General features: G+C 64.8%; 49 protein-coding genes and 1 pseudogene (2 of these 50 only partly in view). 32 read left to right on the forward strand and 18 right to left on the reverse strand.

The window, feature by feature from the left end:
• From L3X40_RS02045 to lon, 4 genes are all read left to right on the forward strand, one after another.
• Positions 1 to 659 carry the 3' portion of an ABC transporter permease gene (locus L3X40_RS02045; RefSeq protein WP_066556388.1) on the forward strand. It extends 130 nt beyond the left edge of the window, so only the last 659 of its 789 coding nucleotides appear in the window; the start codon falls outside the window, past its left edge; the stop codon is at positions 657 to 659.
• 106 nt (positions 660 to 765) lie between these two features.
• A complete protein-coding gene (locus L3X40_RS02050; protein WP_197672777.1) occupies positions 766 to 1,323 on the forward strand; it encodes a flavin reductase family protein in 558 nt (185 codons plus the stop codon).
• Positions 1,324 to 1,548: 225 nt separating this feature from the next.
• Positions 1,549 to 1,971 (forward strand): Hsp20/alpha crystallin family protein, encoded by a 423-nt coding sequence (locus L3X40_RS02055; RefSeq protein WP_066556390.1) that lies wholly within the window; start codon positions 1,549 to 1,551, stop codon positions 1,969 to 1,971.
• Positions 1,968 to 4,406, forward strand: a complete 2,439-nt coding sequence (gene lon, locus L3X40_RS02060) for an endopeptidase La (protein ID WP_082748513.1) — start codon at positions 1,968 to 1,970, stop codon at positions 4,404 to 4,406. The genes L3X40_RS02055 and lon overlap by 4 nt, the downstream gene beginning before the upstream one ends.
• A 5-nt stretch (positions 4,407 to 4,411) precedes the next feature.
• On the opposite strand, the gene L3X40_RS02065 is transcribed toward lon, so the two are convergent.
• Positions 4,412 to 5,413: a zinc-dependent alcohol dehydrogenase family protein gene (locus tag L3X40_RS02065; protein ID WP_066556392.1), complete on the reverse strand. Its 1,002-nt coding sequence runs from the start codon at positions 5,411 to 5,413 to the stop codon at positions 4,412 to 4,414.
• 137 nt (positions 5,414 to 5,550) lie between these two features.
• On the opposite strand from L3X40_RS02065, the gene L3X40_RS02070 reads away from it, so the two are divergent.
• Positions 5,551 to 6,375 carry a universal stress protein gene (locus L3X40_RS02070; protein ID WP_145907237.1) on the forward strand — a complete coding sequence of 275 codons (825 nt, stop codon included), beginning with the start codon at positions 5,551 to 5,553 and terminating at the stop codon, positions 6,373 to 6,375.
• Positions 6,376 to 6,407: 32 nt separating this feature from the next.
• On the opposite strand, the gene L3X40_RS02075 is transcribed toward L3X40_RS02070, so the two are convergent.
• The 3 genes from L3X40_RS02075 to L3X40_RS02085 all read right to left on the reverse strand — a co-directional run bounded on the left by L3X40_RS02075 (position 6,408) and on the right by L3X40_RS02085 (position 8,708).
• The gene (locus L3X40_RS02075) at positions 6,408 to 8,150 is read right to left on the reverse strand and encodes a SulP family inorganic anion transporter (RefSeq protein WP_066556395.1); all 1,743 of its coding nucleotides are present in this window, start codon (positions 8,148 to 8,150) and stop codon (positions 6,408 to 6,410) included.
• The gene (locus L3X40_RS02080) at positions 8,140 to 8,349 is read right to left on the reverse strand and encodes a hypothetical protein (protein ID WP_145907238.1); all 210 of its coding nucleotides are present in this window, start codon (positions 8,347 to 8,349) and stop codon (positions 8,140 to 8,142) included. Before L3X40_RS02080 ends, L3X40_RS02075 begins: the two co-directional genes overlap by 11 nt.
• Positions 8,350 to 8,447: 98 nt before the next feature.
• Positions 8,448 to 8,708, reverse strand: a complete 261-nt coding sequence (locus L3X40_RS02085) for a hypothetical protein (RefSeq protein ID WP_066556396.1) — start codon at positions 8,706 to 8,708, stop codon at positions 8,448 to 8,450.
• Positions 8,709 to 8,819: 111 nt separating this feature from the next.
• Here L3X40_RS02085 and L3X40_RS02090 point away from each other — a divergent pair, with 111 nt between their 5' ends.
• The 4 genes from L3X40_RS02090 to L3X40_RS02105 all read left to right on the forward strand — a co-directional run bounded on the left by L3X40_RS02090 (position 8,820) and on the right by L3X40_RS02105 (position 13,369).
• Entirely contained in the window at positions 8,820 to 9,857 is a 1,038-nt protein-coding gene (locus L3X40_RS02090) for a zinc-dependent alcohol dehydrogenase family protein (protein WP_066561605.1), read from the forward strand.
• 5 nt (positions 9,858 to 9,862) lie between these two features.
• A complete protein-coding gene (locus L3X40_RS02095) occupies positions 9,863 to 10,978 on the forward strand; it encodes a VIT1/CCC1 transporter family protein (RefSeq protein WP_066556397.1) in 1,116 nt (371 codons plus the stop codon).
• A gap of 67 nt (positions 10,979 to 11,045) precedes the next feature.
• Entirely contained in the window at positions 11,046 to 11,669 is a 624-nt protein-coding gene (locus tag L3X40_RS02100) for a hypothetical protein (RefSeq protein ID WP_066556400.1), read from the forward strand.
• Between the two features lie 98 nt (positions 11,670 to 11,767).
• Complete coding sequence (locus tag L3X40_RS02105; RefSeq protein WP_066556402.1) at positions 11,768 to 13,369, forward strand: MBL fold metallo-hydrolase; 1,602 nt, start codon at positions 11,768 to 11,770, stop codon at positions 13,367 to 13,369.
• Positions 13,370 to 13,399: 30 nt separating this feature from the next.
• Here the strand turns inward: L3X40_RS02105 and L3X40_RS02110 are convergent, their stop codons facing one another.
• The 3 genes from L3X40_RS02110 to L3X40_RS02120 form a co-directional block, all read right to left on the reverse strand.
• Positions 13,400 to 14,869, reverse strand: coding sequence for an acetyl-CoA hydrolase/transferase family protein (locus tag L3X40_RS02110; RefSeq protein WP_066556404.1), 1,470 nt, complete (start codon positions 14,867 to 14,869; stop codon positions 13,400 to 13,402).
• Between the two features lie 163 nt (positions 14,870 to 15,032).
• Positions 15,033 to 17,567: a magnesium-translocating P-type ATPase gene (gene mgtA / locus L3X40_RS02115; protein ID WP_066556406.1), complete on the reverse strand. Its 2,535-nt coding sequence runs from the start codon at positions 17,565 to 17,567 to the stop codon at positions 15,033 to 15,035.
• Complete coding sequence (locus L3X40_RS02120; RefSeq protein WP_082748515.1) at positions 17,564 to 18,289, reverse strand: Bax inhibitor-1/YccA family protein; 726 nt, start codon at positions 18,287 to 18,289, stop codon at positions 17,564 to 17,566. The genes mgtA and L3X40_RS02120 overlap by 4 nt, the downstream gene beginning before the upstream one ends.
• A gap of 171 nt (positions 18,290 to 18,460) precedes the next feature.
• Between L3X40_RS02120 and L3X40_RS02125 the strand changes: the two genes are divergently transcribed.
• The 7 genes from L3X40_RS02125 (at position 18,461) to L3X40_RS02155 (ending at position 26,307) form a co-directional block, all read left to right on the forward strand.
• On the forward strand, positions 18,461 to 20,239 hold the full coding sequence (locus L3X40_RS02125; RefSeq protein ID WP_082748517.1) for a PHA/PHB synthase family protein: 1,779 nt from the start codon (positions 18,461 to 18,463) through the stop codon (positions 20,237 to 20,239).
• Complete coding sequence (locus L3X40_RS02130; RefSeq protein WP_197672778.1) at positions 20,223 to 21,275, forward strand: lysylphosphatidylglycerol synthase transmembrane domain-containing protein; 1,053 nt, start codon at positions 20,223 to 20,225, stop codon at positions 21,273 to 21,275. The genes L3X40_RS02125 and L3X40_RS02130 overlap by 17 nt, the downstream gene beginning before the upstream one ends.
• Positions 21,276 to 21,352: 77 nt before the next feature.
• Complete coding sequence (locus tag L3X40_RS02135; RefSeq protein ID WP_066556410.1) at positions 21,353 to 21,961, forward strand: murein L,D-transpeptidase catalytic domain family protein; 609 nt, start codon at positions 21,353 to 21,355, stop codon at positions 21,959 to 21,961.
• A 196-nt stretch (positions 21,962 to 22,157) separates the two neighbouring features.
• Positions 22,158 to 22,364, forward strand: coding sequence for a hypothetical protein (locus tag L3X40_RS02140; RefSeq protein WP_237364195.1), 207 nt, complete (start codon positions 22,158 to 22,160; stop codon positions 22,362 to 22,364).
• Positions 22,365 to 22,889: 525 nt separating this feature from the next.
• Positions 22,890 to 25,223: a nitric-oxide reductase large subunit gene (locus tag L3X40_RS02145; protein WP_066556414.1), complete on the forward strand. Its 2,334-nt coding sequence runs from the start codon at positions 22,890 to 22,892 to the stop codon at positions 25,221 to 25,223.
• A gap of 61 nt (positions 25,224 to 25,284) precedes the next feature.
• Positions 25,285 to 25,632 carry a cupin domain-containing protein gene (locus L3X40_RS02150; protein WP_066556416.1) on the forward strand — a complete coding sequence of 116 codons (348 nt, stop codon included), beginning with the start codon at positions 25,285 to 25,287 and terminating at the stop codon, positions 25,630 to 25,632.
• 282 nt (positions 25,633 to 25,914) lie between these two features.
• Entirely contained in the window at positions 25,915 to 26,307 is a 393-nt protein-coding gene (locus tag L3X40_RS02155; protein ID WP_066556421.1) for a DUF488 domain-containing protein, read from the forward strand.
• Positions 26,308 to 26,534: 227 nt separating this feature from the next.
• On the opposite strand, the gene L3X40_RS02160 is transcribed toward L3X40_RS02155, so the two are convergent.
• Positions 26,535 to 27,650 (reverse strand): SufD family Fe-S cluster assembly protein, encoded by a 1,116-nt coding sequence (locus tag L3X40_RS02160; RefSeq protein ID WP_066556423.1) that lies wholly within the window; start codon positions 27,648 to 27,650, stop codon positions 26,535 to 26,537.
• The gene (locus tag L3X40_RS02165) at positions 27,647 to 28,405 is read right to left on the reverse strand and encodes an ABC transporter ATP-binding protein (protein ID WP_066556425.1); all 759 of its coding nucleotides are present in this window, start codon (positions 28,403 to 28,405) and stop codon (positions 27,647 to 27,649) included. The genes L3X40_RS02160 and L3X40_RS02165 overlap by 4 nt, the downstream gene beginning before the upstream one ends.
• A gap of 336 nt (positions 28,406 to 28,741) precedes the next feature.
• Here L3X40_RS02165 and L3X40_RS02170 point away from each other — a divergent pair, with 336 nt between their 5' ends.
• The 13 genes from L3X40_RS02170 to L3X40_RS02230 all read left to right on the forward strand — a co-directional run bounded on the left by L3X40_RS02170 (position 28,742) and on the right by L3X40_RS02230 (position 45,200).
• Positions 28,742 to 30,037: a glycoside hydrolase family 130 protein gene (locus L3X40_RS02170; RefSeq protein WP_066556428.1), complete on the forward strand. Its 1,296-nt coding sequence runs from the start codon at positions 28,742 to 28,744 to the stop codon at positions 30,035 to 30,037.
• A 57-nt stretch (positions 30,038 to 30,094) separates the two neighbouring features.
• A complete protein-coding gene (gene rpiA / locus L3X40_RS02175; RefSeq protein ID WP_272907908.1) occupies positions 30,095 to 30,802 on the forward strand; it encodes a ribose-5-phosphate isomerase RpiA in 708 nt (235 codons plus the stop codon).
• A 72-nt stretch (positions 30,803 to 30,874) separates the two neighbouring features.
• Positions 30,875 to 32,965, forward strand: a complete 2,091-nt coding sequence (gene tkt, locus L3X40_RS02180) for a transketolase (protein ID WP_066556433.1) — start codon at positions 30,875 to 30,877, stop codon at positions 32,963 to 32,965.
• On the forward strand, positions 32,962 to 35,787 hold the full coding sequence (locus L3X40_RS02185) for a bifunctional transaldolase/phosoglucose isomerase (RefSeq protein ID WP_066556436.1): 2,826 nt from the start codon (positions 32,962 to 32,964) through the stop codon (positions 35,785 to 35,787). The genes tkt and L3X40_RS02185 overlap by 4 nt, the downstream gene beginning before the upstream one ends.
• Before the next feature lie 27 nt (positions 35,788 to 35,814).
• A complete protein-coding gene (gene gnd / locus L3X40_RS02190) occupies positions 35,815 to 36,801 on the forward strand; it encodes a phosphogluconate dehydrogenase (NAD(+)-dependent, decarboxylating) (RefSeq protein WP_066556437.1) in 987 nt (328 codons plus the stop codon).
• Positions 36,798 to 38,231, forward strand: coding sequence for a glucose-6-phosphate dehydrogenase (gene zwf, locus L3X40_RS02195; protein WP_066556438.1), 1,434 nt, complete (start codon positions 36,798 to 36,800; stop codon positions 38,229 to 38,231). The genes gnd and zwf overlap by 4 nt, the downstream gene beginning before the upstream one ends.
• A complete protein-coding gene (locus tag L3X40_RS02200; RefSeq protein ID WP_066556440.1) occupies positions 38,228 to 39,043 on the forward strand; it encodes a Cof-type HAD-IIB family hydrolase in 816 nt (271 codons plus the stop codon). Before zwf ends, L3X40_RS02200 begins: the two co-directional genes overlap by 4 nt.
• Positions 39,040 to 39,708, forward strand: a complete 669-nt coding sequence (gene rpe, locus L3X40_RS02205; RefSeq protein ID WP_066556443.1) for a ribulose-phosphate 3-epimerase — start codon at positions 39,040 to 39,042, stop codon at positions 39,706 to 39,708. The genes L3X40_RS02200 and rpe overlap by 4 nt, the downstream gene beginning before the upstream one ends.
• Entirely contained in the window at positions 39,705 to 40,454 is a 750-nt protein-coding gene (locus tag L3X40_RS02210; RefSeq protein ID WP_066556448.1) for an HAD-IIB family hydrolase, read from the forward strand. Before rpe ends, L3X40_RS02210 begins: the two co-directional genes overlap by 4 nt.
• 412 nt (positions 40,455 to 40,866) lie before the next feature.
• A complete protein-coding gene (locus tag L3X40_RS02215) occupies positions 40,867 to 43,158 on the forward strand; it encodes a TonB-dependent hemoglobin/transferrin/lactoferrin family receptor (protein WP_237230017.1) in 2,292 nt (763 codons plus the stop codon).
• A 7-nt stretch (positions 43,159 to 43,165) separates the two neighbouring features.
• Complete coding sequence (locus L3X40_RS02220; protein WP_066556450.1) at positions 43,166 to 44,152, forward strand: DUF6607 family protein; 987 nt, start codon at positions 43,166 to 43,168, stop codon at positions 44,150 to 44,152.
• A 128-nt stretch (positions 44,153 to 44,280) separates the two neighbouring features.
• A complete protein-coding gene (locus tag L3X40_RS02225; protein ID WP_158511733.1) occupies positions 44,281 to 44,451 on the forward strand; it encodes a hypothetical protein in 171 nt (56 codons plus the stop codon).
• Positions 44,439 to 45,200: an NRDE family protein gene (locus L3X40_RS02230; protein WP_237364197.1), complete on the forward strand. Its 762-nt coding sequence runs from the start codon at positions 44,439 to 44,441 to the stop codon at positions 45,198 to 45,200. Before L3X40_RS02225 ends, L3X40_RS02230 begins: the two co-directional genes overlap by 13 nt.
• A gap of 78 nt (positions 45,201 to 45,278) precedes the next feature.
• On the opposite strand, the gene L3X40_RS02235 is transcribed toward L3X40_RS02230, so the two are convergent.
• The gene (locus tag L3X40_RS02235; protein ID WP_237230019.1) at positions 45,279 to 47,594 is read right to left on the reverse strand and encodes an FAD-dependent oxidoreductase; all 2,316 of its coding nucleotides are present in this window, start codon (positions 47,592 to 47,594) and stop codon (positions 45,279 to 45,281) included.
• A 363-nt stretch (positions 47,595 to 47,957) separates the two neighbouring features.
• Here L3X40_RS02235 and L3X40_RS02240 point away from each other — a divergent pair, with 363 nt between their 5' ends.
• Together L3X40_RS02240 and L3X40_RS02245 are read left to right on the forward strand one after the other, a co-directional pair.
• Positions 47,958 to 48,143: a hypothetical protein gene (locus L3X40_RS02240; protein ID WP_066556458.1), complete on the forward strand. Its 186-nt coding sequence runs from the start codon at positions 47,958 to 47,960 to the stop codon at positions 48,141 to 48,143.
• A gap of 74 nt (positions 48,144 to 48,217) precedes the next feature.
• Positions 48,218 to 48,811: a sigma-70 family RNA polymerase sigma factor gene (locus L3X40_RS02245; protein WP_066556460.1), complete on the forward strand. Its 594-nt coding sequence runs from the start codon at positions 48,218 to 48,220 to the stop codon at positions 48,809 to 48,811.
• Positions 48,812 to 48,959: 148 nt separating this feature from the next.
• Here the strand turns inward: L3X40_RS02245 and L3X40_RS02250 are convergent, their stop codons facing one another.
• The 6 genes and pseudogenes from L3X40_RS02250 to L3X40_RS02275 form a co-directional block, all read right to left on the reverse strand.
• Positions 48,960 to 49,433, reverse strand: coding sequence for a hypothetical protein (locus L3X40_RS02250; protein WP_145907240.1), 474 nt, complete (start codon positions 49,431 to 49,433; stop codon positions 48,960 to 48,962).
• Positions 49,434 to 49,621: 188 nt separating this feature from the next.
• Positions 49,622 to 50,269 (reverse strand): DUF2059 domain-containing protein, encoded by a 648-nt coding sequence (locus L3X40_RS02255; protein WP_066556467.1) that lies wholly within the window; start codon positions 50,267 to 50,269, stop codon positions 49,622 to 49,624.
• 34 nt (positions 50,270 to 50,303) lie between these two features.
• Entirely contained in the window at positions 50,304 to 50,885 is a 582-nt protein-coding gene (locus tag L3X40_RS22410) for a glycine zipper 2TM domain-containing protein (RefSeq protein WP_335339803.1), read from the reverse strand.
• Positions 50,886 to 51,122: 237 nt separating this feature from the next.
• Positions 51,123 to 53,419: pseudogene (locus tag L3X40_RS02265) on the reverse strand (NADP-dependent malic enzyme).
• Between the two features lie 197 nt (positions 53,420 to 53,616).
• Positions 53,617 to 54,108, reverse strand: coding sequence for an NUDIX domain-containing protein (locus L3X40_RS02270; RefSeq protein ID WP_066556468.1), 492 nt, complete (start codon positions 54,106 to 54,108; stop codon positions 53,617 to 53,619).
• A gap of 25 nt (positions 54,109 to 54,133) precedes the next feature.
• Positions 54,134 to 54,553, reverse strand: coding sequence for a secondary thiamine-phosphate synthase enzyme YjbQ (locus L3X40_RS02275; RefSeq protein WP_066561615.1), 420 nt, complete (start codon positions 54,551 to 54,553; stop codon positions 54,134 to 54,136).
• 359 nt (positions 54,554 to 54,912) lie between these two features.
• Between L3X40_RS02275 and L3X40_RS02280 the strand changes: the two genes are divergently transcribed.
• Positions 54,913 to 55,392, forward strand: coding sequence for a hypothetical protein (locus L3X40_RS02280; RefSeq protein WP_066556471.1), 480 nt, complete (start codon positions 54,913 to 54,915; stop codon positions 55,390 to 55,392).
• Between the two features lie 255 nt (positions 55,393 to 55,647).
• Here the strand turns inward: L3X40_RS02280 and L3X40_RS02285 are convergent, their stop codons facing one another.
• On the reverse strand, positions 55,648 to 56,379 hold the full coding sequence (locus tag L3X40_RS02285) for a DUF6629 family protein (protein WP_066556474.1): 732 nt from the start codon (positions 56,377 to 56,379) through the stop codon (positions 55,648 to 55,650).
• Between the two features lie 295 nt (positions 56,380 to 56,674).
• Positions 56,675 to 57,671, reverse strand: the final stretch of a protein-coding gene (gene ppsA, locus L3X40_RS02290) for a phosphoenolpyruvate synthase (RefSeq protein ID WP_066556477.1). 1,424 nt of this gene lie beyond the right edge of the window; the window shows 997 of its 2,421 coding nt (coding positions 1,425–2,421); its start codon lies off the right edge, out of view; its stop codon occupies positions 56,675 to 56,677.

Genomic DNA, 57,671 nt, shown 5'->3' on the forward strand with positions numbered 1-57,671 from the left:
TGCTATTCGGCGAGGTGATGGCACAGGTCCGCGGGCTGACGAGCGGCAATGGGCGGTATCTCGATTTCCTTGCTCCGGGCATTCTCGCCCAGAGCGTCCTGTTCGCGGCGATCTTCTATGGCATCGCGGTCATCTGGGAGCGCGACCTCGGCGTCCTTCATCGCTACATGGTCAGTCCGGCGCCCCGCAGCGCCCTTGTCCTCGGGAAGGCGATTTCCTCGGCGGTTCGGGGCCTTTCACAGGCAATCATCGTCTATGTGCTCGCATTGGCGCTGGGCATCGCGATCGATCTCCATGTCCCGCATCTCCTCGGGGTTGCCGCGCTGATCGTCCTGGGCTCGGGTCTGTTCTCGACTTTCTCGCTCATCATTGCCTGTATCGTGCGCACCCGGGAGCGATTCATGGGGATAGGGCAGGTGCTGACCATGCCGATTTTCTTCGCCAGCAATGCCATCTATCCGATCGAGATCATGCCCGGATGGCTCAGGGCGATTTCGCGCGCGAATCCGCTCACCTATGAGGTCGATGCCCTGCGGGCGCTGATGCTGACCGGGGAGGCGAGCAAGTTCGGCGTCGGCATCGATTGCCTCGTGCTCGTTGCGATCTCCAGCCTTCTCGTCGTCATCGCCACGCGTATGTATCCTCGCATGACGACATAGCATGGAGCGCGAGGGCGATGGGAAGTGCTGGTGCCTTTGGCCCGGAGCCCGGCCGAATTGCGACATCGTGGCGCACCCGCGAGACGGCAGCATGAAGGGAACGGCAATGCGTGGACCTGACGACCGCGGTCCGATGCGGCCATTTCCATTGTCCGAGGTCTACCGTCTGCTCGAGCCGGGTCCGGTGGTGCTGCTGACGACGGCGCATCAAGGTCGAAGCAATGTGATGACCATGTCCTGGCATATGATGGTCGAGTTCACACCGCCATTGATCGCCTGTACTGTCAGCGATGCCGACTTCAGTTTCGTCGCCCTGCGCGCGACAAGCGAATGCGTGATCGCGGTCCCGGCAATGGAACTCGCATCCAAGGTTGTGGAGATCGGCAATTGCTCCGGTCGCGATGTCGACAAGTTCGCGGCGACCGGTTTGACGCAACTGCCAGCCGCCGCGGTGACTGCACCATTGGTTGCGGAATGTTTCGCCAATCTCGAATGCCGGGTCGTCGAGACGAGCCTGGTCGGCAAATATAATCTGTTCGTTCTGGAGGTCGTCGCGGCCTGGCATGATCCTGCCCGGGACAATTCGCGGACGATCCATCATCGCGGCCACGGCACGTTCATCGTGGATGGCGAGACGATCCTTCTGCCGTCGAGGATGCCCTGATTTCAAGACGGAGCATGGGCGAGGAGTTTGGGGTCAATACGTATGGCGCATCTTCCGTACGCGCGGGATGCTGACAAGCTGAAAGGACCAAAATGCTTGTACGAAATGAGATACTCTGGCGCATCGCGCGTTCGGAGTGGGTCGGAACACAAAAACGATAAACCACATTCGGGCTTTTGATTGCGGGCGAGCGAGACGCGCCCCGGCCCCGCTGAGGAAATGCCAATGGCTGTCATGGGTTCACGAAACTGGATGTGGTCCGAGGCGATTGCGATGCTTGAACGGGTCGAGCGGCTACATCGCCAGAGCTTCGAGCCAGAATCGTCGAAGACGCTGCCATGCTGGGAGCCGCCAGTCGACGTGCTGGAGACGGATCGAGAGATACTCATCCTCGTCGCGCTGCCTGGCGTCGACCCTGAGCAGGTGGCCGTGACGATCGAGAAGGGCACGCTTCTGGTCATCGGACAACGAGTCCTGCCGCCCGAACTGCGCACAGCCGTCATCCATCGGCTGGAACTGCCGCAGGGACGGTTCGAACGGCGGCTGCCGTTGCCCGCGGGGCGCTACGACGCCGTGCGAAAGCTCGGCGTCAACGGCTGCCTGCTGGTGGGCTTGCGCAAGGTATCCGACATAGGAAGTCGCCCGTGACCGATCATCCCCATGCGCCCGACGCAACGCAGGCCAGCCTTCAGCCAGAAAAGGAAGCGGCCCCGAGGCCGGTCCTGCCGCCCGACGGCATCATCATCGTGCCCGTACGCAACTTCGTGATGTTTCCCGAAGTCGTGCTTCCGCTCACCATCGGCCGGCCGGGATCGATCGCTGCCGCCCAGGCGGCGGTCCGCGAGCAGAGTCCGATCGGCGTCCTCGCGCAGCGCGACGCCGAGCTTTCCGATCCGGCCGCAGCCGACCTGCACCAGATGGGCACAATCGCAACGATCTTGCGCTATGTGACAGCACCCGATGGCGCGCATCATTTGATCGTGCAGGGCCAGCAGCGTTTCCGCGTCATCGAATTTCTCGAGGGTTGGCCCTATCTGGTTGCAAGAGTCCTGCGCATCGAGGAGCCTGAGGCGGCGGGTCCGGAGATCGAAGCGAGGCTCATGCATCTGCGGCAACAGGCGCTGGAAACGCTGCAGCTGTTGCCGCAGGCTCCGCAGGAGCTCGCCGCCACAATCCAGAACATCACCTCTGCGGCGGCGCTTGCCGACATGGTGGCGGCCTATCTCGATCTGTCGCCCCAGCAGAAGCAGGAGATACTGGAGACGATCGGACTCCAGGAGCGCCTCGACAAGGTGTCGCGCCTGCTTGCCGAGCGCATGGAGGTGCTGCGGCTGAGCCAGGAGATCGGCCGCGACGTTCAGGCGAAGCTCGGAAACCGCCAGCGCGAGGCGCTGCTGCGCGAGCAGATGGCGGCGATCCAGCGCCAGCTCGGCGAGGGCGATGACAAGACGGCCGAGATCACGGAACTGACCGAAGCCATCATCAACGCTCACATGCCGGCCGAGGTCGAGGATCAGGCCCGCAAGGAGCTGCGCAGGCTTGAACGGATGCCGGAGGCGGCCGCCGAGCATGGCATGGTCCGGACCTATCTCGACTGGCTTACCGAATTGCCCTGGGCTCTGCCCGAGGGCGCGCCGATCGACATCGCCGACGCCCGGCGCATTCTCGACGCGGACCATTATGATCTCGACAAGGTCAAGCGGCGAATCGTCGAATATCTCGCCGTTCGCAAGCTCGCGCCGCAGGGCAAGGCGCCCATCCTCTGCTTCGTGGGGCCGCCCGGCGTCGGCAAGACTTCGCTCGGTCAATCGATTGCCCGCGCGATGGACCGCAAGTTCGTTCGCGTCAGTCTCGGCGGCGTGCATGACGAGGCTGAGATCCGCGGTCATCGCCGCACCTACATCGGCGCGTTGCCGGGTAATATCATCCAGGCGATCCGCAAGGCCGGCACGCGCAATTGCGTGATGATGCTCGACGAGATCGACAAGCTCGGCAGCGGCGTCCATGGCGATCCTTCGGCGGCTTTGCTCGAGGTGCTCGATCCGGAGCAGAACGGGACATTTCGCGACAATTATCTCGCAGTCCCATTCGATCTCAGCCGGGTGGTGTTCCTCGCCACCGCGAATATGCTCGACAGTGTACCCGGACCCCTGCGCGACCGCATGGAAGTGATCGCGCTCTCCGGCTACACGAGTGAGGACAAGCTCCATATCGCCCGCCGTTTCCTGCTTCCGCGCCAGATGGAGGCGAACGGATTGCAATCTGGGCAGGCGGAGATCGCCGAAGCGGCGCTGATAGCCATCATCGAGAAATATACCCGCGAAGCCGGCGTGCGCAATCTGGAGCGCGAGATTGGCCAGCTGTTGCGCCACGCTGTGGTGCGGATCGCCGAGGGAGACGTCAGCGACGTGCACATCACCGCCGATGATGTCGTCAGCATTTTGGGCGCGCCGCGCTTCGAGAATGAGGTCGCGCAGCGGACGAGCGTTCCCGGCGTCGCGACCGGGCTTGCCTGGACGCCGGTCGGCGGCGACATATTGTTCATTGAGGCCACCCGCATGCCGGGCGCCGGCAAGCTGATCCTGACCGGTCAGCTCGGCGATGTGATGCGGGAAAGCGCGCAGGCCGCTCTCAGCCTGATCAAGAGCCGCGCCCAGAGCCTCGGCATAGAATCCGAACGGTTCGAAAAAAACGACATCCATATCCATGTTCCGGCAGGCGCCACGCCCAAGGACGGACCAAGCGCGGGCGTCGCGATGTTCACCGCGCTGCTCTCGCTGTTGACCGATCGGACGGTTCGCAGCGACACCGCGATGACCGGCGAGATTTCGCTGCGCGGCCTTGTGCTGCCGGTCGGCGGCATCAAGGAGAAGGTGATCGCCGCGGCCGGCGCGGGGATCAAGCGGGTGATGCTGCCGGCACGCAACCGCCGCGACTATGATGACATCCCCGAGAGCACGCGTGCGCAGCTCGAGTTCGTCTGGCTCGAGCGCATTGAGGATGCGATCGCAGCGGCGCTTGATCCCTTGCCAACAAGTCCGGCCGGTAAGGCCGCAGCGGGTACGCTGGTCGACGCGCAGTAGCCCGCCTATGCTTGCGCGTCGGGACAGATCACGGCGGCGCCGGTCAGCTGCCCGTCGCGCAGCCGCTGCAATGCCTGGTTCGCATGGTCCAGCGGAAAGCGTTCGGTCACGGTCCTGACTCCGGCCTTTTCGATCATCTCGAAGAAGGAGGTGCCGTCCTCCCGGGTCAGATTGGCCACGGACATGATCGCGCGCTCACCCCACAGATCGGCATACGGAAAGGCGGGTATGTCGCTCATGTGGATGCCAGCGCAGACAACCCGTCCGCCCTTGCGCACGACCTTGAGCGCGGCCGGCACCAGCGCCCCCACGGGCGCAAAGATCAGCGCGGCATCGAGCTGAACCGGAGGTGCCGTTTCGGACGAGCCCGCCCAAACGCAGCCAAGCGACCGCGCGAAGGCCTGACCGTCCTCGTCGCCGGGCCTGGTGAAGGCGTAGACCTCGCGTCCCTGCCAGGTCGCGACCTGGGCGAGGATGTGCGCGGCAGCGCCAAAACCGCACAGCCCGATCCGCCGCCCGTCGCCGGCGAGACGCAGCGCGCGCCACCCTATCAGGCCGGCGCACAGCAGCGGCGCGGCCTCCACGTCCGTGAAGCGATCGGGCAGCGCGAAGCAGTAGCGAGCGTCCGCCACGACATGGCTGGCATAGCCGCCGTCGCGCGTGCAGCCTGTAAACTCGGGCCGATCGCAGAGGTTTTCGTGCCCGCTTCTGCAAAAGCCGCAGACACCGCAGGTGTGCCCGAGCCAGGGAACGCCGACGCGTTGCCCGATAGCGAAGCCCGAAGTCCCCTTGCCCACGGCAAGCACGCGTCCGACGACCTCGTGGCCGGGAACAATCGGATAATGGGCGGGGATTTCCCCGTCGAGCACATGGAGGTCGGTACGGCAGACACCACAGGCCGCCACCTTGATCAGGAGCTCCGCCGTACCGGCAACGGGCAACGGCCGCGTCACCATGCGCAGTTGCTTGCCGGGTCCATCGAGCTGCATGGCGCGCATCCGGCCCATCTCATCATCCTATCATCGCGGATGGGACCAGTCTCGCATGCTTTGCATCGCGCTGCCCTAAGTAGACTTACGCAATGCGGTCGCCGGTTCGACGCGCCATCCCCTGGCTTGAGATCGATCCAGCCTGGGAGACCTGTATGCTGAAGGACATCCTCGCGATCATCGAGGGCGGCGATCAGTCGGTTCCCGCGATCGATGACGCGGTTGCTCTGGCCGAACTGCACGGCGCCCATCTCGGGCTGACAGTGCTCACCAAGCGCCTTCTGCTGATCGCCGCTTTCGACCCAATGGGATATTGCTGGCCCGAGCCGGAACGCGAGGCAGAACATGCACAACATCTCGCGGATGTCCGAAAGCGGACGGCAAGGACGACCGCTCCCGTCGATGTTCGGGGACTCTGCGACGAACCCGCGGTGCTTCCGACTCTGGTCAATATCGAGGGCCGCTACGCCGATGTCGTCTTGGTCGGTCCCAATCCCTGCTGGACAGACCACAGGCTGCGTCACCATGTCGTCGAGACGACCCTGCTTGGGTCGGGGGCGCCCATGCTCCTCCATCCGATCGGCTGGATACCGGCGCCGGTGCGCCACGCCATTCTCGGCTGGAACGCATCGCCGGAGGCGTCGCGCGCCGCGCGCGCGCTCATCGCGCTTGCAGAGCCGGCCGCCAGGATCGATGTCCTGGTCATCGACGCCGAACCATCCGCCAATGGCCACGGCCCGACGCCAGGCAGCGATATCGCGCGGCACCTGACGCGCCATGGCTTCGGAGTGGAGGTCCATGCTCGCAGATCCGATGGTCGCCCTGTGTCCGAGGTGCTGCAAAGCTTCGCGGTCATGGCCAAGGCCGACCTGCTCGCGATCGGCGCCTATGCCCATTCACGCTTCCACGAGGTTCTGTTCGGCGGCGTCACGCGCGACCTTCTCGAGACTGAACGTGTTCCGATCCTGATGGTACACTGATGGTGGAGACCCGACGGTTTTCCGTTGTCGGATCAGGGTTGCGCCGCCATCGGATTCTTCCCGTCGCCGTCTGTGAAACAGGTTGCCCGAATGTCGGCATGCGCCGCCTCGACTGCCCCCGCGAGCGTCGTCCTGTACCGGACGCGGGGCGGGCGGGCGCCATGGGTCAGAAGGGTCCGGCGAACAGCCGGCCGAGCCCCGGCGATATAGACGATGGCGCCCTGCCGATGCGCTTTGCGCACGAAGCCCTCGATCGTCGCCGCCGCGGTCGAATCGAGCAGCGACACCGCCGAGAAATCGATGACATAGGCCTTGGGATGCTCGCCGATGCGATCGAGCGCCGCCGCGACGCTCGCCGCCGCGCCAAAGAAGAAGGCGCCGGAGATCCGATAGACGATGACGTCGGGATTTGTCGCCAGGGCAACGTCATAGGGCGTATTGCCGTCGTCCCCTTCGCTGTCGGCCAGGTCTGCGTCTGCCGTGGGATGGGGGCGTTCGATCTCGACCGCCTGCGCCATGCGATGGAGGAAGAGCAGCGCGCCGATGCCGAACCCGACCAGGATGCCCTCGGTCAGATCGCGGAAGATGACGAGCAGCAGCGTCGCGAGCAGCACCACCGCATCGCCGCGCGAAGCGCGCAGGAGCGTCGCGATCTCCTGTTTCTCGATCATGTTCCAGGCGACCACGACCAGGACCGCGGCAAGCGCAGCCAAGGGGATATAGCCCAGAAGCGGCGCCGCGATCACCATGAACAGCAGCAGGCAGACGGCGTGGAGCATGCCCGAGACCGGCCCGCGCGCGCCGGCGCGCACGTTGGTCGCGGTGCGCGCGATCGTGCCGGTCACGCAGAAGCCGCCGAACAGCGCCGAGCCGATATTGGCGATCCCCTGGCCGACCAGCTCCGAATTGGAGCGGTGCCGCCGCCCGGTCATGCTGTCGGCAACCACCGCCGAGAGCAGGCTTTCGATGCCGCCGAGCAGCGCGAAGGAGAGGGCGGCGGGCAAGACGGCGCCGACCTTGGCGAGCGAGAGGCCCGGCAGATGCGGTGACGGGAGCGCCTGGGGGATGCCGCCGAAGCGCGTGGCGATCGTCTCGATCGGCAGTGCCAGCATCCAGCTGGCAAGCGATCCCACGCAGACGGCGATGAGAAAGGCCGGCCAGTGCGGACGGAGCCGCCGGACCGCGACGATGATCAGGATCGACAGCAGCGAAACCGCGGCCGCCGGCTCGCTGATCGTCCTCCATGCGCCGGCCAGCGCAGCGACCTTGGGGATGATCGCGCCGGGCTCCTTGCCGAGCAGGGTCAGGCCCAGCAGCTCCTTGAGTTGGCTCGTAAAGATGATGACGGCGATCCCCGCGGTGAACCCGACCGTGACCGGATAGGGGATATATTTGATGAAGGTGCCCAGCCGGAGAAAGCCCACCGCGAGCAGGATCACACCGGACAGCAGCGTGGCAAGGATCAGCCCGTCAAGCCCGTGTTGCGCGACGGTGGCCGCCACCAGCACGATGAACGCCCCGGCCGGTCCGCCGATCTGGAACCGGCTGCCGCCGAGTGCCGAGACGAGGAAGCCGCCGACGATCGCGGTGTAGAGGCCCCGGTCCGGCGTCACGCCCGAGGCGATCGCGATCGCCATCGAAAGCGGCAGGGCGACGACCGCGACTGTCAGCGCGGCTACCGCATCGGCCTTCAGCGCGGAAAAGCCATAGCCCTCCCGCAGCACAGTGAGGAGCTTGGGCGTGAACAGCTCCGCGAAGGTGGGCTCATGCGTCATGGCGGTCGTCCCTGGGACGGAACAGGTTGCCCAATTCCCCAGCGCCGGACCGATGCACTCGGTCGGAACGTGGTGCCACAAAGCGAGAGACATGCACCAGCAGCAGGGATAGACCCAGAAACGGCATGTGGCTCGACGGCACGAGCCCGAAAGCTCGTACGACCGGGCTATCGAGGCGCAATCCTTGCGTATCGATCATGGTAACGTCTCCTCTGCGCCGGGACGATTGGTTGCTAGCCTCGGGCAATATCCAGCACACTCCGTTTATCTACGCATTGTCGGTTCGCTCCGTGCGGTTCAGTTCAGTTCCTTGTCCAGACAAGGCCGGCGCGAACGCCGGCGTCGTGGCAGGAGCCTGGAGATGCGGCGGCCGATGACGAAATCCCGAGCAACGATGGGCGGCAGCCGCAGTCGGACAGGACTTCTTGCGCCGTTGATGGTCGAACAGAGTTCGTCGTCACAGGACGGCCCGACAACCTGCCGGACGGCCTGTTCACTGTCGGGCATTCCGTCCGCGCTGCCCCGCATCCCCTCCATCGGGTGAGCGATGGCGACCATCAGCTGTCGGCGCCTTTGAGAGGCGAGCATGATCCGCTTCTCTCGCGCGCATTCGGTCCGCATCCGGCACACGGGACGAACGAGCGGCCTGCTCATCAGGAAGGGAGTCACATGAAAGCACTCGTTTACCAGGGTCCAGGCGCCAAAGCCCTCGAAGAACGGCCGGAACCAGCAATTCGCGATGCCGGTGACGCCGTCGTCCGGGTGACGCGCACGACAATCTGCGGCACCGACCTGCATATCCTCAAGGGCGATGTCGCGACCTGCGCGCCGGGCCGTATCCTTGGTCATGAAGGCGTCGGGGTTATCGAGGCGGTCGGAGCCGGCGTTACCGTCTTCAAGACCGGCGACCGCGTCCTGATCTCCTGCATCACCGCCTGTGGGCGGTGCGACTATTGCCGCCGCGGCATGTACTCGCATTGCACGACGGGCGGCTGGATCCTTGGCAACGAAATCGACGGAACCCAGGCGGAATATGTGCGCATTCCCCATGCCGACACCAGCCTTTATCCGATCCCCGAGGGGGCCGACGAGGAAGCTTTGGTGATGCTGAGCGACATCTTGCCCACCGGCTTCGAGTGCGGCGTGCTCAACGGCAAGGTCGCGCCCGGGAACAGCGTCGCCATCGTCGGCGCGGGGCCAATCGGACTTGCGACGCTGCTAACCGCGCAATTCTATTCGCCCGCAATGATCATCATGATCGATCTCGACGACAATCGGCTCGAGGTCGCCCGCCGTTTCGGCGCGACGCACACCGTCAACAGCGCCGACGGCAAGGCAGCCGATGCGGTGAAGGCGCTGACCGAGGGGCGCGGCGTCGATACCGCGATCGAGGCGGTCGGCATTCCCGCCACTTTCCTGCTGTGCCAGGATCTCGTCGCGCCGGGCGGCGTGATCGCCAATATCGGCGTCCATGGCTCCAAGGTCGACCTCCATCTCGAACGGCTGTGGTCGCAGAATATCTCGATCACCACGCGTCTGGTCGACACCGCTACGACCCCCATGCTGCTCAAGACCGTGCAGGCCAAGAAGATCGATCCGAATGTGCTGATTACGCATCGCTTTACACTGGCCGATATTCTGGACGCTTATGACACATTCGGCCGTGCTGCCGAGACGCAGGCGCTCAAGGTCATCATCGAGGCTTGAGGACCATGCCCGCCCCTGACGCGCTGAGGCGCTATCGTGCCAATCTCCAGGGCGAGGTCGACGGCGCGACCGTCTATGCGGCGCTGGCCGAGAGCGAGACCGACCCGAAGCTCGCGGAAGTGTTCCAGCGGCTGGCGGCGGTCGAGCAGGCCCATGCCGAATTCTGGCGCAAGCGGATCGGAGCGGACGGCGGTCATTTTTCGCCCGCGCCTTCGACAAGGGCACACATCCTCGCCTGGCTCGCGCGGCGGTTCGGCCCTGCTTTCGTGCTTCCCGCCCTCGCGGTCAGCGAGACGCGCGACAGCGCCGTGTATGACGCGCAGCCCGAGGCGAAGGCCGCCGGCCTCCCAGCCGACGAGCGGTCGCACGCACTGCTGATGCGGGCAGCGGCGGGAAAGGGAGGACTCACCGGATCGACGATCGCACTTCTGGAAGGGCGCCACCGGGGCGGCGGCAACACGTTGCGCGCCGCGGTGCTCGGCGCCAACGACGGCCTCGTCTCCAATCTGAGCCTGGTGATGGGCGTCGCCGGCGCCGCCGCGACCGAGAGCACGCTCCTGCTCACGGGACTTGCCGGGCTGTTCGCCGGCGCCTGCTCGATGGCGATGGGCGAGTGGCTGTCGGTCACAAGCTCGCGCGAACTCTATCAGAGCCAGATCGCGACCGAAGCCGAAGAGTTGCGCGACACGCCGCAGGAAGAGAAAGAGGAGCTTGTCCTGATCTATCAGGCCAAGGGCATCGCCGAACCGCAGGCCCGCGCCCTGGCGGATCGGCTGCTGGGCAACGAAGGAACCGCTCTGGACGCGCTTGCGCGCGAGGAACTGGGAGTCGATCCTGATGAGCTGGGGGGGTCGGCGTGGACCGCAGCAACATGGTCCTTCCTGCTCTTTTCGGCGGGCGCCATCGTCCCGGCCGCCCCGTTCGCCTTTCTGTCGGGCGTAACCGCGCTGCTCACCGGCATCGGCGCTAGCGCTCTCGCGCTCGTCCTGATCGGCGCCGCCACAAGTCTTTTCACCGGGCGTTCGGCCCTGTTTTCGGGAATCCGCCAACTTCTCATCGGTCTGGCGGCCGCAGCCGTCACCTACGGCGCAGGGGCAGTTGTCGGCGTCTCGCTCGCTTGACGAGCATGGAGCCGTCAACAGGCTGGAAGCGGGCACGGCTGCATGATCGCGGATGGAGGCAGGAATAATGACACGGCGAATGCAGGAGCTGGCCCGGGAGATTGTCCTCCTTCAGACCGAACTCGATCGCGAAATAGAGCGGCGGCGCAATCTTCTCGGCGTCACGGTGCGGGAACGCCTCGTCGGATTCGAGCATGGGATCGCAACCGAGCATCGCCGCTTGCGCATGGGTGTTGGCAGGTTCCTCGCGCGGTCGTCCATCGCTACCAGTCTGGTGTCTCCGATCATCTATTCGGTCATCGTGCCATTGTTGCTGCTGGACGCCTGGATGAGTGCCTATCAGGCCATCTGCTTTCGAGTGTATCGGATCCCGCGCGTGCGCCGGAGTGATTACATTGTCATGGACCGTGGCCAGCTGAGCTATCTCAACTGGATCGAAGCACTCAACTGCCTCTATTGTGGCTACGCCAACGGGCTGATCGGATATGTTCGCGAGATCGCGAGCCGAACCGAACAATATTGGTGCCCGATCAAGCATGCGCTGCGCATCACCGACCCGCATCAGCGCTATTACGAGTTTCTGGAATATGGTGATGCCGGAGGCTATCGCGCCCGGCTCTCCGAGTTTCGCGACCGCCTGCGCGCGGACACTGCGCCCGATGCCAGCCCGCCGGCAGCGAGCGAGTCATGACTCGCGCTGGGCTCGCGCAAGACCGGCTCAGCCATCCCCGCTTCCGTTGAGACCCGCGCCTCATCCGCAGCCACTCCAGGACAATGATCCGACACCTCATGACCGATGACCTCACGCTCGCCTTTCACGGAGCTGCCCGCACGGTTACCGGCTCCTGCATGGAATTCCGCCAGGACGGAAGGCGGCTGCTGGTCGACTGCGGGCTCTTCCAGGGATCCCGTACGTTGGAAACGCTCAACCGGACCGCTTTTCCGTTCGACGCGGCCGAAGTCGATGCGGCCATCCTGACCCATGCCCATATCGATCATTGCGGCCTGCTGCCCAGGCTTGTGGCTGAAGGCTTCGCCGGCGAGATATGGTGCACCGCCCCGACGGCGGATCTGCTCGAGTTCATGCTGGCCGATGCGGGGCGGATCCAGGAGAGCGATACGGCCCGACGCAATCGACGCAAGGACCGTGCGGGCCAGCCGGAGATCGTGCCGATCTACACCGAGCAGGACGCCATCGCGGCTTGGCGGCGGGCGCGGCCGGTCGAGCCTGAAACATGGTTCGAGCCTGTCCCTGGGTTCAGGGCACGCCTTTGGAACGCCGGACACATCCTGGGCTCGGCATCGGTCGAGCTCGAAATCGGCGATGTCCATCTCCTGTGTTCCGGCGACCTCGGCCCCGAGCACAAGGCATTTTATCCCGATCCCGCGAGCCCCGCAGGTTTCGATCACGTTATCTGCGAATCCACTTACGGCGACCGCAAGCGGGCTCACCTCACCCTGGTCGAGCGACGAGCCTTGCTCGAACGCGAGATCAGGGACGCGCTGGTCCGCGGCGGCAATCTGATCATTCCGGTGTTCGCGCTCGAGCGCACGCAGGAACTGTTACTGGATTTCGCCGCCCTGATCGACGAAAGCCGCATTCCGTCCGTCCCGGTGTTTATCGATTCTCCACTGGCCAATCGGGCGACGAGCGTGTTCGCCAAATATGCCGGCTCGCTGGAGGACATGGGCGGCGCGAACGTCTTTCGTCATGCCGCCTTCCATTTCGTCAACGATGTCGCGGAATCGATCCGGCTCAACAGCGTTTCGGGCGCCATCATCATGGCGGCATCGGGCATGTGTGAAGGCGGCCGCATCCGGCACCATCTCCGGCACAATCTCTCCAGGCAGGATTCCACGATTCTGTTCGTCGGGTTTCAGGCTCAAGGCTCGCTCGGACGCGTCATTCTCGAAGGCGCCAAACGCGTCCGCATGTCGGGCGAGGATATCGCCGTGCGCGCCCAGATCCGGCCCATCGACAGCTATTCGGCGCACGCCGATCAGGACGGCCTGCTGGCGTGGATCGAGGCGCGCCGTCCCATCGGGGGCAGTCTATTCCTCTCGCATGGGGAGACGACGGCGATCGATAGCTTGCGCCGCATCGCCCGCTCGCGCGACTTGAGCGCGTCCATCGTCGCTCCGGAGATGGGCGAGGTGTTCCGACTGTCCGCCGGGACACCCGCGGCCCGGACCAAGACCGCAGACCCGAAGCGCCGACAGGCCTTCGGTCGCGACTGGCAGAACAGCTACGCTGACTTCGCCACGAGCCTGAAGCGCGAGCTGGGGGAAATACAGGATTCCAACAGCCGCCAGCGCGCGATCGACGATATGCGCGCGGTCCTCGAAAGCTACAAGAAGGTCTGGGAAAAGCGGGCCGCCCCGCGGCCTTGATGGACATTTTCCTCAAGGCCTCGGCTTTGGTCAGCCCATCATCGTACCTGTCTCGACGAACCGCTGGTGCCAGGACAGGGCCTCGGACAGCAGGCACGGAGAATGCTTGCCATAAGACGATCTCAGCGCCCGCTCGAAATAGTCGGACAGTGCCGGCCTGTAGCGAGGGTGCGCGCACTTCTCGATGATCAGTCTCGCCCGCTGCTTGGGTGAGAGACCGCGCAGGTCGGCCAGGCCCTGTTCGGTCACGAGTATCTGGACGTCCTGATTGATGTGGTCGACATGGCTTACCTGCGGCACGATCGCGGAAATCGCCCCAGCCTTGGCGAGTGAGGGCGTCATGAAGATCGAAACATAGGCGTTGCGCGCGAAATCGCCCGATCCGCCGATGCCGTTCTGAATGCGCGAGCCCATCACATGGGTCGAATTGACGTTGCCGTAGATGTCGGCCTCGATCAGTCCGTTCATGGCGATACAGCCCAGCCGCCGGATCAGCTCGGGATGGTTGCTGATCTCCTGCGGACGCAGCACCATCTTGTCCCGAAAACGCTCCATGTCGGCGTTGAGCCCGGCGGCGGCCTCGGGACTGAGCGAGAAGGCGGTGGCGGATGCCATCCGCAGCTTGCCAGCGGCAAGAAGATCCAGCATTCCGTCCTGGATCACCTCGGTATAGGCGGTCATGTCCTCGAAAGCGCTGTCGACAAGGCCGGTCAGCACTGCGTTGGCGATGTTGCCCACGCCCGACTGGATCGGCAGCAGCGACGCAGGCAATCGGCCCCGCGCGACCTCATGGCCGAAGAAATCAAGCAGGTGGCCGGCTATGGTCCTGGCATCCTCGTCGGGCGCCTTGAACGGCAGATTGCGGTCGGGCGCGTCCGTTTCGACGATCGCGATGATCTTGGCGGGGTCGCACCGGAATGCGGTCTCACCGATCCTGTCGTCGGGCCTCGTGAGGGGGATCGGCACGCGGTGCGGCGGCAGGGCGGTGCCGTAATAGATATCGTGCATGCCCTCGAGAGCCGGGTTCTGCCAATTGTTCACCTCGAGGATGACCTGGCTCGCACGGTCCAGCCACGTCTTGTTGTTGCCGACCGACGACGACGGGATCAGCGAGCCGTCCGGCCGGATGCCGCTGATCTCCACCAGCGCCGTGTCCAGGGGACCGAGGAAGCCCTGCCACGCCATCGGCGCGACCTGGCTCAGATGCATGTCGAAATATTCCATCTCGCCGCGGTTGATCTTGTCGCGGGCAACGGGGTCGGAGTTATACGGCAGACGGAATTCAATACCATCGGCCTTGGCCAGCGCGCCGTCGAGTTCAGGGCCCGTCGAGGCACCAGTCCAGACACGGATCGAGAAGGGGTTCCCGGCCGCGTGTTCCGCCTCGATCCGCTCTGCAAGGGCGACCGGGACGGCCTTGGGATAGCCCGAACCTGTAAAACCGCTCATGCCGACCGTGGTGCCGGGGGCGATCAACCGGGCCGCGTCCGGCGCGCTCATCAGCTTCGACCGCAATGCCTGGCAACCAATACGCTCGTTCACTGTCCCTGATCTCCGATTCCATTCAACCTTGCTCGCATGCAAGTGTCATACAAGCTCAGTGCCATCGGCGCGCCTGCATGCGAAAGCGGAAGCCGGCTTGAGCCCTGCACCGATTGGCTGCTCATCGGCGCGCCGGACTCGCCGGTCGCAATGCGAAGCGCTTGAGGAACTCCGCGCCCGCCAGATAGCCGACCACCAGAAGCGCGATGGCGCCGAATATGGCTGCGCCCGGTACGGCGAAACCGAGCAGTCCGGCCCAAGGCAACAGCGGCAGCAGCAGCGCCGCCGCCAGACCGGCCAGCGCCGTAACGGTCAACACGATGTGCGGGCGGCTCGACCAGGCCGGGCGGGACGTGCGGATCACGAAGACCACCAGGATCTGCGTCAGCATCGATTCCATGAACCAGGCCGTCCGAAACTCCGGTATCCCGACGTGGAAGACGCCGAGCAGAAGCGCAAAAGTGGCGAAGTCGAAAAGTGATGATAGCGGCCCCATGATCGCGGTGAAGCGCACCAGCCCGCGAATATCCCAGCCCTGCGGGCGCGCCAGATCTCCGCTATCGGCGGTGTCGAACGGAATGCCGATCTCGGAAAGGTCGTAGAGAAGGTTGTTCAGCAGCACCTGCACCGGGGTGAGCGGCAGGAACGGCAGAAACAGCGACGCGATCGCCATGGTCAGCATGTTGCCGAAGTTGGAGCTCGTTCCCATCCGGACATATTTCATGATGTTGGCATAGGTCCGCCGTCCCTCGGCGACGCCATCGGCGAGGACGCCGAGATCGGGGGCGAGCAGGATCATGTCGGCCGCCTCGCGCGCCACGTCGGTGGCGCCGTCGACCGACAGGCCGACATCGGCGGCGCGGATCGCCGGCGCGTCGTTGATGCCGTCGCCGATGAAGCCTACCGTATGGCCGCGCGCGCGGAGCGCGCGGACGATCCGCGTCTTCTGGTCGGGCGTCACCCGCGCGAACAGATCGACCTGACCCGCGCGCGCCGCCAGCGCCTGGTCGTTGAGCCTGGCGATTTCCTCGCCGGTCAATATGCCTTCGACCGGCAGGGCGAGCGCCGCCACCAGATGCTCGATCACCGGCGCGGCGTCGCCCGAGATCACCTTGATGCGAATGCCCGCCGCTTCGAGCCGGGCGATGGCGGAGGTGGCGCTCGGCTTGGGCGGATCAACGAACACGCAATAGCCCGCGAAGACCAGTTCGTCCTCGCCGTCGGCGTCGATCCGCTCCTGCCCGGCGGCGGGCTTCCATGCGATCGCCAGCAATCGCAGCCCTTGCGCCGCGCGATCGTCGCGCAGCGCACACAGGCGGGCGCGCAATGCATCGTCGAGCGGCACGAGCCCTCCCGATCGGTCCTGCGCCCTGGTGCACAGCGCGAGCAGCGTCTCGGGCGCGCCCTTGACGATCTCGATCCGTTCGCTTCCCTGCTCGGCAAGCACCGCGACACGCCGCCGCTCGAAATCGAACGGACGTTCATCCAGCTTGCGCCAGCCCTCGAGCGAGCGACCGGTCATGTGGAGGAGCAGGGCCTGGTCGAGCGGGCTTTTCAGGCCGGTCTCGAAGCGCGCGTTGACCGCCGCCAGCTCCGCCACCCGCTCGTCGTCCTCGCCATCGATGCCCGGATGGCCGACGAGCGTGATCCGCGCCTCGGTCAGCGTGCCGGTCTTGTCGGTGCATAATATATCCATCTGGCCCAGGTCGTGGATCGCCGACAGTCGCTTCACCACGACCTTGGCTCTCGCCATCCGCTGCGCGCCGCGGCCGAGCGCGACGGTCATGATCATCGGCAGCAGCTCGGGCGTCAGGCCCACCGCCAGCGCCATCGCAAACAGGAAGGATTGCAGCGGCGGGCGGCCGAGCGCGAGATGGGCGAGCAGCACGAACAGCACGAGGAAGATCGTGAGCCTGACGATCAGCACGCCGAGCCTATGGATGCCATGCTCGAACGCGGTCGGCGGCTGCTTGCCGGCGAGCGAATGCGCGATCGCGCCGAACCGCGTGCGCGGACCGGTCTGGACGACAAGCATCGTCGCGGTGCCGCCGATCAGCGAGGTTCCATGGAACAGGGCATTGTGCGCGTCCGCCGGCGTTTCGGCGGCGGTTGCGGGCTCGATTCGCTTCTCGACCGGATAAGGCTCACCCGTCAGAAGGGCCTCGTTGACCTGCGCGCCGTTCGCCGCCAGCACGATGCCGTCGGCGGGAACGAGATCGCCCGCCGCGAGCATGACGATGTCGCCGGCCACCAGCTCGCGCACGGGCAACTCGGTCGACTTGCCGTCGCGCATCACGGCCGCATGGAGGGCGATCGCCTGCTTCAGCGCCTCCGCGGTCGCCTCGGCCCTGTGCTCCTGGACGAGATCGAGTGTGGTCGACAGCACGACGACGATGAAGATGATCGCAAAGCTCGCGACGTCGCCGGTGACTCCGGCGATGACGGCGGCGACGAGCAGCATGGCGATCAGCGGATTGGCAAGGCGGCGAAGGAGGTCGGTGAGGAGGTGGCGCTGCTTCGCCGCGGAGATTTCGTTCGGGCCGTCACGCTCGAGCCGCGAGGCAGCCTCGTCCGACGACAGGCCGTCGCGCGTCGCGGTGAGTGAGCGCAGAGCGTCGTCGGGCGTGGCTTGCCAGAATGCGTGCGGCTCGGTCACCGCCGCTCCCGTCCGGTGAAGGGCAGCAACGACAGGAACAGGTTCAGGAAATCGAGATAGAGTGCCAGAGCCCCCAGTACCGCGGCATTATTGCGCCCATCCGCAGCGCGGTCCTCATATTGACGCTTCAGACGCTGGGCATCGAAAGCGGTGAGTCCGGCGAAAAGCAGGATGCCGACCCCCGAGGCAAGAAGATCGAGCGCGCCCGATCGCACCAACAGATTGAGCAGCATCGTCACGACGAGCCCGACCAGGGTGATCGTAAAGAAGGCGCCCAGGCCTGACAGATCCTTGCCGGTGGCTGTGCCGACCCAGGCCAGCGCGGCAAAGCCCGCGCCGGCGGCGACGAAGGTATAGCCGACGCTGCCGCTGCTGTAGGTGAGTAGCACGCTGCCGAGCGACAGTCCCACGAGCGCGGCGTAGAGGGTGAAGATAACCCTCGCGGTTGACGCAGACAGCCGGTCGATCCCGGCGCCGAGCAGGATCACCAGCGCCACAGGCGCCAGCGCCACGATCCACCCGAGCGTCGTGAGCCCCGCAGGTCCGAACAGTGCGAGCGCGAGCGATCGGCTGTGGGCGACCAGAAGAGCGAATGCCGCCGATATGATGACGCCGCCCGCCATATGGAGATAGACCGCGCGCATGTAGGCGCCGACCCCCGGATATGAGCCGTTCGATTTGCCGGATGGCGGCCATTCAAATTCACGGCTTCGCTGAAGCATTCCCCGGTCCTCGCTTCTTGCGGGAAGCAAGGTTCGACCCTGTGCCGACGTGCCGCTGCGACCAATCCGCAAAGCTACGTAGCGGAACTGCGCGCCGGGTCCGTAGGCTTACCTAATTCATGGGGGTGCCGAAATCCCTATGGACGACTGAGAGGCAACGAGGAGCAGACCATGGTTTCGCCATCGAGGCCCAGCAAGCCGGCTACAGAAGGGAGCGGCGATCGAGCCGGCGCATGGGCCGAACTGTTCGCTCGCCCCGCGGCGGCGGCGGTCGCGACGCTCACCGGTGGTCTGTCACCATCGTCGATTGGTGACGCTTTCGCCGACTGGGCACTCCATTTCGCCGCCATTCCCGGCAGCCGGGTCCATATTGCCGCTGAGACCGCCCGCGGCTTCATGGCGCTGGCCGGCTATGCATGGGAAGCGGCTCTGACCAACGACGGGGCCGAACCCGGTATCGCTCGCCGGTCTCAGGATCACCGCTTCGACGATCCTTCCTGGGAATCATGGCCCTTCAACCTCATTCGCCAGTCCTTCCTGCTGAGCGAACGCTGGTGGGATTGCGCGGCGAACGATATTCTCGGTGTCACGCCACGGCATCGGGCAATTGTGGGCTTCTCGGTCCACCGGCTGCTCGACATGGTTGCGCCCTCGAACTTCGTTGCCACAAATCCGGTCCTGCAGCAGCGGATCATCGAGACCGGAGGCAAATGCCTCGCCGACGGCACGGCGGCCCTGGTCGAGGACTGGCGTCGCTTGCTGGCAGGGCAGCGGCCGGCCGGCGCCGAATGCTATCGTCCCGGCATCAACGTCGCGGTCACGCCGGGCAAGGTGGTCTATCGGAACAATCTGATCGAGCTCATCCAATATGCGCCGACGACGCAGGCTGTCCGTCCGGAGCCCATCCTGATCGTTCCGGCCTGGATCCTGAAATATTATGTGCTCGACCTGTCCCCGGAAAATTCGCTGGTGCGCTGGCTCGTGGCGCAGGGCCACACGGTGTTCATCATCTCCTGGCGCAATGTCGGCGAAGACAGCCGGGGGCTCGATCTGGAGGATTATCGCCGGCTGGGGATCATGGCGGCGCTCGACGCGATCTCCGCGATCACGGGCGCTGGCGGTATCCACGCTGCGGGCTACTGTCTCGGGGGGACCTTGCTCGCGATCGCAGCGGCGACGATGGCACGCGATGGCGATGATCGTCTGGCCTCGATGACCCTGTTCGCGGCGCAATCCGATTTCAGCGAACCCGGCGAAGTCAGCCTGTTCATTGATGAGGCGGAGCTTGATTTCCTCGAAACGATCGCGCGCGCGCGTGGTTATCTCGACAGCGCGCAGATAAGCGGCGCCTTCCAGGCGCTCCGCTCGAACGATCTCATCTGGCCCCTCCTTGTCCGAGACTATCTCTTGGGTGCACGCGAGCCGATCACCGACCTACGCGCATGGCATACCGACGGCACCCGCCTGCCTTTTGCAGCGCAGTGCCAATATCTGCGCTCGCTGGTCCTCGCCAACGATTTGGCCGGAGGACGATATCAGGTCGAAGGCCGGCCGATCGCCCTCCGGAAGGTCCGCGTCCCGGTCTTCGCGGTCGGTACCGAAGATGATTATGTCGCGCCCTGGCGCTCGGTCTACAAGATACATCGGCACGTGGACAGCGAGGTGACATTCCTGCTCGCAACCAATGGTCATGATGATGGAATTGTCTCCGGGCCGGATCAGCCGGGGCGATCCTATCGCCTGCTCGCGCGGCCCGCAAAAGCAGGCTGCCTTGATCCCGAAGCCTGGCTGTCCAGGGCACGACCCGGAGCCGGTTCGTGGTGGCCGGAGTGGGCCGCCTGGATCGACATGCATTCAAGCTCTCCGCGCGCGCCGCCGCCACTCGGCGGCTCCGGTGCGGACGCTGGGGCGCTCAGGGATGCGCCGGGCAGCTATGTCCTCGAAAGCTGACGAGAAGATCGCCGCCAGACCCTCGAGTGCATGGCGGTCATGGTTCCTCGGCATCATTCTCACAGCTGCGCTGGTGGGGGCGGTGCTGCATTTCGGCGAGATCGAGAATTTCGCCCGCCTCCTCGTTCGCGCCAATCCTTTCTGGCTCGCTGTTGCCGTGCTGTTCCAACTTTCGACCTATGCCAGCGTGGCTGCGGGCTGGGCGGCGGTGCTGCGCAGCGCCGGCACGCCGCGAGCGCTGCCCAGGCTGATGCGCATCGCGCTCACAAAATTGTTCGCGGACCAAGCGGTGCCGAGCGCGGGATTGGGGGGCAACGTCCTTCTCGTCGACCAGTTGGTGCGATTGCGCGTGCCGCGCGGGACGGCGGTGGCAGCCTTGCTCGTCTCGATGATCGGCTATTACGCCGCCTTCGCCTTCTTTGCGGTAGGCATGCTGGTCCTGCTGTGGCTCCACGACAAGGCGACGCCGCTGATGGCCGGCGTCGTCACCACATTCCTGCTGGTCGCGCTCGCCATTCCGTCGCTCGCGCTTTGGCTGAGGCACCGCGGCAGCCAGCCCCTGTCGCCGCGGCTCGAGCGGGTGGGAGTCGTCCGCGAATTGCTCGAGATCGTCGGCCAGGCCCCGGCAGACCTGATCGGCGACCGTGCCCTGCTGCTTCGCGTGACAGGCTTCAATGCCTTGGTCTTCATCGCCGACGCCGGGACGCTTTGGGCCTGTCTTGACGCTCTCGGAGGACCCGCCGGCTTCGGAACCGCCTTCATCGCGTCGATCATGGCATCGATCGTCGTGACGCTTGGGCCGATCCCGCTTGGTCTGGGCAGCTTCGAGGCGACGTCGACTGCAACGCTCGGTCTGCTGGGCGTCCCCATCGAGAATGCCTTCGCGGCGACGATGCTGCTACGGATCCTGACATTGTGGCTGCCGCTGCTGCCCGGCCTGATGATGATGCGTTCCGCGCTCAGGCGGCGTCCGCCTCGCTCCCACCGATCACGGCGGACCGGCTCCGGCTGCAAGCGCTCTGATCCCAGGGTTTAGCGCCTGTCTGGAAACTGGCACGTATCATGCTTATCTCCAGTGTTCCAAACAGTAATAGATAGTGGTTTGAGACAAGCGTGACAGTCATTTCGAGGCGCCACCTGCTTCTGGGTGGCGGGGCCGTCGTTCTGGGCATGGTACAGACGAGAGTGTTCGCCGTCCCACCGGCTCCAGTTCCGCCGCGCCCGATTTTGCTTCAACGTGCTTTGGGTGCGCTGGATCGCCACCGGGCAACGATAAGGTATCGCGACGTCATCGGTATCGTGGATTTCAGCCAGGCGTCGCGCGTTCCCCGGTTTCACATCGTCGACGTGATGAGCGGGCGAAGCCAGAGCCTGTTGGTCGCGCATGGGCGAGGATCCGATCCGGATCATAGCGGGTGGCTCGAACGGTTCTCGAACTCACCGGGATCGCAAGCGTCTTCGGCCGGCGCCTATCTGGTCGGCAGCGGCTATTCCGGCAAGCATGGTCGCTCGCAACGCCTGATCGGCCTTGACTGCGAGAACAGCAACGCCGAAGCGCGCGCCATCGTTATCCATGCGGCGTCCTATGTGTCGCAAGACATCGCACTTGCCAGCGGCAAACTCGGGCGAAGCCAGGGGTGCTTTGCTGTTTCGCAGGCCGATATCGGTCAAGTTCTCGAACGGCTCGGGCCAGGCCGGATGATCTACGCCGGCAAGATCTAGTCGGACGAACCGGGGACGAACGGAAGGTCGACGATCTCTGCTGTAAGCGGATTCCCACTGCGGTACTTCAGTCGCACCCATGTTCTGCAATTTTCAATATCTGGGCGGACCCGCGGATCGTCAGATGCTGGTTGTGGCTGGCGAGGAACCCGGCCCTATCCCAGGCGGTGCATCCGGCTGGCCCTGCGCAGCGTTTATGCAGGGATCCGCCACATCCTTGCCCTCGGCAGAAAGCGATCGCCGTTGCGTCTATCGAGCTGTGATCGGCCTGGCGCGCAAGCCGGAGCATGGCACTAGCGCCTCGACGGTCGGCGCGCTGAGTCGCAATCTCGCGCTCCCGCTCGTGCAACTCGTGGAGGCGCCTGCCGATGGTGCGACTGACATGACGCCGATTTGGGGATAGTCGCGGATTAACTTGAGCCTTCGGCCTCGCTCCAGCTCGTCTCCAGCCCGTCGGCGATGGCGATGGCGTCGGCGGGAGAGCGACCATCGGTGAACAGCGATACCGCGCCGACGGTCTCAAAGCACCGAAGGCGGGAGCCCCTGGAATAGATCGAGCGCGGCGAAGGGTCCGGGGCAGGGCTGAGGGGTCGTTGCCATGCACGTAAGTTGCCGGGCTACCTAGAAGAATGGGGGAAGTTTGCGCCAGCGCAAACCGCCGATCCCCAACGACGATATAATCCTTCCAAGTGCAAAGCGGAATCAACCAGTTGCCCGTCGATAATGCCCGGAATCCAGGCCGTCTGGGCTCGCCCGAGTCGGGTAAATTGGTGGGCGATGTCGTCGTCGCCCGGGCACCGGCACCGAGTGTCCTGGCGCTTGTCACAAAAACGGGAACGGAGGGTTGTCGATCGCCTAAAACAGGGGAAGGGTGTCTCGCAAACAGGCATCGGTCCGCCGAGACGGAACGGGAGAGGATCAAAGATTGATGTTGGAGGCCTGCCGCATCGATCCACCGGATAGCGACCCGGTGAGCGCCGTTCTCAAGTGGGTGTTGCTGGTTGTCGCGATAGCCACATTCGGTCTGCTCGCCTGGGCGACGGTGATGACTTACCGCGCGGCGCCGCCACAACCCGAGCGGCTTGTTTCCGCGAGCGGCGCCGTGCTGATGACGAACGCGGACATCGTGGCTGGCAAGGGCGGTTTCCAGAAAGCCGACCTGATGGATTATGGCAGCCTCTACGGCATGGGCTCCTATTACGGCGAGGATTATACCGCGTCGATCCTGGTGCGGCTCGGCACCGCTTCCCGGGAGGCTGCCGCGCGCGCCGGCGGTGGCAGCTCCTTCGCCGCGCTTCCGCCCGACCAACAGGCCGCGGCGACCGCGACGATGCAGCGCGCGTTGCAGGAGATCGATCTTACCCGGCGTGACGTCATCCTGTCAGACCCTGTCGCCGCCGCGGTCCTTCAGGTCCGAAATGAGGTGGCGGGGACGCTCAACATCGCCGATCCCGCGAGCGGCTGGACCTCCGCTTATAGTCTGACGCCGACGCTCGCTCGGCAGACCGCCGATTTTCTCGTCTTTTCCTCGCTCACTACGGTCGCGCGGCGGCCCGGCGTCACCTGGTCCTGGACCGAGAACTGGCCCTATGAGCCCCTGGTTGGAAACACGCCGACCACCAATACGTTCAAATGGACCTGGATCAGCTTCTGTTTCACCTTCTTCGCCTTCGGCCTTGTGCTGTTCATCTACGAGTTCTTCCTCAGCAATCCCGACGATGCGCCCATGGATCCGGTGCTGTCGACCTTCCGGCCGCTAACCCGCAGCCAGAAGCGAATCGGCAAATATTTCCTGGTCGTGGCGGCTCTGCTGCTGGTGCAGATCGGCGCGGGTACCATCATGGCCCATTCCTACTACGATCGGACGAGCTTTTACGGCTATGACGTCAACAAGCTCTTCCCGTTCAACTTCCTGCGTGACGTCCACATCCAGGCGCCGATCGTCTGGATCGGTCTGTCCTGGATCGGAACCGCCCTGTTCCTCGCGCCCGCGATTGCCGGCGGCCGGGAGGCAAAGGGCCAGCATCTGCTGGTCGACTTGCTGTTCTGGGTCACACTATTCGTCGTCGGGGGCGCGCTCATCGGCGACTATCTCGGCATCATGGGCGTTATCGACCAGAACTGGTTCTGGTTCGGCAATCAGGGGCTGTCCTACATCCAGCTCGGCCGATTCTGGCAGATCGGCTTCTTCATCGGGCTGGCGCTGTGGAGCCTGTTGGTGATGCGCGCGCTGTGGCCCACCCAAGCCCTCTGGCGCACTGCGGCAGCGCAGTTCTGGACCGGGCGTATCCGCATGGAGCACCTGATCTGGGCGTCAACCATCAATATCGCCGTGCTTTACGTGTTCGGCATGATTCCGCTGACCGGCATCGAGAAATCGTTCACGCTCACCGATTTCTGGCGCTGGTGGGTGGTCCATCTCTGGGTCGAGCAGTCGTTCGAGTTCTTTGCCGCCTGCATGACCGCCTATCTGCTGATGTCGGTTGGCCTCGTGTCACGCAAGCTCGCCGAGCGCGCGACCTATTTCGAGATCATCCTGATCTTTCTTGGCGGGGTTATCGGCACCGGTCACCACCTCTATTGGGCCGGCGGCCCGAGCATGTGGGTGCCGATGGGGAGCATGTTCTCGTTCATCGAGGTGCTGCCGCTGGTGCTCCTGATCATCGAGGCGATCAACCATTACCGGTTGATCAGGGCGCATCAGGAGTTCAAGTACCGGCTCGCCTATACCTACGTCATCGGCGCGGCTTTCTGGAATTTCGTGGGCGCCGGCGTGTTCGGGGGCGGCACGCTCAATGCGCCGCTCGTCAATTATTACGAGCACGGCACCTTCCTGACGCTCAACCATGCGCACACGGCGCTGTTCGGAGCTTTTGGCGAGCTTGCGATCGGGCTCATCTATTTCTGTCTGCGCTATATCCACGCCGACCGTCCGCGTTTCAGCGAGAAGCTCGGGAGGGCGGCCTTCTGGTTCTATAATGGCGGGCTGGTGCTATGGATCGTTTTCAATTTCTTTCCGATCGGTTGGTCGCAACTCGATGCGGTCTATGAGCATGGTCTCGCCTATGCGAGGAGCAGTACGTTCTACGGCACTGTGCGGTTTTGGCAGTGGATGCGGCTGCCGGGTGACGTGCTGTTCGCCATCGGCGCGGTGCTGATGGCCGTCGATTTCATCATGAAGCTGCGGCCGCTTTACCCGATGGCGCTCGACGGGCTGATCTTCCGCAGGGCGCTGCCGGTCAGCTCGCCGGCGGCGGAGTAATCATGGGCAGGCCACGTTCGTTTGAGCGTGACCGGCGGCACAAAAATGAGGACCACGGCTTATGGCACTGCATCACGCCAAACGAGGCGAAATCGTCGATCTGGGGCCGCTCGGGCCGGGCTTGGGTGACGCTCGAACCGCTGCAATTATCAAGACCGATTATTTCGAGGCCATTCGGCTGATCGTCCATGCTGGTGCCGAAATCCCGCAGCACAGCGTTTCCGGGGAAATGACGCTGCATTGCCTGGAAGGGCGTGTCGAGCTTGCCATCGACTCCGCACCCGTCACCCTGAAGGCGAACGAGTGGGTCTATCTCGACGGGGGAGCGCCGCACTCGGTGAGGGCGATCGAGAATTCTTCCCTCCTTCTGACGATCTTCCTTGGCCGAACTGCGGCCAGTCGGACATAGTTCGCGGCTCCGAGACCGGCCGCCGAGAGAAAGGATGCACGATGCCGCGTATCGCTCCACCCATCAACGCGGCTCGCAAGGAAGCGCGATCCGCCGCGGAGACCACTGAACAGATCTGCCCGAGATGCGGTCGGCCGCTAGATGCAGGCTATTCGTGCGATTGTCCCGAGCGCTGGGAAAACGAGGGCGGCGCGCCGCCGCCTGACGATCGGGACTCTCCGGAAGGACGAAGGTCGTGATCGGGTCTGCGGAAAGCAGCCACGCCCGGTGAATTCAGCTGAAATGGCCAACTCGCTCCCCGACATCCGGATCAAGCGTATCTACGAACCTGCGCATAAAGATGATGGTGCGCGGGTGCTGGTGGATCGGCTTTGGCCGCGGGGTGTGGACAAGGAAAGGGCGGCCCTGACCTTGTGGCTGAAGGAAATCGCGCCGAGTCCCGAGCTGCGCAAATGGTTCGGGCATGATCCGGCGCGGTGGAGCGAGTTCAGCCGCCGCTACCGGGACGAACTGGCACAAAACGATAGCGCTGTCGCGCGTCTCGCTCCATTGTCGGCCAACGGTCCGGTGACGCTCCTCTATGCCGCTCGCGACACCGAGCACAACCACGCGCGCGTGTTGGCGGATTATCTGCGCCTTCCCGGGAACGCGGAACATGGCCAACAGACGATATGAGCCCGCGGGAATTCGAGCCACGCTCAGTCTTGTCGCACCCGTTGGGAACGCCTCTTGCTTCGGGGGCCGAGCTTCTCATGCCGGAGCGGCGGATCTCTTTCGAGCGACCGACTCCGCGCTTCCTGGGGCCAGCGGGTTTGGCGCTGCCCCCGTGCGGCAATCGCCCCTGTCCGATCCGCAAAGCGGGAGGCTCGGTCACGAGATCGCTCGCCGGTGAGATGCGATGATCAGAGCGATCCGGAGTTCGCGGCGGCTATCATCTTCTTCACCTCCTCGCCGACGATCTCGGGCAGTAGCTCATCCTTGAGCGTGAGGAATCCCTGAATAATGAGATCGCGGGCGGCATCCTCGCTCATGCCGCTGGACATCAGATATGCGAGCTTCTCCTGGCTGATCATGCCGATGGACGCCTCATGCGAGAGCTGGGCTTCGCTGCTCCGCGCCAGGAGAGACGGTACGGAAAGGATCTCGCCTTGCTCGGTGAGCTTGAGCCCGTTGCAGCCCAGGAAGCCTTTGGTGGCCTTCGCCTCGCCCACGAGCAGGGCCTTGTTCGAGATGCTGCCACCGGCTGAAACCATACGCGTGAGGCTCTCCGAATGCGCACCGCCGCCCTTCAGATGTATCTCGCTTTCCATGATCCGCTGTGTTCCGGCCGGTGCGAAGATGACCGACTGGTCGCTGGACATGCCGCCCTCCTCGATAATCGTCCGGCTCTCCGCATAGTGATGCTTTATGGGCGACATCTGGACCTTGCTGTCGGTGGACCGCGCGCCCTTGCCGACATGGCTGCGAGCATAGCTGTGAACCTCCATGCCTGCGCCCCATTGCTCGATCGACACCGAACGGCAGATCGCACCCTCGCGCAGGTAGGTTTCGGAGAGCGAGATATGGTGGCCTGAATGCACCCTCTTCGGCACAGCCGAGCCGGAGATCATCTCGACCTCCGCGTCCTTCTCGATCAGGGTGACGTTGTGGTGGAATTGTCGTCCCTGCGGCATTTCCAGGAGCGTGAAGAGCTGCACCGGCAGCTGGACCTTCGCGCCGGCGCGGATCCGGACAAAATGGCCAACCGGCGCGTGCCGGCTCTCGGCGGCCTCGCGGACATGCGCATTCGCGTCCGGGTCGACGAGTCCGAACATTAGATCCTGCACCCAATCGTAGCGGAGTAGCGCATCCTTGAGCGGCAGGATCTCGACCTTCTCGTCATTGACACCGATGTGCCTGACATCCTGGTTCACCACGACGCACGTCCCGGCACGCTCGCCTTCGGCGCCATAGCCGACATTGGCGAGCCGTTCCTTCTCTTCGGCCGTTACGCCGGGATCGATATGCAGGGTGGTCATGGCTGCGTTCCTTTTTCCGGAGCCTGGAGCAAGGCGGTTGGCTTGGTGTAGCCGTTGCGCTGGATGTGCTTGAAAATTGCCAGGGGATCGCCCGAGAAGAGGATGCGACCATCGACCAGCATATGGCCGACGTCGGCCTGGATATGATCCAGGATGAAGCCGGTATGCGTGATGACAAGGCCTGAGCGGGGCGCTTCGTCCCGCTCAGGCGCCCGCAGCAGCCGGTTGATGGCATTTCCGACGGCGGCGATGTGCTCCAGGTCCACGCCGCTTTCGGGCTCGTCGAATAGGCAGAGGCGGGGTCGCTGGAGGAAGAGTTTGAGCACTTCCCAGCGCTTTATCTCGCCGCCAGAGAAGCCGACATTGATGTCGCGGCCTGAGAAATCTCGAAGATCCAGCGCCGCGGCCTCCCGTCCGAGAATGTCTTGCGACCCGAGTGCCTTACTGAACTGGTCGACCGTCACACCTTCGAGGCCTGGTGGCCGCTGGAATGACATGCCCAGACCGAGCCGGGCACGCTCGTCTATGGGCAAAACGTCTATGCGGCGGCCGCGGAAATGGATTTCGCCGCTGGATATCAGGAAGGGCGGGAGCCCCATGATCGTCGCGAGCAGGCAGGATTTCCCCGATCCGTTGGGTCCGAAGAGAACGTGCAGCTCGCCCGCACCAACGGTCAGGTTGATGTCATGGAGGATCGCCGTTCCACTCGCTGAAACATCGAGATGGCGGATTTCGAGAGCGTCCGACGCCGACATCTGGACTCCTTTCGCCAAGGCGATGGTTCCACGCGCGCACGGGCTGAGGATATCGGTAAAGATACTGAGGGACCGCTTTGTCGTCCGCCTGGGCCGCGATCACCAAGGGCACCCGCTTGCGGCGCGAACGCGTTCGGAACCGAGCTCTGGCTTGGTTCACTTATAGGCGGGGGACGATCTCCCAGCTCGCGATGGCCCAGGGGACACGGAAGTTCTCGAGCTCCAGCGCGGATAGAAGGGTGACGGAGTTCAAGACAGAACGGCTCCGGATGGCTACCCTCGGGCGGCCTTCCCCCGGGCAGCGAGTGATCTGGCGCAATCGAGAGTGGATAGATGATGAGTGATAATGGGCTTTTTCGCCATTCCGAGATTCACCTGCGACCCGATCCTTCCCGCACTGTTATCCGACCGTTCGACCTCGACTATCCGCAAGCATTCAGGAACGATGCGCATCCCCGGATGCAGCAGATCGCCGAACGCGTTCTGTCGCTTGATGACGCACGACTGCTCAAGGAGCATGAGGCGATCATCGCCTCGCTCGCCGATCGGCACCGCGATATCGACAAGATCCTTCTTCGCCGATTCGACGAGATCCGCGAGCGCTTGCCGGCGGCGCAAGGGGCCAGCCGGGAAGCCGCGCTCGCGATCGGCGCCTATTTCAGCGAGGAATACTCCTACGAGGCTGCCGCGCTGTTCAATCCCAGCATGGTTTTGCGCGCGGACCAGACGGGCGCACCATCGGGCGGCGTGCGCTTCCTCCTGTCGTTGCGCGGCATCGGCGAAGGGCATATCTCCTCGGTCACCTTCCGGACTGGCACCTGGAGTCCATCGGGCGGCTTCGCGCTCGACAAAGGCAGCAATCAGGCGATTTCGCCGCGCATCGACGCTCCGGCCGAGGGCGTCGAGAACGGCATGACGCGTGTGGTGTGCGAGGGAAGTGAAGACGTCTCCGAGAGTGTGCTGTTTCCAGTCACCGCGAGCCAGCAACGCGGTATCGAGGATCTGCGGCTGGTCCGCTTTGTCGAGGAAGACGGGCACGTCGAGTATCTCGGCACCTATACCGCGTTCGACGGCCGAGACGCGCGATCGGAGGTGCTGCGCGCGACCGGCTTCAGAAATTTCGAAATGCATCCGCTCGCCGGATCGGCCGCTGCGGAGAAGGGCATGGCGCTGTTCCCGCGAAAGATCGACGGGCGGTTCGCGATGCTCGGGCGGCAGGACAGCGAAAGCATCTGGCTGCTCGCTTCGGATAGCCTCTACTCATGGGACGGCGGCATCAAGGTCGTCAGCCCGCGCTTCCCCTGGGAGTTCGTCCAGCTGGGCAATTGCGGCTCGCCGATCGAGATCGACGAGGGCTGGCTCGTCCTCACCCATGGAGTCGGCATGGCCCGCAATTATTGCATGGGAGCATGCCTGCTCGACAAGGCGGATCCTTCAAAGCTACTCGCCCGCACCCGCGAACCAATCCTGCGGCCAAGCCCGCATGAACGGGACGGTTATGTGCCCAATGTGGTCTATAGTTGCGGATCGATCGTTCATGATCGGACGCTGCTGCTGCCTTATGGAGTCGCCGACAATTTCGCCGCCTTCGCCACCGCGTCGGTCGATGAGCTGTTGAAGGCCATGGAATAGGCTGGCCAGCTTTAGCCCAGCCTGTGCCCCGCAATAGATGCATATCGGGTACATCGCGTGACAAGCGTCTTGAAGAGCACGGATGAGCAAAAGCGTGCAGCCGCGGAAGCGGCGGTTGCCGAGATCGCCGACGGTATGCTCATAGGGCTGGGGACAGGCACCACGGCGAGCTTCGCTATCCAGGCGCTGGGCCGACGCGTCGCCCATGGTCTGTCCGTCCGTGCGGTCGCGACATCCGACCGCACCGCAGCTGCCGCGGCGGCAGCGGGCATCGCGCTTGTCGATCCCGCCGACGTCGCCGCGCTTGATCTGTGCATCGACGGCGTCGACGAGATCGATCCTTTCTTCCGTGCCATCAAGGGCGCCGGCGGCACGATGCTGCGCGAGAAGATCCTTGCTTCGGCGGCACGGAGGATGGTGGCGATCGCGGACAGCTCGAAAGCCGTCGGACGACTTGGCGCACGCCCTGTCCCGGTCGAGGTGCTGCCGCTGGCGAAGCGGTTTGTGGAACGGGGGATAGTGGCCGCGGGCGGAGAGCCGCAGCTCCGTCTCGACGCGCGGGGTTGCCCCTGGCGAACCGATCAGGGCAACATCATCCTCGACTGCGCCTTCGGCCCGATCGGTGATCCGGTCGCGCTGGCGGCTCGGCTTGCCGAAATTCCGGGGTTGCTGGGGCACGGACTCTTCGTCTCGGAAGTTGATGCCCTGTACCTCGGCACTCCCGACGCAGTTGTCAGGAGTGAACGGGGCGATTGCGCGTGGTGAACAGTCTGTACTGTCGCATCCTTCACCGGATTGTATCGCTGCTCCGGCGCCGCGGAAGGATTGCGAGCTGACATGACGGATTTGGCCTATCCTACTCGCTCTGCCGTCCATGAGGACGGATCGGCCGAGCGGCTTGCGATCGACACCATCCGCACGCTCGCCATGGATGCAGTCCAAAAGGCGAACTCGGGGCATCCTGGCACGCCGATGGCGCTTGCGCCCGTCGCCTACACGCTGTGGCGTGAGTTCCTGCGCTACGATCCTGACACGCCCGACTGGCCGAACCGCGATCGGTTCGTGCTTTCGGTCGGGCATGCCTCGATGCTGCTCTATGCGGTGCTGCATCTTGCCGGGGTGAAGGAAATCGATGCCGATGGAAAGCCGACGGGCAGTCCGGCGGTGAGCCTGGCCGACATCGAGCAGTTCCGCCAGCTCGGCTCCAAGACGCCGGGCCATCCCGAATATCGCATGACCACCGGGGTCGAGACCACGACCGGCCCCCTGGGGCAGGGTTGCGGCAATTCGGTCGGCATGGCGATCGCGGAACGCGCGCTCGCCGCCCGCTTCAACCGCGAAGGCTTCACGCTCTTCGATCATGACATCTACGTGCTGTGCGGCGACGGCGACATGATGGAAGGCGTGTCCGGCGAAGCGGCGTCGATCGCCGGCCATCTCGCCCTCTCCAATCTCTGCTGGATCTATGACAGCAACCACATCTCGATAGAAGGGTCGACCCAGCTCGCCTTCACCGAGGATGTCGGCGAGCGCTTCCAGGGCTATGGCTGGAACGTCATCCACGTCGACGACGCGAACGATACTGACGCGATCGCCCGCGCGCTCGAGACGTTCAGGGCGACCGACGACCGGCCCACCTTCATCGTCGTCCATTCGGTGATCGGATGGGGCAGCCCGCGCGCCGGCAGCGAGAAGGCGCATGGCGAGGCGCTGGGCGAGGAGAATGTCCGCAAGACCAAGGAAGCCTATGGCTGGCCGGCGGATAAGCAGTTCTACGTGCCGGATAGCGTGGCGGAGGCGTTCCAAGATGCCGTGGCCGCCCGCGGCCAGCCGGCGCGCGAGCAATGGGAGGCGCTGTTCGCGCGCTACCAGCAGGCATTTCCGGCAGAGGCGCAGGAGTTCGCGCTGGCGCGGGAGGGCAAGCTGCCCGACGGCTGGGACGCCGATGTCTCCGGCTTCCCCGCAGACGCCAAGGGCATCGCCTCGCGCGACAGCGGCGGCAAGGTGCTCAACGCCATCGCCCAGCGCGTGCCGCTGCTGATGGGCGGCGCCGCGGACCTGTCCCCGTCGACCAAAACCAATCTGACCTTCCCGGGCGCGGGTTCGTTCGAACCGGGAGACTATGCGGGCCGCAACTTCCACTTCGGCGTGCGCGAGCATGCGATGGGGGCGATCGCCAACGGCATGGCGCTGTCTTACCTGCGTTCCTACACGGGCACCTTCCTGGTGTTCGCCGACTATATGCGCGCGCCGATCCGCCTCGCCGCGATCATGGAACTGCCCGTCATCTTCGTGTTCACGCACGATTCGATCGGCGTGGGCGAGGACGGGCCGACGTACCAGCCGATCGAGCATCTGGCGACACTGCGCGCCATTCCCGGGCTCGACACGATCCGGCCGGGCGACGCCAACGAGGCCGCGGCCGCATGGAAGGTTGCGCTCGGGCATAGCAGCGAGCCGACCGCGCTGATCTTCTCGCGCCAGGCAATCCCGACGCTCGACCGCCAGAGATATGCGTCGGCCGACGGCCTCGAGAAGGGCGGCTATATCCTCGCCGATGCCGATGGCGACCCGGACATCATCCTGATCGGCACCGGCTCCGAGCTGCCGCTCGTCGCCGCCGCGCACGAGACGCTGACGGCTGAGGGCGCCAAGTCGCGCGTCGTGTCGCTGCCGAGCTGGTATCTGTTCGAGAAGCAGGACCAGGCCTACCGCGACAGCGTCTTTCCGCCCGCCGTCCGCGCGCGGCTGGCGGTCGAGCAGGCCGGGTCGATGGGCTGGGACCGCTATGTCGGTCATGACGGCGCGACCGTGACCATGTCGACGTTCGGAGCGTCGGCGCCACTCGCCAAGCTCCAGGAGAAATTCGGCTTCACCGTCGACAATGTCTGCAAGGTCGCCCGCGCGGTGATGGAGAAGAACAAGTGAGCACCGTCCTCGATAATCCGCGGGTCGCCAGCCGACTGAAGCAGCTCCACGAAAGCGGGCAGGCGGTGTGGCTCGACTTCGTCGATCGCGGCTTCCTCAATCAAGGCGGCCTCAGGGCGCTGGTCAGCGAAGACGGCGTCTCCGGCGTGACGTCCAATCCGTCCATTTTCGAGAAGGCGATGGGTCAGGGCGAGGCCTATGATGAGGGCTTTCGGACATTCCTCGGCAAGGCTGATGCGAGCGTCCAGGACACCTATGAAAGCCAGGCCATTGCCGACATCAAGGCCGCCGGCGGCGATCTGCGAGCAATCTATGATCGGCTGGGAGGCAAGGACGGCTATGTCAGCCTCGAGGTCTCTCCCTATCTCGCAGACGGAACCCAGGAGACGATCGAGGAGGCGCGCCGGCTCTGGAAGGCGGTCGGGGAGCCCAACCTCATGGTCAAGGTGCCCGGCACCAGGGCAGGCACCCCCGCCATTCGCCAGCTCGTCGAGGACGGGCTCAACATCAACGTGACGCTGCTCTTCGCGATCGAAGCCTATCAGGCGGTGGCCGAAGCGTTCATGGCGGGGCTCGAGGCGCGCCTGGCCAAGGGCGAGCCGATCGACCGGGTGGCGAGCGTCGCGAGCTTCTTCGTCAGCCGCATCGACAGCCAGATCGACAAAAAGATCGACGCGCGGGTGAAGGTCGGGGACAAGGAAGCGGCCGCGCTCGAGGCGCTGCGCGGCAAGGTCGCGATCGCCAACGCCAAGCTCGCCTACGCCTGGTACGAGGAGATGATCGCCTCGGATCGCTGGCAGGCGCTGGCTGCCAGGGGCGCGATGCCGCAAAGGCTGCTCTGGGCGTCGACCGGCACCAAGGACCCGGCCTATCCCGACACGCTCTATGTCGACGCGCTGATCGGCCCGGATACGGTCAACACGATGCCGCCCAAGACGATGGATGCGTTTCGCGATCACGGGACGATGCGGCCGACGCTCACCCAGGATCTCGACGGCGCGCGCCACGTGATCGCCGAGGCCGAGCGACTGGGGCTGGACCTGCCGGGCGTCACCGAGATGCTCGTGAAGGATGGCGTCAAGCAGTTCGCCGACGCCGCCGACGCGCTGCTGGGTGCGGTCGCCGCCAAGCGGGCCACCTTCCTCGGCGACAGGCTCAACCACATGGAAGCGTCGCTTCCCGGACCGCTGCAGAAAGCGGTGGATGCGCGACTGGAGACGGCACGCGCCGATCGTTGGGCGCGGCGGCTGTGGAAGGGCGATCCCTCGCTCTGGACCGGCAAGGATGAGGGCAGGTGGCTCGGCTGGCTCGCGGCCGCCCGCGGCCAGCAGGTCGATCCGAACGCATTGAGAGAATTGGAGCAGGAGGCAAAGCGCTACAAGAACGCGGTGCTGCTCGGCATGGGCGGATCGAGCCTCGGCCCCGAGGTGCTGTCGCTGATTCTCGGCTCGGCCGGGGGAAATCCCGGGCTGCACGTGCTGGATACCACCGATCCGGGGCAGATCGCGTCCGTTCTCGCCGAGATCGATCCAAAGGAGACGCTGTTCATCGTCTCATCCAAATCCGGCTCGACGATGGAGCCGGAGCTGCTCCGCGCTTTCTTTTTCGAACGGAGCGGAAAGCAGGGCGGCCACTTCGTCGCCGTGACCGATCCGGGATCGAAGCTCGAGAAGACAGCGGAGACGGACGGGTTCGCCCATGTCTTCCAGGGCGATCCGGCGATCGGCGGCCGCTATTCGGTATTGTCCGCCTTCGGCATGGTGCCGGCCGCGGTGATGGGCATCGACACGCACGGTTTTTACGAGGCGACGGCGCCGATGGTGTTCGCCTGCGGGGGCGATGTGCCTCCGGCGGCCAATCCAGGCATCAGGCTCGGCGCGATCATCGGCGAGGCTGCGGTTTCTGGCCGCAACAAGCTGACCTTCATCGCCTCGAAGGGACTGGAGCCCTTCGGCGCCTGGCTCGAGCAGCTGCTGGCCGAATCGACCGGCAAGCAGGGCAGGGGCATCGTTCCCGTGGACCTCGAGCCGCTGGGTTCGCCGGAGAGCTATGGCACGGACCGGCTGTTCGTCGTCCTCGCGCTCGCCGGCGACAAGGACAATGCCGCCGACGCCAAGCTCGAGGCGCTTGCCGACAGCGGTCAGCCGGTGATCCGCATCAGCGTCGCCAGCCCGCAGCTGATCGGCCAGGAATTCTTCCGCTGGGAAGTCGCGACCGCGATCACAGGTGCCGTCATCGGCATCGACCCGTTCGATCAGCCCGACGTCGAGGATGCGAAGGTGGCAACGCGCAAGCTCGTCGACGCCTATGAGGCCTCCGGTACGCTGGAATCTGAAACGCCAGCCGCCGAGACCGCCGACTTTGCGCTCTTCGTCGCCAAGGGCAGCGCATTGCAAGGGAACGCCGAGAGCCTGTTACGGCAGCATTTCGCTGCCTTGCGGGCGGGCGACTACGCGGCGTTTCTCGCCTACGTCGAGCGCAACGACGTCGACAGCGCGGCCATCACCGCAATGCGCAGGGCCGTGCGCGACGCGAAATCGGTCGCGACCGTCGCAGGCTTCGGTCCGCGCTTCCTTCACTCCACGGGGCAAGCCTATAAGGGCGGCCCGAACAGCGGCGTGTTCCTGACGATCACGCGCGATCCCGATCCCGATCTTGCCATTCCCGGTCACAAGGCGAGCTTCGGCACCGTCCAGATCGCCCAGGCGCGCGGCGACATGGACGTGCTCGCCGAACGCGGCAGGCGCGTGCTGCGCATCCATCTCAAGCAGGGCGGCGGCGGCATCGAGGCGCTCGAAGCGGCCGTCGCAGCGGCACTCTGAGCAATTTTGACAGAAGGAGCGTGGCGGATGCGTCTGGCGATGATCGGCCTTGGCCGAATGGGCGGGAATATCGCGCGCCGTCTGATCCGCGGCGGCCATGAGGTCGTTGTCTTCGACCAATATGCACCGGCGATCGAGGAACTCACCAAGGAAGGTGCAATCCCCTCCGGCTCGCTGGACGAGGTCGCGGGCAAGCTCGAAGGCCCCCGGATCTTCTGGGTGATGCTGCCTGCGGGAGCCCCGACCGAATCGACGATCGAAGCGCTGCTGGGCCTCGCCTCGCCCGGCGACGTTATCATCGACGGCGGCAACAGCTTCTACAAGGACGATATCCGGCGCGGCAAAGCCTGTTCGGAGAAGCAGATCGCCTATGTCGACGTCGGGACCTCCGGCGGCGTGTGGGGCCTCGAACGCGGCTACTGCATGATGATCGGCGGCGACAAGGCGACCGTCGACCTGCTCGACCCGATCTTCGACACGCTCGCGCCGGGCTACGGCACGATCCCGCGCACGCCCAACCGCATGGAGAACGAGGGCGAGGATCCGCGCGCCGAAAAGGGCTATATCCACGCCGGTCCCGCCGGTGCGGGCCATTTCGTCAAAATGGTCCACAATGGCATCGAATATGGTTTGATGCAGGCCTATGCCGAGGGCTTCGACATCCTCAAGGGCAAGTCCTCGGACAAGCTGCCCGAGGAGGAGCGGTTCGACCTCAATCTCACGGACATCGCCGAAGTCTGGCGGCGCGGCAGCGTCATCTCGTCGTGGCTGCTCGATCTCTCGGCGGCGGCGCTCGCGAAGGACCAGATGCTCGAAGCCTATAGCGGCAATGTCGCCGACTCGGGCGAGGGTCACTGGACGATCGACGCGGCGATGGAGGAAGCGGTGCCGGCCTATGTCCTGTCGGCCGCGCTGTTCGCGCGCTACCGCAGCCGGGTGGATACGACCTTCGGCGACAAGCTCCTGTCGGCGATGCGCTTCGGCTTCGGCGGCCACGTCGAAATGCCGCAATGAGCACGGCTCCTGTCGCACCGCCCGCGACGTTCGTGATCTTCGGCGCTCTGGGCGATCTGACGCGCCGGCTGCTGATGCCGGCGATCGTCAACGTCGAACGCTCAGGCCTGCTCGATCCGAACACCGGCTTCCTCGGCATCAGCTATCATGATGCCGACGACGATGAGCTTCGCGACCAGCTCGGCGAGTTCCTCGAGGCGGGCGCGGAATGGCAGCGGCTGCGCGAGCGCATCCACTATCTGAAGGGCGACTTCGGGGACGATGCGCTGTTCGAGACGCTCGCGGGGAGGATCGCCGGCAACACCGTCTTCTACCTTGCGACCGCACCCGGCTTTTTCGGCCCCATCGTCGAAAGCCTCGGAAAGGCGGGGTTGCTGAACGAGGCGCAGGGCTTCCGCCGGGTCGTGATCGAGAAGCCTTTCGGCACCGATCTCGCGTCCGCGCAGGCGCTCAACGGGCTGATCCTCGCCTGTGCCCATGAGGAGCAGATTTACCGGATCGACCATTTCCTGGGAAAGGAGACGGTCCAGAACATCATGGTCGCGCGGTTCGGCAACGCGCTGACCGAGGCGGTCTGGAACAACCGCTATATCGATCATGTCCAGATCACGGCCGCCGAGACGGTGGCGGTGGGCGGTCGGGGCAAGTTCTACGACGCCACCGGCGCGCTGCGCGACATGGTGCCGAACCATCTCTTCCAGCTGCTCGCGCTGGTCGGCATGGAGCCGCCCAACAGCTTCGGCGCCGAAGCGGTGCGCACCGAGAAGGCGAAGCTGATCGCCGCCCTGCGGCCGCTGGAGCCCGACGATGCGGTGCGCGGCCGCTATGGGGCAGGCGAGGCGGGCGGCCAGAAGGTCGTCCCGTATCGCGATACCGTCGACGTGGATCCCGCGAGCCGCACCGAAACCTACGTCGCGCTCAAGGCGGCGGTCGAGACGTGGCGCTGGCACGGTGTGCCCTTCTATCTGCGCACGGGCAAGGCGCTCGCCGCCCGTGACACGGAGATCGTCATCAAGTTCCGCAATGCGCCGTTGATGCTGTTCCACGACACGCCGACCGGCGCGCTCCCGCCCAACCAGCTCGTGCTGCAGATCCAGCCGCATGAAGGCATCTGTCTCGAGCTCGCGGTGAAGCAGCCGGGGCCGCTCGTCGAGGCGGTGCCCGCCAGCCTCCATTTCGCCTATTCCGAGCAGTTCGACCTCGGACACCAGACCGGCTATGAGACGCTGCTCTATGACGTGCTGATCGGCGACCAGACCCTGTTCCAACGCGCCGACCAGATCGAAGGTGGCTGGCGGGCGGTGCAGCCGCTGCTCGACGCGTGGAGCGTCTCCGGGGAACCGGAAGACTATGCCGCCGGAAGCGCCGGGCCGGTGGCCGCAGAGGCGCTGCTCGCGCGCGACGGGCGCGCCTGGCATCCGGTCGCATGAGCGCCATCCGCCTCGTCGTCTCGGATATCGACGGCACGCTCGTGCGCGACGACAAGAGCCTGAGCGAGGCGGTGATCGCGTCGTGCGGGCGCCTGCAGGCGGCGGGCGTCGCGCTCACGCTGATCAGCGCGCGGCCGCCGAGCGGGATGCTGTGGATCGCGGAGCGCCTTGGATTGAAGGCAGCGTTTGGCGCGTTCAATGGCGGCACCATCGTGCGGCCGGACGGCATGATCATGGCAGCCGCGCGCCTCGACCCGGCGGTCGCGAAGCGCGCGCTGACGCTGATCGACCGGCCGGGCATCACCAAATGGCTGTTCCGCGAGGGATGCTGGCATGCCGAGCGCCTCGACCAGGTCCACACCCCGCGTGAACGCAAGGCGGCCAATCAGGAGCCGATCGTCGGCTCGGACTTCTCGCAACTGCTGGATGCGGCCGACAAGATCGTGGCGGTAAGCGACGATCATGCGATGCTGGCTGTCCTTGAGATCGAGGTCGCGAATGCGCTGGGCCGGGATGCGACTGTGGCGCGGTCGCAAACCTATTATCTCGACATCACCGCCCTGGCGGCGAACAAGGGTGATGGTGTGGCAGCGCTTGCGCGGGCGGCAGGCGTTCGACTGGAGGAGGTCGCCGTGATCGGTGATCAGCGCAACGATCTGCCGATGTTCGCCCGCGCCGGCCTGTCGATCGCGATGGCGCAGGGACCGGAAGAGGTCCGCGAGGCTGCGGATCACGTAACGCGCTCGAACGACGAGGATGGCGTCGCCCACGCGATCGACGAGATTCTGCTGCCGATGGCGGCGCGCGGATGACGGGGGATGTCCTCGTCGCGCCGTCGGTGCTCGCGGCCGATTTCGGTCATCTCCACGAGGAGGTGCGTGCGGTCGATCGGGCAGGTGCAGACTGGATCCATGTCGACGTGATGGACGGCCGCTTCGTGTCCGAGATCAGCTTCGGGCCGCCGGTCCTCCGCGCGATCCGCAAGGCGACGGAAAAGCCGCTCAACGTCCATCTGATGGTGATCGAACCCGAGCGGTCGCTCGCCTCCTACGCTGAGGCCGGCGCGGACCATCTGCTGGTGCAGGCGGAGCCTGGCTCGACCGTCCATCTTCACCGCGTGCTCGGCCAGATCGGTGAGCTTGGCTGTCGCGCGGGTGTCGTGATCGATCCCGCGACGCCCGTCGAATGGATCCAGCATGTCCTCCACCTCGTGGAGATCATCCTCGTGATGACCGTCAACCCGGGGTTCGGCGGTCAGAAGTTCCTACCCGAGATGCTTCCGAAGATCGCGGCGCTGCGCAAATTGTGCGACGAGCGCGGCCTGCGCCCGCACATCGAGGTCGATGGCGGGCAGGATTCGCATACGGTTCGCTCGGTCGTCGAAGCGGGCGCCGACGTGATCGTTGCGGGCACCGCGATCTTCGGCGCTGACGACTATGCGCAGGCCATCGCCGCGATAAGGGGTTGTGCCGAATGAAGCAGTTGATCGCCTTCGATCTCGACGGGACCCTCGCGGAAAGCAAGCAGCCGATCGGCGAGGAGATGGCCGGTCTGCTCGCCCGGCTGCTAGACGTCGCCAAGGTGGGGGTGATTTCCGGTGGGGACTGGCCGCAGTTCGAGATACAGGTGGTCGCGCGCCTGCCCGGCGCCGCCGATCTGGCCCGGCTCTTCATCATGCCGACCACCGGCACCAAGCTCTACCGCTTTCAGGATGGCAGCTGGCGGCAAATCTATGCGGACAGCTTCGACGCCGCCGAACGTGACAGGATCATGCGCGCGCTCGACCAGGCGGCGACGCAAGCGGGCCTCGTCGAAACGCAGACCTGGGGTGAGAAGATCGAGGATCGCGGCACGCAGATCACCTTCTCGGGATTGGGCCAGCAGGCGCCGCTCGCTGCGAAAGCCGCATGGGATCCCGACTTTACAAAGCGCAAGCGACTGCAGGCGCTGCTTCGCGCGATGCTGCCCGGTCTTTCGATCAACACCGGCGGATCGACCTCCATCGACATCACGCGCAGCGGCGTCGACAAGGCTTACGCGATGCGCAAGCTGAGCGAGCATTCCGGCGTTCCGGCGGACGCCATGCTGTTTCTCGGCGATGCCATCTATCCGGGCGGAAATGACGAGCCGGTACGCGCAGCCGGGTTCGACACGATCGCCGTGCGTGACGTGCGGGAAACCGGTAACGTCGTCCGAGCGATCATCGGCTGCCTGACTGCCTGAGTGCGTTGACGGTATGATCAAGCAGATTCCGCGCTCGCGGCAAGGCTCGAGGGCGAGATGAAGATGCTGCGACCCTCGACGATTCTCCCCGCTCAATGGGGCTTGCATCGACACAAAAGGGCCCGCCCGGCATCTAATGCCGCGCTCCGTATGCGGAGCATGGCGCCGACTGAGCCCGCTCGCCGGCAAGGACGCGACACCGGCGCACCGCCCGATCGTCGATAATGCAGCAACCACGACGGAAGGAGGCGCTCCAGGTGCGGCCGTGGGACGCGGTGCAGTGCGATCACCACATGATCCAGCGCCGAGGACCGACACATATCCTCTCATGTTGACGCTTCCCAATCAACTCCGTAAGTCATCCTAGTGCGACTGATTCGCATTAGCATAACATTACGTTTGGGGGCGGTGGGTGGATTATTCTGTTTCGCGAAGCGCGGTGGGCCTGCGTCACCGGTCGACCTGGTATCGCCGGGCGAACTGTGGCGCTGCGGGCGCTGTTCTGGTGCTGATCGCTGCGCCGCCCGCGGCGGCACAGGACGGGGATCCGCTCATATTGACCGATCCGCGTAACACCATCACGGTCACCGCCACCCGTTTGCCCGCATCCGTCCTCGATGTTCCTGTGACCGTCACCGTCATTGACGACAAGAGGATCGCCGACGAGCTCGTCTCCGACGTCAAGGACCTTGTCCGGTTCGAGCCGGGCGTGAGCGTGCGCCGGGCGCCGACGCGCTTCGGCGCGGCGCTCGGGGCGACGGGGCGGGACGGCAATGCCGGTTTCAACATCCGCGGTCTTGAAGGCAATCGTGTGCTGATCCAGGTCGATGGCGTGCGCGTGCCCGACGGCTTCGACTTCGGCGCGCAATCGGCCGGCCGCGGCGACTATGTCGATCTCGGCCTCATCAAGTCGGTCGAGATACTGCGCGGCCCGGCATCGGCGCTCTACGGCAGCGACGGGCTGGCCGGCGCGGTGAGCTTCGTCACCAGCGATCCGGCGGATTTCCTGAAGGATGGCCACGGCTTCGGCGGCATGGCGCGCGCCGCCTACGATTCCGCCGACGAGCAATTCTCGGAAACCGGCATCGTCGCGGGACGGAGCGGCGACTGGTCGGCGCTGCTCGCCTACACGCGGCGCGACGGCCACGAGCTGGACAACAAGGGCAGCAACGGCGCGCCCAATGCCACGCGTACCGAACCCAACCCGCAGGATACGCGCTCGAACGCGGTCCTCGGCAAGCTCGTCTGGAGCCCGGACGACGCCAATCGGGTCCGCCTGACGCTCGATCATCTCGATGATCATGTCCGCAGCAACGTGCTCAGCGGCGTCGCGGCCGTGCCGACGAGCCCGACCAGCGTGCTCGCCCTTTTCGCGCGCGACAGGACGCGCCGTGACCGCGTGAGTCTCGACTGGCTCTACAAGGGATCGGGCGCGATCGGCGGCGCGCATACCACAGTCTGGTTCCAGGACGGCGAGAACCGGCAGTTCACTGCCGAGGACCGCAACACGGCTGCCGATCGCACGCGCCGCAACACCTTCGAGAACCGCGTCCTCGGCGCGAGCGTGGAGCTGCGCAGCGATTTCGCGACGGGCGGGCTCACCCATCGCCTCGTCTATGGCGCGGATGCCAGCATCACGCGCCAGAAGGGCCTGCGCGACGGCACCGTGCCGACCCCACCGGACGTCTTCCCGACGCGCGCTTTCCCCGTGACCGATTATACGCTGGCCGGCGGCTATGTGGCGGACGAGATCGCCTTCGCGAATGGCGCGATAACGCTCTTCCCCGCACTGCGCTTCGACTATTACAAGCTCGATCCGAAGGAAGATCCGCTGCTGCCGGCGTTCGCGACAGCCGGGCAGGACGGATCGCGCCTTTCGCCGAAGATCGGCGCGGTGGTGCGGCTTGGCAACGCTGCGAGCCTGTTCGCCAACTATGCCCGCGGCTTCAAGGCGCCTTCGCCGAGCCAGGCCAACCAGTTCTTTGAAAATCTGGCGCAGGGCTACACCTCGATCCCCAATCCCGATCTCCGCCCCGAGACCAGCCAGACATGGGAAGGCGGCGTCAGGCTGGAGCAGGGGCCCCTGAGCGCGGGCGTCACCGGCTTCACGGGCCGGTACCGCAACTTCATCAGCCAGCAGGTGGTGAGCGGCAGCTTCGCGCCGGGCGATCCGGCCGTGTTCCAGTTCATCAACCTCGATCGGGTGCGCATCAAGGGCGTGGAGGGCAGGCTGGACCTGCGCGACCGATCGGGTCTGAGCGCGCGCCTCGCAATCAGCTACGCCACCGGCACCACGATCAGTGGGGACGGCTCGCGGTCGCCGCTTTCGTCGATCGATCCGCTCAAGCTCGTCGTCGGGATCGGCTATGACCATCCCGACGGGAGGTTCGGCGGCCAGATCATCGCCACCCACGCAGCGCAGAAGGAACTCCGTCGCACCGTCTATACGGACGCCGGGGGCGATCCTGCGACGATCTGTGATGGCGCGCCCTGTTTCCGCCCGGGCGCCTTCACGATCCTGGACGCGACCGCCTATGTGCGGATCGGCGCGGCCTTCACGCTGCGGGCCGGCATATTCAATCTGCTCGATCGCAAATATGCCTGGTGGAGCGACGTGCGCGGGCTCGCCGCCACCTCCCCGGTCACCGACGCCTATACCCAGCCCGGCCGCAATGCGAGCGTATCGCTGACGGCGCGATTCTGACGAGAGGATGATGATGAAGCCCGTTTTCCTGAAGGCCGCTCTGCTCGCGGCATCGCTGCTGACGGCGATCCCTGCCGCTGCGGACGGCCCTGTCGCGCCCCGCGACGCAGCGGCCGCAAACGCCGCCTTCGCGGCCGATCGCGCCTCGATCCTCGCGATGGCCGGCAATTACAAGGTGACGTTCGACATGCGCGAGACAACGCCCTGGCGGGCCGGCTACACCCCGATCGAGCCCAAGGTCTCGGGCGGACATGAAAGCATCCGCGTGATCGAGGATGCGGGCCGGCGGATCGTGCTCCAGCATCTCCTCGTCGTGAAGGACGACAAGGGCAAGACCCTCGTCATCAAGCATTGGCGGCAGGACTGGACCTACGAGCCTTCCAGCGTGCTCGTCTATGCGGGCCAGGGACGTTGGACGATCGAGGCGGTGCCCGAGCGGATGCGTGCCGGCCGCTGGTCCCAGACGGTATGGCAGACCGACGATTCGCCCCGCTACGGCGGCTGGGGCCAGTGGACCGAGGAAGGCGGCGTGCGCCGCTGGCGGAGCAACTGGACGTGGCGCCCGCTCGCCCGGCGCGACGCGGTGCGCCATCCGCCCTATGACCGCTATCTCGCGATCAACCGGCATTCGCCCTCGCCCGCGGGCTGGATCCACTGGCAGGACAACATCAAGATGGGGCTGGTCGACGGCAAGCTCTCGCCGTTCGTCCAGGAATCGGTGCTCAACACCTATGCAAAGGCCGACGATTACGACATCGCCGCGGCGGACGCCTATTGGGCCGCGACGAAGGACTATTGGGCGGCGGTGCGCACGGCCTGGGACGAGGCGATCGCGAAAGGGCAGGGCGTGAGTGTCGCCGAGGTGGCCGAAACCGGCTCCGCCTCCGGCGAACGGCTGATGGATTTCGCTGATCAGATTGAGGAGCGCAAGCTCACCAGCGCCGCTGCGATTGCACGTGCCAGGACGGTAATTGCCGAAGTCACCTCGCACTGACGGCCAATAGTCTCTGTTTTCCTGTCATCGCCTACTTCGCAACGAAGCATAGCCGGCGACCACCGCATTTCCAACGATTTGCCCATCCGGCCCGTGAAGCTGCTATGGCGATAAGCGGGAGGAATATCATGGCGGGGCTTCATGCCATCGAGGCCGATCGCGGCGGCGCCCGCAACGATGGCCAGCAGACGAAAATTCCAGGGGTGCTGGTTCATGCGCGCTCGGAGCGGAGCCATGTTTCCTCAAGCGGCGGTCGACTCGCCTCGATGAGCACCGGCGATGGCGTATGTGCGTCTTAGCACTGGCGTGGCGCGTCCATGCGAATTGGCCCTTCATCGTGGCAGGCAATCGCGACGAGTTTCACGGACGCCCGGCACGACGGCTGCAGCGATGGGACCAGCCGGATCATGTCCTGGCTGGCAAGGACCGGCAATCGGGTGGCACATGGCTGGGTGTGTCGGAGGAAGGGAGGTTTGCCGTAGTCACGAACCTGCGAGGGTTCGGGCCGTCGGAGACGGGCCGGCCATCGCGCGGCGTCCTTCTGAGGGATCTGCTGGCGGGTGAGGGGCGGTATGCCGAGCCATCCGATACCGATCTCATGGATTTCAATCCGTTCAATCTGATCCTCATCCGGCCGGCTCATGCCGAATTCTGGTCGAACAAGCCCAATCCAGCGCGGCGCAGGCTGCCCTCGGGGGTCTATGGCCTGTCCAACGGCGCACTCGACGAGTCCTGGCCCAAAACCGTTCGGCTCAAAAGCATCCTGAGCCACTGGGTCGACGCCGGCGCACGCCACCCTGAATATCTCCTTGATGGACTACGGGAAGAAGGTCGTCCGCGAAGCTTCGATCCGGAAGTCGGCCCCTCGGACGTGCCGCAAGAGCCACGCCTCTCACCGATCTTCATCAACAATCCGGTCTACGGAACGCGGTGCAGCACGGTGGTGGCGATCGATGATGGCGGGCGCGGTTTCATCCTCGAACGTCGATTCGATGAGAATGGAGACAGACGAGGCGAGACGGCCATGCCGTTTTCCTGGCCGCGGTGATGATCTCCAAAATTCCGCCTGGCGTGCGAATCCGTGGCGTTTGGACTTGAGAAGAGCGGAGCGTGGCCATCCCGGAGACTATGCCCCTGCAGGATGGTTCGGCGGCGCGTGCGTCTCGCCAAGTATTGTCTTGGCGACTGCATAGCCTTCGGACCGGCTGGCCTCGATCGCCACATCCGAAAAATCATAGTCGGCCGAAGAATGCTCATTCGATCGCCCTGTCCGGACGAATCTGGTGATCCTCGTCGGCGCGCCGTCGCCCATAAGCTGGATAAAGCCCGGGAGATGCTTGACGCGCGCCAGTTCGGCGGGCTCGACATAACCGAGAATATGGTCGATGAGCCTGCGATAGCTATCGACCGTCTCGCGGTAGCGCAGATCGCTTCGCACGCGCTCGGAATAGACGACCTCGTCGCGGCGGGCGAGAACCTCGATCATGTTGGCCGGGAGCGCCCGCTGACCAGAATAGAGATCCACGATGAAGACCCGTTTGCCATCCGGGCCGCAGCGGTCGACGACGAGGTCGAGCGGCGAGTTGCTGATGATGCCCCCGTCCCAATAGGCCTTGCCGTCGATCACCGTCCACGGGAAGCCAGGCGGCAAGCTTCCGCTGGCGACGATATGGTCCGGGGTCAGGTCATCGACGTAGCTGTCGAAGACCTCGAGTTCCGCGGTGGCCACGTTCACGGCGCTGATCAGCAGGCGCACCGGGCTCGCCTTGAGCGTGGTGAAGTCCACATGTTTCGCGATCAGTTGACGCATGGGCGTCGTGTCATAGAAGCTCGTCCAAGTCGCGGGCCACTCCCATGGAGTGAACGGTGGCAGCCATCTCGCCCTGAAGAAGCTCGGCACGCCACAGGTCAGGATTTGGGCTGCGGCGACCGCCTGCCTGAAGATGGTGGGTGAGGGTGCCGGAGTGATCACCGCGAGTTCGTTCCAGAAGGCTTCGAGGGCACGCGTCGCTTGCCTGGGATTGCTCGCGATGATGGCCCCGTTGAAGGCGCCGATCGAAACTCCCGCGACGATGTCCGGATAAAGCTGCTGTTCCTCGAGGGCCTTGACGACGCCGCATTCGAAGGCGCCCAGTGCGCCGCCGCCCTGGAGAATGAGCGCCGTCTGCGTCGGAATTTGCTCGAGCGGGAAGTCCGCCTGCTGAAGCCGTGCCTTCACCGAGCCGAGGTTGACGCGGTAGCGAATGAGCCCTTCGGACACGCGCGTTTCGTCGGCAGGCCGTCCCGTCGAGAACAGCGCGCGCAACACCTCACCCTTGAGATAGAACAGCGCAAATGAGTGATCGTCGAGCGAACCCCGGCTGATCCATTCGTCGGCTTCCTCGGTCGCGCCCAGCACATTGAAGCCGATGTCGCCAACTTCACAGAAAAAATAGGAGACCTCATCATATCTCAGGCGCCGGCCCAGCATGTTACGCGCGGCAAGGCGAGCCTGTTTTATGGCGTTGTCCCAATGCTCGATATGGCGTTGGCGCGCAAAGACGGGATCGTAGAAGCTTGTGACGTCGCCTGCCGCGAAGACGTTGGGAGCGCTCGCCCGCAGCTGTGAGTCGACGGCCACATAGCCGTCTTCCAGCTTGATCCCGCTTTCTTCCAGAAACCCGGTGGCGGGAATGACGCCGACGCTGACCACTACAAGATCGCAAGCTATCCGTTGCCCGGCAGCCGTCTGGATTTCCGTGACCAGCTTACTCCCGTGGAATGCGACCGGGACGTCGTTCAGCACGACTGTCGCGCCCCGCTGCCGCATATGGCGCTCGAAATAGCCGGAGAGGCCCGGCGCCTCGAGATGCGGAAGGAGCGCGCTTCCGCGCTCGATAACGGTGACATCGAGGCCGCGCTCCATCAACGACATGGCGATTTCCATGCCGAGGAAGCTTCCGCCGATGACCACTGCATGTTTTGCGGTTGCCGCCGCCTCGCGGATGGCATCCGTATCGGCCTTGGTCCGCATGGCGTGGACACCATCGAGCGCTTCTCCAGGAATCCCGAGAGCTTTCGGTGTTGCGCCCGAGGCGATGAGGAGCTTCCCATAAGCGAATCTTTCGCCGTCCGCAGTGCGCACGATCTGATGAGCGGCGTCCACGTCGACGACGGCCCTGTTAAGGCGCAGCTCGATTTGGTGATCGCTGTAAAAGCTCAGCGGATGAACGAAGATCCGAGCCTCATCGTCATGTTCCGGCAGGAGCTGCTTCGACAGGGGCGGGCGATGATAGGGCGGCAATTCGTCCGCCGACAACAGGAGAACGGAGCCGCTCGCTCCCTCGACGCGCAGCGTCTCGGCGGCGATCGCGCTCGCGACCCCGCCGCCGACGATGAGAAAGTCGATGTGCCTTGGCTTGCTGCGGATGTCGTCGTCGGTTTTGACGGTCTTTTTTTTCACAGCCATTCCCTGTCTCGGGTCGATTCATGAACGGATATGCCGTCCGCTTGCGCACCTTCGTGGCACTTCCGGACCATAGGAAGACCGACGGTTGGCGGGCAATGCGCAAAAGCCCTTAAACGACCGGTGCGGGCCGATGACCCATATGGGTGAACGGGCATCCTGCGCTTCGATCAGCCTCGCCCGTGCCGACAAGCGGCGGCCAGATCGCTGCAATGATTTGGTAATCTTACGTATGCTGGCCCGGCCCTTCCTCGGCTAATCTCTCGCCTAAAGTTCGGTGACCGCCTGCCCCGCGCGGGTGCATCGCCGCAACGATAGCCAGGACGTGCCGTCCTGGCTCTATGAAGTCAGGATGGACCGATGGCTTGGATTGCCAGGTTGCTGCTGTTGATACCCGCGCTGATCGCTGGCTGGTTCGTGTCGCGAGAAGATCCTCGATTCTGGGTCGTGACCATGGTCATAGCTCTCGTGTTCATCGCGCTGACCTGCATCCTCGGCATCTACGCACCGGGGCTGCGCATGTGGCCGCGCCGCGGGGAACGGTGACCAGGGCGATCGGCCTCCCGCGGTAAGCGACAGTTCTCGGCATCATGTGTTGGCCTTTCAGGAGAGAGCAGACGATGACCCCAAGTGAGTTCGAGGATGCAGCCCGGGCATCGCTGCCGGCGCTGACCCGCTATGCGAACCGGCTGACCAGCGGTGCCGACGGCGCCGAGGATCTCGTGCAGGAGGCATTGTCGCGGGCATGGAAAGCGCGTGCGCGGTTCCAAGCCGGAAGCAACTTCAAGGCATGGACCTTCACGATCCTGCGCAACCTCTTCCTGTCGCATGTGCGGCGCGAGCGTCGGCAGCGTGATCGGGCCAATCTCGCACTGCATAGCGCGCCGGTGTCGCCACCGGATCAGGACACCGCTCTCCTGCGCGATGAGTTCAAGGCGGCCCTCGAAGCACTCTCCGCATCCCACCGGCAGGCCCTGCTTGCCGTGATCGAGGACCAACTTGCCTATGAGGCCGCTGCGGAAAAGTGCGGCATATCGCTCGCGGTTCTGAAAAGCAGGGTTCATCGGGCGCGCGCTGCCATACTTGCCTATCTCGCCGGTACCCATCGATCGCAGCTGCAAAAGTCTCCGCAGCGATGCGTTTACTATGGATTCGTCCGCGCGACCGGCGCTGAAGAAGGCCCAAATGGGATGACTTTGTGCCGAGCCGCTTGAACGGCGAATTGCTTGAACGCGCATCTATGCTCGCAACGCGAGTTGAAGCTGCGGTCGAGACCCCGGGTCGATCAATCCCCTTGGCGGCATAGGCCCGCGCTCCATCGGCCGATAGCGCCCAAAACCGCGGCGCCGCCATCTCTGACGCCTATCGCGGAACCTGCTCGCGTCGCGCGCGCTCCCAGGCCTCCATCTCCGCGCGATGCTTGGCGAGCGCATCCTGATATAGCTTCTCCTCGATCCGTGATCTTGCCAACGCCTCCTCGTAGTTGCGCTGGATCGCATCCGCACGCTGCCTTGCGGCATCAAGCATAATCGCGCCCTGTCGGTTGAGGTTGCGCACCTGACGGCGTTCGACCTCGTCCTTGTCGGTCTGGCCATCGACCGAAACGCTGGGCTCGACCTCCACCTCCCGGATCGCAGCGGTCCACCCTGGAGGCTCATTCGGGAGAGGAGCGGCGGTTGTTTGGGCGACGGCAGGAGCGGCCTCGGCCACCGCAAGCAGCAGGGCCGTGCCGAGCCAACTCCATTTGGACGTCGCCGGCCCGGTCTGACCGGCGGAAGTCGCGGACCCGGGACGGCGAGCGACGCGAGGGCGTGGTATGCCATGGTTACTGACCATCTGAGCGTCTGGCGGCTGGCGACCCCCAGCGCACCGTCTCTTCTCGGTGTTTCTGGCTAGCAAGCTTCGCATGCCCCGGTCTCTACCTGCTTTCCGCAGGTTTCGGCCGATTCGGATTGTCCTCGGCGTGGGTGCCGTTCGATATCCGCCACTCTTGCAGCCGTCGTCGGCGTAATTGCCGGACATTTTCACAGTGTCGGATGAGCAGGGGGTATCGCCGGCTCTTTCTTGCAGCCGCCGACCCGGGCGCAAAAGCGTCTTTGGGCGTCGACAATCATCTCGGGGGTGACATCGCTCACCGCCTTCTCAAGTGCCGGGATCATGAGCGTGCGGCTCTTTTCGAGCCAGGCACGACCGGCATTGCTCTCGTAGAAGGCGTTGATTCCGGTCAGCTCCTCCACGCTGAACGCCGCCGCACAGCTCTCGCGAAGTCTCGAAAGGACCGGGCCCTTCGCGGCCGACATCGCCTCGGCAAGTGAATCGCGATAGGCGGAGATCGTATCCGTTTCATCCGGGAAGGCCGCCGAAAGCGTTCGGAAGGAATCTTCGACGGCTTCGCGGATGTTCGTGTCCATCACCTGATCGAGGCCGGACAGCGCAATCGATCGGATGCAGAGTTCCCGGCGCTGCGGAATGTCGTTCTCCGCAGCGGCGGCTTGGGCGGGAGCAACCGCCGGCAAGAGAGAAGCAGCCAGCACCAGCGCGCGGGCAAGCCAGCGCCGGCAGTGGGCCGCGCGCCTGGAATGGGTACGACTGTTTTGGGTCATGAAGATGTCCTCGGGCTTGCCAATCTGAACCGGCACCAGGTCTGCGAGAAAGCCGATAGGGTCGGCCACGGTCGCGACATGAGGCCGTCCGTGCACCGGGCGCCTAGCGGCAGCGGATGTCGTTCTGTTCGATCGAACGGCCGGCAAGCGCGCCCAGCGCGCCGCCGATCAACGTGCCGGCGGCACGATGGCGACCGCCATCGATGATGTTGCCGAGGATTCCGCCGCCCGCTGCTCCGACGATGAGGCCTGTCGTCCCGTCGCTGCGCTTGCAGTAGTAGCGTCCATCCGATCCACGATAGACCTCGTCGCGATCGGAGAGGCGGCGCTCGCCATAACGGGGATCGTCCCGATAGTGGCGGGCCGCGTCGTAATCGGTCGCATAGGGATCGCCGCGCCGGCCGGCCGCGTCAGGATGATCGGCGCGCACGACGGCTTCATATCGATCACGCTCGGCTTCGTAGCGGGCAACCTCCGCCCGGTAGCGATCCTGGGCGTCCGTCCAACGCCGCTGGTCGGCGGCGCTTTGCGCGAGCGCGGGTCCGCAGATCAACGGGAGGGCAGCGAGGGCGAGCGGGGAGAACGCGATGGTCCATCCGCGCGTCTTCGAACTGATTCCTGCGCGCCTGATCATCGCGTCGTCAGGTCCGGTAATGCCATTATCGATGAGGGAAACCCGGGACATGACATTCTCCTCGTTCGGTCAGGATCTTTAGCGAACGGGGTACAGGCCGCGATGCCGCCACAGTATACGCAACATTACCGAACCGCCGCGCGAGCATGGCTTGGAAGCTGCTCGAGCGTGGGGCAGCCTGCCGGGCGCCGCGCTTGCCGTACGGGGCCGTCGCGATCGATGGCGATCAATCTCGTCGCTGGATAAGATTCACCGACGGCATGATGGCCCGCGTCGATCTGCGGGTGGTCACGCCATGTCAAAAACCCGGGCGCTGTCTTGAGGAACCGCAGCCTCGGCGACAGAAATCGCCGTGAGATTGACGATCGCGCGGGCTGTCACGGTCGGAACAAGAAGCTGGATGGGCTTGGACATGCCGAGCAGGATCGGGCCGACAGTCAATGCCTCCGACGAGGCTGCCAGGAGGGTGACGGCGATATTCGCTGCATCGAGCGAGGGCATGACCAACAGGTTGGCCGATCCCTTCAGCCGGCTGCTGGTTACGAACCGGTTCCGCAGTGCTTCGCTCAGCGCGGCATCCGCGTGCATCTCCCCGTCTATCGCCAGATCGGGCGCTTCCTTGCGGATCAGCGCCAAGGCCTGCCGCATCTTGCGCGCGCTTGGCGAGGCCGAAGCTCCGAAATTGGAGTGCGAGAGAAGCGCCGCTCTAATCGGCTCCCCAAATCTTCGTACCGCATCGGCCGCAAGCCGGGTCATCTCGGCGACCTGCTCCGCCGTCGGATCGACATTCATATGCGTGTCGCAGAAGAAGAGCGTACCATTTTTCAGGATGAGACCGGTCATAGCATAGGCGCGGCTCACGCCTGGCTGACGTGGGATGATAGGCAGCACCCAAGCCATCTGCTGCCACCAGTCGGCCGTACCGCCGCACAGCGCGGCATCCACTTCCCCAGCCTCCAGCAGCATCGCGGCCGCAACGGCCGGCCGACGCTTGACTGCGCGCGCCGCAGCCGCCGGATTGATGCCCCTTCGGTCTACGAGCTGTTGATAGCGCGCGTCCAGGGGGGTGAACAGCGCGTCGTCGCTCTCAGGATCGAGGACTGTCACATCGCCGCCGATCTGCAGCCTTAGCCCCAATCGCCGGATGCGCGCCGCGATCGTATCGCGCCGGCCGATAAGCACCGGTTCGGCCAGGCGTTCGTCCACGACCGTCTGCACCGCGCGCAGCACGCGCTCGTCCTCGCCTTCGGCATAGGCGACCCGCTTGCCCGTGTCGCGCGCCTGATTGAAGACGCCGCGCATCAGCTGGCCCGAACGATAGACGAGCTTCTCCAGCTCGGTCTGATACGCGCCGAATCCGCGATGGGGCGGCGGGCGACGCCGCTCTCCATCGCCGCCCGGGCGACCGCAGGCGCGATCTTGAGGATCAGCCTGGGATCGAAGGGCTTCGGGATGATGTGCTCTGGGCCGAACAGGAGCGCCGCGTCGCCATAGGCCTGCGCCACCTGTTCGGTCGCTTCGGCGCGGGCCAGGCTTGCCAGCGCCTCCGCCGCCGCCAGCTTCATCGCCTCGTTGATCTCGGTGGCGCCGACGTCGAGAGCGCCGCGGAAGATGAAGGGGAAGCACAGGACATTGTTGACCTGGTTGGGATAGTCTGACCGGCCCGTTGCGACGATCGCGTCGGGACGCGCGGCTGCGACGAGTTCGGGGAGGATCTCAGGATCGGGGTTCGCAAGCGCGAGGATCAGCGGCCTTTCGGCAAAGAGCGGCAACCATTCGGGCTTGAGCACGCGCGGCGCGGACAGGCCGAGGAAGACGTCCGCATCCTCCAGCACCTCCGGCAAGGTCCGGGCATTGGTGACGCGGGCGTAGCGGGCCATGTTCGGCGCCATGCCCGGCCGGTCGGCATGCACCACACCGTCAATGTCGGTGATCGTGACATTGTCGATCTTCAGGCCCATGGCTACCAGCAGGTCGACGCAGGCGAGCGCCGCAGCGCCCGCGCCGGAGGTCACGAGCCGCACATCCTCGAGTTGCTTGCCTTGCAGCGTAAGGCCATTGCGGATCGCGGCGGCGCATACAATCGCGGTGCCGTGCTGGTCATCGTGAAAGACGGGGATGTTCATGCGTTGGCGCAACGCCGCCTCGATGACGAAGCATTCCGGCGCCTTGATGTCTTCCAGGTTGATGCCTCCGAACGTGGGCTCGAGCGCCGCCACAACTTCGATGAAGCGATCCGGATCGAGCGCATCGACTTCGATGTCAAATACATCGATCCCTGCGAACTTCTTGAAGAGGACGGCCTTGCCTTCCATCACCGGCTTGCTGGCCAACGGTCCGATATTGCCCAAGCCCAGCACGGCTGTTCCATTGGAAATCACAGCGACCAGATTGCCGCGGGCCGTCAGATCCCGCGCCGCCTCGGGATCACTGCCGATGGCGTCGCACGCTGCGGCGACGCCCGGCGAGTAGGCCAGCGCCAGGTCGCGCTGGTTCGACATACGCTTGGTCGACTCAACGCTCAGCTTTCCCGGCTTGGGGAACCGATGGTAATCGAGTGCTGCCCGCCGGAAGTCATCGTCCATGATTTCATGTCCCCGTCGATTTTGGACAGCCGGCATGCGGCGCCTGCTGCCTCAATACGGCCCCAGCCGCGCGCACGACGGCATACCGGGTCTCGCGTGGTTATCATTTCTGCGAGGGACAGCTCATCGGTAGAGTCACGGAAGCACAGGATCGGTTCCCGCTCGAACGCCCGGCCGTCGCCGGCTGCTGCTGCCGGTTATCGTTCCAACCGCGAACGCGAATCATCGCCGCTCCGCAGATAATCGGCAAGCCGATCGAGCAGCGGACGCTGGCTTGCGAGCATGCTGGGAAGCGCGCTCGAGAGAGCGAACCAGCGCGCTTCATCGATCTCCGGGAACGACCCTATCTTGCCGGATCGCGGCGGCCATTCCAGATCGAACCGATTGCTCGCGATAGCCTCGATGTCGACCTGCTGCTCCGATGCGAATGCCTCGACCAGTTTGCCGCCCGCCTGCTTCAGCTGTCCCAGCCGATGGAGCTCGCCGGTGAGGCGGATGCCAAGCTCCTCTTCGACCTCGCGCCGTGCCGCCGCGGATGGTTCCTCGCCCGGCTCGATCAAGCCTTTGGGAATCTGCCATGATCCGGCGTCCTTGTTCCGCCAGAAAGGCCCGCCGGGATGGACAAGCAGGACCTCAACCTCCGTACCGCGGCGCCTGTACAGCAGAATTCCCGCGCTCATCCGCGCCATGGCGATGCCTGTCGGACGGCTGCGCTCATGCCCCGATCAGATGCACCGCGATGCTGCGTCGATGCGGCCGCCGGCGGTGCTCGAACAGATAGATGCCCTGCCAAGTGCCGAGCGCCAGGCGCCCATCGATCAGCGGGATCGACAGCTGCACCTGCGTCAGCGCAGCGCGCAGGTGCGCCGGCATGTCGTCCGAGCCTTCGTCGTCATGCGCGTAGGCTGCCGGATCTTCCGGAGCGATTCGCGCGAAATAGGACTCGAGATCGGCACGCACCTCCGCTGCCGCGTTCTCCTGGATCAGAAGCGACGCCGAGGTGTGGCGGCAGAACAGCGTGAGCAGCCCCTCCTGTACTCCCGCTTCGGCCACCCAATCGGTCACCTCATGGGTGATCTCGACGAGCCCCTGCCGGAGCGTCGAGAACTCAAGAATGGTCGAGATCTGCTTCACCAGCAGATAGTGGCACCACTGGCGCGTCTGCGCACCCCCTCGGTCGGACAATTCGCCTCTCAGATTTTCCGTGTGCGAAACGCTTGACGAAATGGTCCGGATTGACCTGCGTGACGTGGATCGGCAGGGGATGCCGATCGGCGCCTCGGCGCGACCATCAGGGGGCGGGAAATGGGAGATCAAGGCTTTCATTACGGCTCGTTGACGGCGCCGGACGCGACTTCCCCAAGGCACGGCCTGCGCAGCGCACGAATGTCGCCTTGTCGCCTCGAGAGACAGGTCAATCGGATTTGCCTCGGCGCGCTCCGCACATCGGGCGACGCGTCTGCCTTGATCAGCGACCCGTTGGCGCAGCTGCGATGAGTGACCTCTGGCTCCAGACAATCGGCGGTGGCTTGGGAGACTGGATCGATCCCGAGGCGATCCCGCCTGATCGCCTCGCCGCAGCGCGCTCCGCCATTCAAAGGGCGCTTGTCGCGGGCAAGGACGGCGTCCTGATAGTCCAGCGGCTTGGCTACCGTCTCTGTGCGACGGTCGACGAGAGCCGTCTGTTGCTCACCATGCTCGCTGCCGGGGGCGAGCCGATCGTCACGATCGCTGTGGCGCCCCGCGCTGGCGATGGCGACAAGCTATGGCCGATGATGGTCAAGGCTGCCTCCGAGCAGGGCCAGCCCGTGACATTCAGGCGGCCCCAGGAACCATGGGCGCTGGTGCTCGCGTATCCGTCGGCGATGATGCGTCTTGCCTCGGACGACGATCTTGGTTGGCTCGCCGTGCTTGAGGCCGAGCTGTCCTGTGCATGGCTGGAGAAGACCCTCGACAAGCCATCGCTTGGCTGACGACGAGCCCAGCGTCGCAGATTTGGCGGGTCTCGTTCAAGTCGGGTCCGGGCGAATGGATCGCGCGTGGAGGGAACCGATCGCACCATGGCAGGGTCAGCCGCGTTCCTCTTGCCAGCGGAGCTGAAAGCTGAGCTCCACCGCGACATTCTGGCCCCTCTATAGGAGCGATTCCGTGACGAGCCCCAATACGGGTAGCGGTAGTGGATTGCCGCGAAGCCTCGAGCCGCACGCACGGCTCTCTTGACCGGGCCATCAGGAATCAAGCTTGCTCGCGACAACGGCGGTCCGCGGACGCAGCCAGGGGAAAAGCAGCGGCTTGACGTCGTCCGACGCGCCGTTGGGCGTTCCAATATCGATATTGCGGCGGTTGAAGTGCCAATAAATGATGACGCTCAAGATGGCGGCATAGAAGCACCAGACCGAGGCGAAGGCATATTCCTTGACGATCTGGACGATAGTCAGCCCGATCACATTCAGTACGCCATAACCCCGGACGACGCGGTGGCTTGAAAGCAGGAGGGCCCCGCAGGTGGCGAGGATATACAAGCAGGATATCCCGAAATTGCCGGTTAGCTGATTGCGATAGGCGATCGAATGGTGCTCGACGAACACATGGCTTGGAAGAGAGATCAGCCCATAGACGTCCCATACGCACACCAAAGCCCCAATGACCGTCAATCCGAGGATAGCGCCGCGACGCCAGCCGGGCGGTTCCATCAGCGCGACCGCGGCCGGCATCAGGAGTGGGAGAATCCCCTGCGCGTAGAGCATGAACAGGAACGCGAGGTGGTCGAGCGCCATCTTCCCGATCCGGCCATCCAGCCCGAGCCAGACAAATCCCTCCGAAAACTGGTGCAGCGCAAACAGCATCGGCACAGACGCGAAAAGCAGCGCGCGGGGCTCGCGGACATGCCGGAGAGTCGCCACGCCGATCGCTCCGATCACGCCGGCGGCGACAAAGCTGGAAGTGGCCGAAAAGCACATGCGGTCTACTCGGCCGAAGAGGTGTGAACCCCTGTGCGGCGCTTCCCTAGATATAGCCAGCCCGATGCGTTCGCCCGAGAATCGCGGCGGTCTGCTTTGAAGCACCTGCTCCGGGCAAACGGAGCGTACCGCGACCGCGCGGTTTTCGCCCGGCGGATTGCTTCTACGCCATGTTCATGCCCATGCGGCGGTCTTACCCGATAGAGCGGCGGCCGCGCACCCCGGACGCGGATTTCAACGATAGACGAGCGGCGCCTCCTTCCAAGATCAAGACCATATGCGCCGGCCGCGGCGCTCAATGCTCTTGCGCGGCCAGCAGAAGGGCCGTGTCCACCTGTGCAGACTGCTCGGCCTCGCTGATATGGGTGATGGTGCGAACGAAGCTGTCGGGATTGAGCGAGATCGAGTCGATACCCTCACCAACCAGGAAGGCCGCGAAGTCGGGATAATTGCTGGGCGCCTGGCCGCAGATACCGATCTTGATGCCCGCAGCATGGGCTTTGCGGATCGCTTCGGAGACCATGCGCTTGACCGCTTCGTCGCGCTCATCGAACAGCGTCGCGAGCAGATCGGAATCCCGGTCGACGCCGAGCACGAGCTGCGTGAGGTCGTTCGATCCGATCGAGAAGCCGTCGAAGCGCTTGGCGAACTGCTCCGCCAAGATGACGTTCGAGGGGATCTCGCACATCATATAGACTTGAAGCCCGTTCTCGCCGCGGCGCAGCCCATTTTCGGCCATCACCGCGAGTACCCGGTCGGCCTCCGCCGGCGTGCGGCAGAACGGGACCATGACGATCACGTTGGTGAATCCCAGCGTCTCCCGAACGCGCTTGAGCGCGCGGCATTCGAGCGCAAAGCCTTCACGATAACGGTCATCATAGTAGCGGGAGGCGCCGCGAAAACCGAGCATCGGATTTTCCTCCTCCGGCTCGAATGCGCGTCCGCCCAGCAGATGGGAATATTCGTTGGTCTTGAAGTCACTCAGACGCACGATCGCCGGATGCGGGTGATAGGGCGCCGCCAGCTTCGCGATCCCGCGCGACAAGAGATCGACGAAATAGTCGGCCGGGCTCGCATGACCGCGGGTCAGTTCGCCGATCAGGCGATTATCCTCCGCACTGACCCGCTCGGGATGGAGCAAGGCCATCGGATGCGCCTTGATCAGCGCATTGACGATGAACTCCATGCGAGCGAGCCCGACGCCTTTGGCCGGCAGACGCCACCACTGGAAGGCGGCGGCTGGATTCGCGATATTGACCATCACGTCGGTTCTGGTCCGGGGAAGGGCGCCC

It is taken from the genome of Rhizorhapis sp. SPR117 (genome assembly GCF_021742065.1).

What these genes read in the sequence shown, in the direction of transcription:
- L3X40_RS02280 (WP_066556471.1), top strand. Translation starts at nt 54,913, where the DNA reads ATGAGTGACCTCTGGCTCCAGACAATCGGCGGTGGCTTGGGAGACTGG.
- L3X40_RS22410 (WP_335339803.1), bottom strand. Translation starts at nt 50,885, where the DNA reads ATGTCCCGGGTTTCCCTCATCGATAATGGCATTACCGGACCTGACGAC.
- L3X40_RS02130 (WP_197672778.1), top strand. Translation starts at nt 20,223, where the DNA reads ATGTCCTCGAAAGCTGACGAGAAGATCGCCGCCAGACCCTCGAGTGCA.
- L3X40_RS02100 (WP_066556400.1), top strand. Translation starts at nt 11,046, where the DNA reads ATGACACGGCGAATGCAGGAGCTGGCCCGGGAGATTGTCCTCCTTCAG.
- rpe (WP_066556443.1), top strand. Translation starts at nt 39,040, where the DNA reads ATGACGGGGGATGTCCTCGTCGCGCCGTCGGTGCTCGCGGCCGATTTC.
- L3X40_RS02160 (WP_066556423.1), bottom strand. Translation starts at nt 27,650, where the DNA reads ATGACCACCCTGCATATCGATCCCGGCGTAACGGCCGAAGAGAAGGAA.
- L3X40_RS02270 (WP_066556468.1), bottom strand. Translation starts at nt 54,108, where the DNA reads ATGGCGCGGATGAGCGCGGGAATTCTGCTGTACAGGCGCCGCGGTACG.
- L3X40_RS02210 (WP_066556448.1), top strand. Translation starts at nt 39,705, where the DNA reads ATGAAGCAGTTGATCGCCTTCGATCTCGACGGGACCCTCGCGGAAAGC.
- L3X40_RS02095 (WP_066556397.1), top strand. Translation starts at nt 9,863, where the DNA reads ATGCCCGCCCCTGACGCGCTGAGGCGCTATCGTGCCAATCTCCAGGGC.
- L3X40_RS02090 (WP_066561605.1), top strand. Translation starts at nt 8,820, where the DNA reads ATGAAAGCACTCGTTTACCAGGGTCCAGGCGCCAAAGCCCTCGAAGAA.
- L3X40_RS02245 (WP_066556460.1), top strand. Translation starts at nt 48,218, where the DNA reads ATGACCCCAAGTGAGTTCGAGGATGCAGCCCGGGCATCGCTGCCGGCG.
- L3X40_RS02150 (WP_066556416.1), top strand. Translation starts at nt 25,285, where the DNA reads ATGGCACTGCATCACGCCAAACGAGGCGAAATCGTCGATCTGGGGCCG.
- L3X40_RS02070 (WP_145907237.1), top strand. Translation starts at nt 5,551, where the DNA reads ATGCTGAAGGACATCCTCGCGATCATCGAGGGCGGCGATCAGTCGGTT.
- L3X40_RS02050 (WP_197672777.1), top strand. Translation starts at nt 766, where the DNA reads ATGCGTGGACCTGACGACCGCGGTCCGATGCGGCCATTTCCATTGTCC.
- zwf (WP_066556438.1), top strand. Translation starts at nt 36,798, where the DNA reads ATGAGCACGGCTCCTGTCGCACCGCCCGCGACGTTCGTGATCTTCGGC.
- L3X40_RS02075 (WP_066556395.1), bottom strand. Translation starts at nt 8,150, where the DNA reads ATGACGCATGAGCCCACCTTCGCGGAGCTGTTCACGCCCAAGCTCCTC.
- L3X40_RS02055 (WP_066556390.1), top strand. Translation starts at nt 1,549, where the DNA reads ATGGCTGTCATGGGTTCACGAAACTGGATGTGGTCCGAGGCGATTGCG.
- L3X40_RS02170 (WP_066556428.1), top strand. Translation starts at nt 28,742, where the DNA reads ATGAGTGATAATGGGCTTTTTCGCCATTCCGAGATTCACCTGCGACCC.
- L3X40_RS02250 (WP_145907240.1), bottom strand. Translation starts at nt 49,433, where the DNA reads ATGGTCAGTAACCATGGCATACCACGCCCTCGCGTCGCTCGCCGTCCC.
- L3X40_RS02140 (WP_237364195.1), top strand. Translation starts at nt 22,158, where the DNA reads ATGCAGGGATCCGCCACATCCTTGCCCTCGGCAGAAAGCGATCGCCGT.
- L3X40_RS02080 (WP_145907238.1), bottom strand. Translation starts at nt 8,349, where the DNA reads ATGATCGATACGCAAGGATTGCGCCTCGATAGCCCGGTCGTACGAGCT.
- L3X40_RS02285 (WP_066556474.1), bottom strand. Translation starts at nt 56,379, where the DNA reads ATGTGCTTTTCGGCCACTTCCAGCTTTGTCGCCGCCGGCGTGATCGGA.
- gnd (WP_066556437.1), top strand. Translation starts at nt 35,815, where the DNA reads ATGCGTCTGGCGATGATCGGCCTTGGCCGAATGGGCGGGAATATCGCG.
- L3X40_RS02145 (WP_066556414.1), top strand. Translation starts at nt 22,890, where the DNA reads ATGTTGGAGGCCTGCCGCATCGATCCACCGGATAGCGACCCGGTGAGC.
- L3X40_RS02200 (WP_066556440.1), top strand. Translation starts at nt 38,228, where the DNA reads ATGAGCGCCATCCGCCTCGTCGTCTCGGATATCGACGGCACGCTCGTG.
- L3X40_RS02110 (WP_066556404.1), bottom strand. Translation starts at nt 14,869, where the DNA reads ATGAGCGCGCCGGACGCGGCCCGGTTGATCGCCCCCGGCACCACGGTC.
- L3X40_RS02230 (WP_237364197.1), top strand. Translation starts at nt 44,439, where the DNA reads ATGTGCGTCTTAGCACTGGCGTGGCGCGTCCATGCGAATTGGCCCTTC.
- L3X40_RS02105 (WP_066556402.1), top strand. Translation starts at nt 11,768, where the DNA reads ATGACCGATGACCTCACGCTCGCCTTTCACGGAGCTGCCCGCACGGTT.
- L3X40_RS02155 (WP_066556421.1), top strand. Translation starts at nt 25,915, where the DNA reads ATGGCCAACTCGCTCCCCGACATCCGGATCAAGCGTATCTACGAACCT.
- L3X40_RS02120 (WP_082748515.1), bottom strand. Translation starts at nt 18,289, where the DNA reads ATGCTTCAGCGAAGCCGTGAATTTGAATGGCCGCCATCCGGCAAATCG.
- L3X40_RS02085 (WP_066556396.1), bottom strand. Translation starts at nt 8,708, where the DNA reads ATGGTCGCCATCGCTCACCCGATGGAGGGGATGCGGGGCAGCGCGGAC.
- L3X40_RS02065 (WP_066556392.1), bottom strand. Translation starts at nt 5,413, where the DNA reads ATGGGCCGGATGCGCGCCATGCAGCTCGATGGACCCGGCAAGCAACTG.
- tkt (WP_066556433.1), top strand. Translation starts at nt 30,875, where the DNA reads ATGACGGATTTGGCCTATCCTACTCGCTCTGCCGTCCATGAGGACGGA.
- L3X40_RS02225 (WP_158511733.1), top strand. Translation starts at nt 44,281, where the DNA reads ATGGCGGGGCTTCATGCCATCGAGGCCGATCGCGGCGGCGCCCGCAAC.
- L3X40_RS02125 (WP_082748517.1), top strand. Translation starts at nt 18,461, where the DNA reads ATGGTTTCGCCATCGAGGCCCAGCAAGCCGGCTACAGAAGGGAGCGGC.
- L3X40_RS02240 (WP_066556458.1), top strand. Translation starts at nt 47,958, where the DNA reads ATGGCTTGGATTGCCAGGTTGCTGCTGTTGATACCCGCGCTGATCGCT.
- L3X40_RS02165 (WP_066556425.1), bottom strand. Translation starts at nt 28,405, where the DNA reads ATGTCGGCGTCGGACGCTCTCGAAATCCGCCATCTCGATGTTTCAGCG.
- L3X40_RS02220 (WP_066556450.1), top strand. Translation starts at nt 43,166, where the DNA reads ATGATGATGAAGCCCGTTTTCCTGAAGGCCGCTCTGCTCGCGGCATCG.